The organism is Bradyrhizobium icense, assembly GCF_001693385.1.
GTDB classification, from domain to species: Bacteria; Pseudomonadota; Alphaproteobacteria; order Rhizobiales; family Xanthobacteraceae; genus Bradyrhizobium; species Bradyrhizobium icense.
In genome coordinates, this window is record NZ_CP016428.1 from 8111854 (window position 1) to 8167202 (window position 55349).

Consider the following 55349-nt stretch of genomic DNA (forward strand, 5'->3'; position numbering starts at 1 on the left):
TTGCATCCATTCTCGCGACGACCGCGAGCCAGCCGGTGCTCTATGTCGAGTTCCGCAAGGACGGCACTCCAATCGACTCAGGCCCATGGTGGGCCTCAAGTGAAGGCGAAAAGGTTCGCGGATGATGCGCAAGACTTCTGTAATTCTTCTCAGCGCCGCCACCGGTGCGGCTTTGACGCTCTTCGTCACGCAGCCGCGTTCTGTGCTGATGGGATCGAGTGCGCGTGCGGCGACTTCGGACACCTACCGCCAGCTCAATCTGTTCGGCGACGTGTTCGAACGCGTGCGCAGCGACTATGTCGAGAAGCCCGACGACTCCAAGCTGGTCGAATCGGCGATCTCGGGCATGCTGACCGGACTCGATCCGCATTCCAGCTACATGGACGCCAAGAGCTTCCGCGACATGCAGGTGCAGACTCGCGGTGAGTTCGGCGGACTCGGCATCGAGGTCACGATGGAAGACGGTCTGATCAAGGTCGTCTCGCCGATCGACGATACGCCGGCGTCGAAGGCCGGCATCATGGCCAACGACATCATCACCAATCTCGACGACGAAGCCGTGCAGGGTCTCACCCTCAACCAGGCGGTCGAGAAGATGCGCGGTCCTGTCAACACCAAGATCCGGCTGAAGATCATCCGCAAGGGCCAGGACAACCCGATCGAAGTCACGCTGGTGCGCGACAACATCCGCGTCCGCTCGGTGCGCGCCCGCATCGAACAGGACGACATCGCCTATATCCGCATCACCACCTTCAACGAGCAGACCACCGAAGGCCTGAAGCGCGAGATCGGTAACCTCACCAACCAGATCGGCGACAAGCTGAAGGGCTACATCATCGACCTAAGAAACAATCCCGGCGGCTTGCTCGAGGAAGCGGTCACCGTTTCCGATTCTTTCCTGGAGCGCGGCGAGATCGTTTCCACCCGCGGCCGCAACGCCGAAGAAACCCAACGCCGCGCGGCACATGCGGGCGACCTCACCAAGGGCAGGCCGATCATCGTGCTGGTCAATGGCGGTTCAGCTTCGGCGTCGGAAATCGTCGCCGGCGCGCTGCAGGACCACAAGCGGGCCACGCTGGTCGGCACGCGCTCGTTCGGCAAGGGCTCGGTGCAGACCATCATCCCGCTGGGCAGCGGCAACGGCGCGCTGCGCCTGACGACTGCGCGCTACTACACGCCGTCGGGCAAGTCGATCCAGGCCAAGGGCATCGTGCCCGACATCGAGGTGCTGCAGGACGTGCCGGACGAACTGAAGGCGCGCACCGACACCAAGGGCGAAGCCTCGCTACGCGGCCACCTGAAGACCAACGATGGTGACGAGAAGACCGGCTCGCAATCCTACGTCCCGCCGGACGCCAAGGACGACAAGGCGCTGAAGACGGCCGCCGACCTGCTGCACGGCATCAAGTCGACGGCGAGCGCACCGGCGCCCGGTGACAAGGCGGCCGTCGACAAGCCCGCCAACAAGGCGGCGAACTGATTGTAGCCCCGTAAATTTCCGTGAAAAGGCGGCCTCCGGGCCGCCTTTTTTGTTGCAGTTGCGGCGCGTCCGCTGCCCGGCCAGGCTTGTGCGCGCGACGCAGCGCTCGAATCCGCCTCCCGTGGTATCGTCAGCGACGTTGATTCGGGGAGGTCTATGACGGAAACGGCCGACGAACTGAGCACGCCGCTTGGACAGAAGGCGGAGCGCCGGAAGCGGCGGTTTCGGCTGCCGTTCACCGCGATGCAGGCGCTGGCCGTGCTGCTCGGCCTGTTCCTGACAGCCTTCCTGACCGTCGCTCTCTTTGTCGATAACCCGCTGGGTGGTGAGCCCATCGCCCGCGTCGTATTGCGCAAGCCGGCGGGGGACGACAAGCAGCTCGCAGCTTCCGGCCACACCGAACAGGCCGCAAAAGGTCCATCCCAACAGGCCCCGGCCGGCGATAACAAGACCGTCACCATCATCGACGGTTCCAGCGGCAAGCGCCAGGACGTCGTGATCGGCAGCGATACCGCCGACAAGGCCGGCCCAGACTCCGCGCCGGCAACCCCGATGGCCGGCATCGATCAGCGGCTCCTCGAAAAGTCGCGCTACGGCATGATCCCGGCGGTTGCCGACGGTCTGAAGCCCTTCACGGTCTACGCGGCCGACGCCGACCGCACCAAGGCCGCCAAGATGCCGGTGGTGGCCATCGTCATCGGTGGGCTCGGCGTCGGCGCTGCCAAGACGGCCGATGCCATCATGAAACTGCCGCCGGCCGTGACCCTGGCGTTTACGCCTTATGGGGCGGACCCCGCCAAATTGGCCGAGCGGGCCCGCGCGCAGCGCCACGAGATCCTGCTGCAGGTTCCGATGGAGCCGTTCGATTATCCCGACAACGATCCCGGCCCGCAGACCCTGCTTACGACGCTGACGGCGGAGCAGAACATCGACCGGCTGTATTGGCACCTCAGCCGGTTTCAGGGCTATGCCGGGATCGCCAATTTCATGGGGGCGCGTTTCACGGCGACCGACACGGTGATGCAGCCGATCATCCGCGAGGCAGCCAAGCGCGGCCTCGGCTATCTCGATGACGGCTCCTCACCGCGCAGCGCCGCGCCGTCCCTCACGGCAGCCCAATCGGTGCCCTTCGCCAAGGCCGATTTCACCATCGATGCCGTGCCGACCTCGGCCGAAATCGACCGGACGCTGGTGAAACTGGAGACGCTCGCCAAGGAGCGCGGACTGGCCGTTGGCGTCGCCTCGGCGCTGCCGGTTTCGATCGAGCGGATTGCCGCGTGGATCAAGACGCTCGAGTCCCGCGGCATCATGCTTGTGCCATTGACAACGGCGATGCTGAAATCAAAATCAGGCTAGAGATCAACCTGATGGCAGCAATCCGGACTCCCTCGGACTGCGCCGCCCCGGCCGGTTTGCGGGTGGACTTGCTGCAGGCATAGGAGTCCTGACGGAATGGCGCGCTACGAGGACCTGCCCTACCGGACCTGTGTCGGCATGATGCTGATCAACGCGGCCGGGCTGGTCTTCATTGGCCGGCGCGCCGGCGGCATCGAACATGTCGACGAAACCCACGTCTGGCAGATGCCGCAGGGCGGGGTCGATCCCGGCGAGGATACCTGGGAGGCCGCCAAGCGCGAGCTTTACGAGGAAACCAGTGTTCGCTCGGTGGAGAAGCTCGGCGAGGTCCCGGATTGGCTGATCTACGACATTCCACGCACGGTGGCCGGCCGCGCCTGGAAGGGCCGTTATCGCGGGCAGCGGCAGAAATGGTACGCGGTGCGCTTCACCGGCAAGGACAATGAGATCAACGTCGCCAGCCCCGGCGGCGGCGGGCACAAGGCCGAATTCGTCGGCTGGCGGTGGGAGCCGATGAAGAATCTTCCGAACCTGATCGTTCCGTTCAAGCGGCCCGTCTATGAACGCGTGGTCAAGGAGTTCGCCAGCCTTGCGGGCGCTTAGCACGACACATCTTCCACGCAGCTCTCGGTCATTCCGGGGCATGCGAAGCATGAACCACGATGTGCAAGCGCACATCGGAGAATCTCGAGATTCTCAGGTGCGCAATGCGCACCATAGTTCGCGCTAATGCGCGCCGCAAAATGACGGCCACTGAAGATGTCCGACAAACCCTATCGCCCCAACGTGGGAATCGCGCTGTTCAACACCTCGGGCCAGGTGCTGATCGGCCGCCGCTTTCGTGACGACGGACCGGAAATCATTCTCCCCGGGTTAGAATGGCAGATGCCGCAGGGCGGCATCGACGCCGACGAGAACCCGAGCGATGCCGTCATGCGCGAACTCTGGGAGGAGACTGGGGCCGTCAGCGCCGAATACCTCGGCGAAACCGACTGGATGACTTACGAATTTCCACCCTATGACGGCGCGCCCACGCATCGCCTCGCGAAATTCCGTGGCCAGCGGCAGAAATGGTTCGCGCTGCGCTTCACCGGCCGCGACGACGAGATCGACCCGCTGACGCCGCGCAACGGCCAGCCGGCAGAATTCGATTCCTGGCGCTGGGAACGGCTCGACCGGGTCGCGGACCTCGTCGTGCCGTTCCGGCGCGACGTGTACCGGATGGTGGCGCAGCAGTTCGCGGAATTCGCCCGGTAGCAACCTGCGTACGCCGCCGCGTCCGGCAGCCCTGGATACAACTCCCGCCGCTGAACTACTTCGAGGGGGCGCGAGACTTACCCACTTGACAGCGCTGCCGCTGCAGCCGAGTTGACTTTGGAATAGATAGCAATGCTTGGTGTCTCCTCTCACATGAACGACGTGATCGTGACCAAGCGCCGCCGGAGTTGGGAATGGCGCGTGCAGGACCAAAATGGCAGGGTGATCATGAGCGGACGAGAACGCACCCGTCCGGCCGCCAGGTACCAGGGTTATCGGAACCTGTTCATGCTGTTGTCGGTCGGCCAGAGGCCGGGTGATCCGCAAGCTCTGTGCTCAGGCCGGAACCGCGAACCAGCAATTGCTCGCGTTCGTTCTGATCGGAACGTTCAAGCAGCGCCCTCCGCGCCGACCGGACGGCCATCGGACGGCTTCAACCCCGATTGAGCCTTCGGCAATCCGTCGCAGTCGGCGAAAGATTTTTGGCTACCCTCTTGAAACTTTTCGCCGTTTTTCTAATTCGATTTCTGCCGCGGACAGCGGCGCCGGATGCCAGCCTGGGTCCGGCGAGTTGAGCGGGCGCCGGACGGTGTCCGACGCTCCTTCGTATCCATCTTGCTCTTAGGAGGACTTGGCTATGAGGACCTTTGACTTCTCGCCCCTGTGGCGTTCCACGATCGGTTTCGATCATCTGGCCGATCTGCTCGACAGCAATTTGCGGCAGTCCGTCGACGACAATTATCCACCCTACAATGTCGAACGCTGCGGCGAAGACGCCTACCGGATTTCGCTCGCCGTTGCCGGTTTTGGTATGGACGATATTGCCGTCACCGCAGAACGCGACACGCTGATCATCGAGGGCAAGAAGCCCGACGCCGAGCAACGCGAATACCTGTATCATGGCATCGCGGCCCGGCCGTTCCGGCGGGTATTCAATCTTGCCGACTATGTGCAGGTCAGGCAGGCCTCGTTCAAGGACGGGCTCTTGATCGTCGATCTCGTTCGCGAAGTGCCTGACGCGATGAAGCCGCGGCGCATTCCGATCGGCAACGCCGACACTTCCCGCCAGATCGAGCAGAAGGCGGCTTAAGGCCGCTTCGGCAATACGGGCTCGGCGCGCGGATGAGCGACCGCGCGCGAGCCTGCGCAAGCAACAACAGCAATCTCTGTAAGGAGGATACTATGGCTTTTCGTGATCTGATCCCCTGGTCGAGAAATCAGGAGCTTTCGTCCACGCGCGACAGCTTCGACCCCTTCTTCACCCTGCACCGGGAAATGAACCGGCTGTTCGACGATGTTTTCCGCGGCTTCGCGACGCCTGCCCGTTTCGGCAGTCCGCTGATGGAAGGCCGCTTCGGATGGCCGAGCATCGAACTCAGCGAAACCGACAAGGAGCTGAAAGTTTCGGCTGAACTGCCCGGGCTGACGGAAAAAGACGTCCAGGTCGAGATCGCCAACGGCGTCCTGACGCTGCGCGGCGAGAAGAAATCCGAGCGGACCGACAATGGCGGCAAATACTTCACCGAGCGCCATTACGGCGCGTTCGAGCGGCAAATCCCGCTTGACGGCGTCGTCGAAGACAAGGCCGAAGCCAAATTCCATGATGGCGTCTTGACGATCACGCTGCCGAAATCCGAACAGGCTCGTTCGGCCGTCAAGCGCATCCCGATCGTCAATCAGTGACGGGAATGGCGGCGGCGCAGTGCGCCGCATGAAAGACTGATGCCAAAAAAGCTCAGCGCCCGTCACAGTGTGACGAGCGCTGGCGTCATCGGGGACATTCATTACGCCCCGGAGCTGTGCCCCGGGGCTTAGTGCATAGCGGTAGCGTTGAGCTCGATCTGGATGCTCTTGAAGTGGTCCAGCCGCTCGATGGCGTGATCGAGTTCAGAACCTTCCTTCTCGGCGAGCTTGGCTTCCATCTCAGCGATGGTCTCGGCGAACTGCGCGCGATCGACCTCGGCCATCGAGGTGGCGACGTCGGCCAGCACGGTCAGTCCGCTTTCCGACATTTCGGCAAGGCCGCCGAGCACGATGATCTTCTGATGCGCCCCACCTGCCGTGACCGTCAAGATACCCGGGCGGATCGCCGCCACGACCGGCGCGTGGCCGGCCAGCACGCCGAAATCGCCTTCCACGCCGGGAACGTCAACCTGGTCGACCTCGCCGGAGAAGGCGAGCTTTTCGGGGGAGACGAGATCGAAATGAAAGGTAGCCATGGAGAACCTGCGAATAGCGAATGGCGAATAGCGAATGGTGCAGGAAGTAGCGCTTAACTATTCGCTACTTCCTATTCGTCACTCGCCTCTTAAGCTGCCTCGGCAGCCAGCCTCTTGCCCTTCTCGACGGCTTCCTCAATGGTGCCGACCATGTAGAAGGCCGCTTCCGGCAGATGGTCGTACTTGCCTTCGCAGAGACCGCGGAAGCCCTTGATGGTGTCGGCGAGGTCGACGAACTTGCCGGGCGAGCCGGTGAAGACTTCGGCGACGTGGAACGGCTGCGACAGGAAGCGCTCGATCTTGCGGGCGCGGGCCACCGCGATCTTGTCCTCTTCGGACAGTTCGTCCATGCCGAGAATGGCGATAATGTCCTGCAGCGACTTGTACTTCTGCAGCACCTGCTGAACCATGCGCGCGGTCTGATAGTGCTCCTCGCCGACGACGAGCGGGGAGAGCATGCGCGAGGTGGAGTCGAGCGGGTCCACCGCCGGGTAGATGCCCTTTTCCGAAATCGCGCGGCTCAGCACCGTGGTCGCGTCCAAGTGGGCGAACGAGGTGGCGGGCGCCGGGTCGGTCAAGTCGTCGGCCGGCACGTAAATCGCCTGCACCGAAGTGATCGAGCCCTTGTGCGTGGTGGTGATGCGCTCCTGCAGCGCGCCCATGTCGGTGGCGAGCGTCGGCTGATAGCCCACCGCCGACGGGATGCGGCCGAGCAGCGCCGACACTTCCGAGCCGGCCTGCGTGAAGCGGAAGATGTTGTCGACGAAGAACAGCACGTCCTGACCCTGGTCGCGGAAGTGCTCGGCAACCGTCAGACCCGTGAGGCCGACGCGGGCGCGGGCGCCGGGCGGTTCGTTCATCTGGCCGAACACCAGCGCGCATTTGGACTTCACGCTCGGATCGGGATTGCGCGGATCGGCGTTGACCTTGGACTCGATGAACTCGTGATAGAGGTCGTTGCCTTCGCGGGTACGCTCGCCGACGCCGGCGAACACCGAGTAACCGCCATGCGCCTTGGCGACGTTGTTGATCAATTCCTGAATCAGCACCGTCTTGCCGACGCCGGCGCCGCCGAACAGGCCGATCTTGCCGCCCTTGGCGTAGGGTGCGAGCAGGTCGACGACCTTGATGCCGGTGACGAGAATTTCGGCTTCGGTGGACTGGTCGGTGTAGGTCGGCGCCTCCTGATGGATGGCGCGCTTGCCTTCGGCCTTGATCGGACCGGCTTCGTCGATCGGTTCGCCGATGACGTTCATGATGCGCCCGAGTGTGCCGTCACCGACCGGAATTGCGATGGGCTCGCCGGTATCGGTCACTTCCTGACCGCGCACCAGACCTTCGGTAGCGTCCATCGCAATCGTGCGCACGGTGGACTCACCGAGGTGTTGCGCGACTTCCAGCACCAGGCGGTTGCCCCCGTTCTTGGTCTCCAGCGAATTGAGAATGGCCGGCAGATGACCTTCGAACTGCACGTCGACAACGGCGCCCATGACTTGGGTGACGCGACCGATCTGGTTAGCTGCTGTGGCCATGAATTGCTCTCCTTCGAAATTCTGTACTTGAACGACCGTCGTTTGGTTCGTGCGCTAGACCGCCTCGGCGCCGGAGATGATCTCGATCAGCTCCTTGGTGATCTGGGCTTGACGGGTTCGGTTGTAGACCAGGGTTTGCTTGCGGATCATTTCGCCGGCGTTGCGGGTGGCGTTGTCCATCGCGCTCATCTGCGCGCCGTAGAAAGAGGCGTTGTTTTCCAGGAGCGCGCGGAAGATCTGCACCGCGAGATTGCGCGGCAACAGCCGCGCCAGAATCTCGTCTTCTTCCGGCTCGTATTCGTAAGCGGGCGACGGGCGCGCATTGGCGGCTGGCTCTTCGACCACCAGCGGAATGACCTGCTGGGCGGTCGGGATCTGCGCGATGACCGACTTGAAGCGCGAATAGAACAGCGTGCAGACGTCAAACTCTCCGGCGTCGAACCGTGTCAGGATCTTCTTGGCGATATCCTCGGCGTTGACGAAGCCGAGCTGGCGAACCCCGCGCAGATCGACATGCTCGATGATCTGCTTCTCGAAGGTGCGGCGGAGCTGGTCGTAGCCTTTGCGGCCGACGCAGAAAATCTTGACGTCCTTGCCCTGGTTGATCAGGGAGAGCGCGCGCTCGCGGACCAGACGCACGATCGCCGAATTGAACGCACCACACAGACCGCGTTCGCCCGTGCAGACGAGCAGGAGATGCACCTGATCCCTGCCAGTGCCGGCGAGCAGCGCCGGAGCGCCGGGCGAGGCGGCGGCAGCAGCGGCGATGTTGGAAATCACCGCGTCCATTTTCTCGGCATAGGGCCGGGCCGCTTCGGCGGCGGTCTGCGCGCGGCGCAGCTTCGAGGCCGCAACCATCTGCATCGCCTTGGTGATCTTCTGCGTCGCCTTGGTCGAGGCGATGCGGACCCGCATGTCTTTAAGTGAAGCCATTCTCAGTTCACCCCGGCGATCCGGTGTAAGGCACCCGACCGCAAGCCACTCTTTCGTCGGGCCCGGCTATCAGCCGGGCCGCAACGGCAAATCGTCAAGAAAACGTCTTGGCGTAGCCTTCGACCACGGTCTTCAGCTTGCCAGCGAGATCGTCGGAGAGATCGCGGCTGTCGCGGATGCCGTCGAGGATCTCGACGTTCTTGCCGCGCAGCAGCGACAAGAGGCCGTCCTCGAAGGCACGCACCTTGTTGAGCGGAAGCGGGTCGAGATAGCCGTTGGTGCCGGCCCAGATCACGCAGACCTGCTCTTCCATCTTCAGCGGCGAGAACTGCGGCTGCTTCAGGAGTTCGGTCAGGCGCGAGCCGCGGTTCAGGAGGCGCTGGGTCGAAGCGTCGAGGTCGGAGCCGAACTGCGCGAAGGCCGCCATTTCGCGGTACTGCGCCAGCTCACCCTTGATCTTGCCGGCGACCTTCTTCATCGCCTTGGTCTGCGCCGAAGAGCCCACGCGCGACACCGACAGACCGACGTTCACCGCCGGGCGGATGCCCTGGAAGAACAGATCGGTTTCCAGGAAGATCTGACCGTCGGTAATCGAAATCACGTTGGTCGGGATGTAGGCCGACACGTCGTTGGCCTGGGTTTCGATGACCGGCAGCGCCGTCAGCGAGCCCGAGCCCTGGTCCTTGTTGAGCTTCGCTGCGCGCTCGAGCAGGCGGGAGTGCAGGTAGAACACGTCGCCCGGATAGGCTTCGCGGCCCGGCGGGCGGCGCAGCAAGAGCGACATCTGGCGGTAGGCGACGGCCTGCTTGGACAAGTCGTCATAGATGATGACGGCGTGCATGCCGTTGTCGCGGAAGTACTCGCCCATGGTGCAACCGGTGAACGGCGCGATGTACTGCATCGGCGCCGGGTCGGATGCGGTGGCGGCGACAACGATCGAATATTCCAGCGCGCCCTGCTCTTCCAGCACCTTGACGAACTGGGCAACGGTCGAGCGCTTCTGACCGATCGCGACGTAGACGCAATACAGCTTGATGTTCTCGTCCGGCTGCGCGTTGAGCGGCTTCTGGTTCAGGATGGTGTCGAGCGCGATTGCCGTCTTGCCGGTCTGACGGTCGCCGATGATCAGCTCGCGCTGGCCGCGGCCGACCGGGATCAGCGCGTCGATCGCCTTGAGGCCGGTCGCCATCGGTTCGCTCACCGATTTGCGCGGAATGATGCCGGGCGCCTTGACGTCGACGCGCATGCGCTTGTCGGCCTGGATCGGGCCCTTGCCGTCGATCGGGTTGCCGAGCGCGTCGACGACGCGGCCGAGCAGACCCTTGCCGACCGGCGTGTCGACGATGGCGCGGGTACGCTTGACGGTCTGACCTTCCTTGATCTCGCGGTCGGCGCCGAAGATCACGATACCGACGTTGTCGGTTTCGAGGTTCAGCGCCATGCCACGGGTACCGTTCTCGAACTCGACCATTTCACCGGCCTGGACGTTGTCCAGACCATAGACGCGGGCGATACCGTCACCGACGGACAGCACCTGTCCGACTTCGGTGACCTCAGCCTCCTGGCCGAAATTCTTGATCTGGTCCTTGAGGATCGCGGAAATTTCCGCGGCGCGGATGTCCATCAGCCTGCCTCTTTCATCGCGTGCTTGATCGAATTGAGTTTGGTGCGAAGCGAACTATCCACCATGCGGCTGCCGAGCTTGACCACAAGGCCGCCAATGATGGAGGGATCGACTTTCACGTTGAGCGCGACGTCCTTGCCCGTCACCGATTTCAGTGCGGTCTTCAGCGCGTCGAGATTCTTGTCACTGAGCTGTTCGGCGACGGTGACGTCGGCAGTCGCTTCGCCCTTGAACTTCGCCACCAGCGCGCGGAAGGCGCGGATCACATCGGCCACTGCGAACAGTCGGCGGTTGGCGGTCAACACCTTAAGGAATTTGGCGGAAATGCCGGTAATTCCGGCCTTGTCGAGCAGGGCATTGAGCGCCTTTGCCTGCGCATCTGCCGAGAAGACCGGACTGCGGACGAGGCGCTTGAGATCGGCGCTTTCGTTCAGCATGGCCTCGAATCTATCGAGGTCGGCCCTTACCGCGTCGATGGATTTCTCCTCGCGCGCCAACTCGAACAAGGCCGTAGCATAACGGCCGGACACTCCCGAAACGGACGGATCTTCAGCAGCCACAGAGACGCTCTTTTCAGATGTCAAACTCGCAAGGGAAAAACCGTCGCCACGGGTAGCGGCGCCTAGCGATCCAAGCCCTTGGAATTCAAGCGGGACTTCGATTTTCGACCGGCACGAGAGGTGCCGGGATCGTTAAAATCGCGGCTTTGCTAACATAGCGAGCGCGCAGGTGCAACATGACCGCGCGTTCAGGCGGTGCCTTGTCGCACGTCAATCTTCACACCCGGTCGAAGACGGTTGATGAGGGGTCAGCACGCCGGAATTTTGACCGCGACAGTGCAGGCGATCTGGCGCGCAGTCCTCGGCCGGTCAATTTGTTCCGCCTGTATTTGCATGGCCGCTATGACCGATAGCATTCGGAACGAACCGCCGCGATCCTCTCCATTTGCCTTTTACTTGCCTAAATCTTTCCATGCCTGAGGATGACTGTATTCGCAGAAGATAGACAGTATTGCATTGGTTAAAAGTTCGTTAACGCGCAAGATTACGGAATATCGTTTGATTAGTTGATCTCGGTAACAAGATATGTCAGCCCGAGACATTCCCGATTTACTGCCCAATTCATGCCTCATTGCCTTATCAAACGGCCCTCACGAAACTGGGACGGGGGTTCCATTTGTCACGTATGTGGCAATACTATCTGAGGGACTAGTTTAATGTTGCATACCAATAAAGTGGTGCCGGGAGCTCTAACCCGGTCGCGCACGGCGCTCGCCTTGGTCGCCGCAACTCTCCTGGTCGGCGGCACCGTTTCGGAGGCCTCCGCGAAATCCAGGCATCATCGCCACCATTCCCACCACGCTCACAAGGCCAAGAGCAGCAATTGGCTGGACGCCAATGCCTCGATCGGCCCCCAGAGCACCGGGCGCGGCTTCTCGGGAAAGGCCTCCTTTTACGGCAATGAATCCGGCAGCAAGACCGCCTCCGGACAGCGATTCAATCAGAACGCCATGACCGCCGCCCACCGCTCGCTGCCGTTCGGCACCAAGCTCCGGGTGACCCACCGCGGTCAGAGCGTGATCGTCACGATCAACGACCGTGGCCCCTTCATCAAGGGACGCGTGCTCGACCTCTCCAAGGGCGCTGCCAGGGCCATCGGCCTGACCGGCGCCGGCGTCGGCCACGTCACCGCCGAGGTCATCTAAAGCGCGCGAATCGCGCGCCGTCTTCCGGTCCATCTGATCGCGTAAGCGTTGCGTTGCGTAACCGCCTGCGGAACTTTCCGCGGCAACAAAGGCCTGCCGTCGCAAATGACGGCAGGCTTTTTTTGTTTACCCTCCCCTGGAGGGTGAAAGTACGGCTCACAAAAAGCTCTGCGGATCGACGTCGACCTCGAGCTTGAGGTTGCCCTTGGTCTTCGGACCGGCGGCGAGCCATTCGCGCAGGTACTCCGACAGATCGACATTGCGCAGCGACTTCACCAGGATCCTAAACCGATAGCGGCCCTTGATCACCGCAAGCGGCGCTTCAGCAGGGCCCAGCACCTGGATGCGCTCGTCGATCGGCGCCACGGCGGCAAGGCGCCGCGCAAAGCTTTCCGCGGTCGGCCGGTCGCCGGCGGAAATGATCAGGCTGGCGAGCCGGCCGAACGGCGGATAGCCGGTGCGCTCGCGGGAATCGATTTCGCTGGCATAGAAAGCCTCGCGATCGTTGGCGACCAATGCTTTCATGACGGGATGTTCCGGCTGGTGAGTCTGCAAATAGCCGACGCCGCGGCCCTGATCGCGCCCCGCTCGCCCGATCACCTGGTTGAGCAGTTGGAACGTGCGCTCGGCGGCGCGCGGATCGCCATTACCGAGCCCGAGATCGGCATCGACCACCCCGACCAGATTGAGCCGCGGGAAATTATGTCCCTTCGCCACCAGTTGCGTACCGATGATGATGTCGACGCGGCCTTCCGCGATTTCGTTCAGCTCGCTGCGCAGGGTCTCGATCGAGGTGATCAGATCGCTCGACAGCACCATGGTGCGCGCTTCCGGAAACAGCACAGCCGCCTCCTCCTGCAGGCGCTCGACGCCGGGGCCGACTGCGACGAGGGATTCCTCGGCCTGGCAATGCGGGCAGATATTCGGCCGCGGCATCGAGAAGCCGCAATGGTGGCAGACCAGCCGCTGGCGAAACCGATGATCGACCAGCCAGGCATCGCAGATCGTGCAGGCGAAGCGATGGCCGCAGGCCCGGCACAACGTCAGCGGCGCGTAACCACGGCGGTTGAGGAACAACAGCGCCTGTTCGCGCTTCTCGATCGCAAACCGGATTTGCTGGGCGAGCGGCGGCGAGATGAAGCGGCCGCGTGGCGGCGGAGCGCGGCGTAAATCGATCGCCTCGATATGGGGCATGTGTTGCCCGCCGAAACGCGACGGCAGCGCGACGCGCTGATAGCGTCCCTTGCGCGCATTGACCTCGCTCTCGACCGATGGCGTCGCGGACGCCAGCACGATCGGAATTTTGGCGATATGCGCGCGCACCACCGCCATGTCGCGGGCGTGGTAATGCGCGCCGTCATCCTGCTTGTAGGCCTGGTCGTGCTCTTCATCGACGATGATCAGGCCAAGATCCGCATAGGGCAGAAACAATGCCGAGCGCGCGCCGACCACGACCGGCGCTTCACCGGCCGATATCGCGGCCCAATTGCGCTGCCGCGTGCGCGGCGTCAGTTCGGAGTGCCATTCAAGCGGTCGCACGCCGAAGCGCTGGGCGAAGCGGTCGAGGAATTGTCCGGTCAGCGCGATCTCGGGCATCAGGATCAGCGTCTGCTTGCCGCGCCGGACGGCTTCCGCAATCGCCTCGAAATAGACTTCCGTCTTGCCCGATCCGGTGACACCGTCGAGCAGCGCGACGTGGAATGTGCCGTTGGCGGCAAGCGTACGCATCATGTCCACCGCCGCGCGCTGCTGGTAGGAAAACTCCGGCTGCGCAAAGGACGGATCGGGCGCCGGCGGCGCCAATGGCGGCGGCATTGCCTCGACGGCGAGCGTGCCCTCATCGACCAGGCCATCGATCACGCCTGAACTGACGCCGGCCTCGCGCGCCGCATCCGACTTGCCGTGCAACAGGCCGTCCGACAGCACCTCGATCACCCGACGCCGTGCCGGCGTCAGGCGCTGCGGCGCTGGGCCTATCAGCCGCACGCCGAGGCGCATCCGTTCGGGCCCGAGATTTTCGCCCATCCGCAAGGCCATGCGCAGCACCATGCCGCGCGCGGACAGCGTGTAGTTGGCGACCCAATCGACGAGGCTGCGCAATTCCTCTTTGAGCGGCGGCACGTCAAGCTTTTCGCCGACGTCCTTCAGGCGGTTGTGAAGACGCGGATCGGGATTGGCGTTCTCCGCCCACACCACCGCCACCACCTCGCGCGGCCCGAGCGGCACGCAGACGACGTCGCCCGCCTTCAGCTCCATGCCGCGCGGCACGCGGTAGGAATAATTTTGATTAAGCGCCACCGGCACCAGCACGTCGACGACGCGGGTCGACGAGGTCGAGGAGCTGGTTTGGCGGGTGGTGTGGTCCATCAGGGGGAATCAGGCTCGAGGTATCCGGAGCGAAGCTAGCGCCGCCCCGGCGAGTTAGCGAACGGTAAACGAAAGAGGTGCGATATAATGCATTGAATCACCGTCTCCAAGGCAAGCTCTCGAAGGCAAGGACGATGGCCAGGGAAGTTCCGGCACTGCAAGCGGTCGAGCTCGAATGCGCCGACGAGGGTCTCGCGCGGGAGATGACGCGCTGGCTGACGCATCTGCGCGCCGAACGGCGGCTGTCGCCAAAGACGCTCGAAGCCTACGCCCGAGACCTCCGCCAATGCCTCACCTTCCTGGCCGAGCATTGGGGGGCCCAAGTCACGCTGAAGCGGTTTGCGGCGCTCGAGGCGACCGACGTCAGGGCCTTCATGGCGATGCGTCGCGCCGACGACATCGGCGGACGCTCGCTGATGCGGGCCTTGGCGGGCTTGCGTTCGTTCGGGCGCTTTCTGGAACGGGAAGGCAAAGGCAAGGTCGGAGCCCTCTCCGCCATCCGCGCGCCGAAAATTGCAAAAAGCCTGCCGAAGCCGATCCAGATGGCGGCGGCCAAGCGCTTTGCCGATGCCGATGAGCGCGCCGGCGAAGAACGCGATCCCTGGATACTCGCGCGCGACGCCGCCGTGATGGCGCTGCTCTACGGATCAGGCCTGCGCATCGCGGAGGCGTTGGGACTGAAACGCCGCGACGTGCCCAAGCCCGGCGAAGGCGATGTCATCATCGTCACCGGCAAGGGCAACAAGACCCGCATGGTGCCGGTGCTGCAGAACGTGCTGGCGCTTATCGCCAATTACGTTGCGATGTGCCCGCATTCATTGCCGCCGGCCGGCCCGATCTTCGTCGGCGCGCGCGGCGGGCCGCTTTCCCCGCGAATCATTCAACTCACCATGGAACGATTACGCGGCGCGCTGGGGTTACCCGACAGCGCCACCCCGCACGCGCTGCGGCATTCCTTTGCCACCCATCTGCTCAGCCGCGGCGGCGATCTGCGCGCGATCCAGGAACTGCTCGGCCACGCCTCGCTCTCCACCACGCAGATCTACACCGGGATCGATAGCGAGCGGCTGCTGGAAGTCTATCGCAGCACTCATCCGCGCGGCTGAATCTCAGCGTTCGGCGACATACTCCCGTCACATCGGTGGCTTCCTTAGCTGGCCTCTTGCGCTCGCGATGCGGTTCCGGCAATCGTGCGCGCGCCAACTACAGGAGGGGAATAAATGGGCGCACATGAAAGCATGGAGCATGCGGAGCACGCCGAGCATGCTTCAGGCTCGAACAAGAAGATCGCGTTGCTGATCGCCGTGATCGCATTGTTCCTGGCGTTCTCGGAAACGCTGGGCAAGGGCGCCCAGACCGAGGCGATCAGCAAGAATGTTGAGGCTTCGAACCTCTGGGCATTCTTCCAGGCAAAGAGCATTCGCCGCACCGTGGTGCAGGCCACCGCCGAACACGCCAAGCTCAGCATGGGAACCGTCGGCGACGATGCTGCAAAGGCGGCGCTTCAGAAGCAGATCGACGACTGGAACAAGACCGCACAGCGTTATCGCTCGGAGCCGGAAACCGGCGAAGGTTCGGAGGAGCTGGCAAAACGCGCCAAGCACGCCGAGCACCAGCGCGACGAGGCGACCGCAAAATATCACCACTACGAAATCGCTTCAGCCGCCTTCCAGATCGGCATCGTGCTGGCGTCCGCCACCATCATCACCGGCATGATCGTGCTGGCCTGGGTGTCAGGCATACTGGCGATCGCCGGCATCGGCATCACCGCGCTCGGCCTCTACGCGCCGCATCTGCTGCATCTGCATTGAGCAGCATCTGTCGAATTGCTTCCGCAGTCATGCCCCGCGAAGGCGGGGCATCCAGTACGCCGCGGCTTCTCGGTTCAAGCGCTGACGTCTCTGGGATACTGGATCGCCCGCCTTCGCGGGCAATGACAGTGATGCCCTACCGCGCTTCGTGCACGCTCCTGCGGAAGCGCGCGATCGTGCGCAGCATGCGCGACGACCAGCTATCGCCGTCGCCGCGCAGGATTTCCCGGATGCGCTGCTTGATTGGATAGACCAGGGCGGCCGCCCTGGCGCGCATCGCCATGACGAATTCATAGACCTTCTTGAACCACGCCATCTGCAACAGCTTCGCGCGCGTGACGTCGAAGATGAATGCAGTGACGCCGACGCCGAGCAATTTGCCGAACACGATCACAACCGCCGCGCTGAACCAGTATTGGTGCGCCAACAGCCAGAGCCCGGCCAGCTTGAGCGGAAACAGCGGAATCACCGGCACGGCGAACACGATCAGGGTCATCGCCGGCGACAGCGCATCGACGCGATTGGACAGCCATTGCTTGAAGGCGCGAAGCGGGATCAGCGCAACGACGCGCTCGACGATCGGCTCGAGATGATCCCACAGCCAGGCTTCGACCAGGAAAATGACCGCAAGCAGGACCCAGAACGGTTGAAGTAAGCGGCGCATCATCGATGTGGTCTGTGCCCGCTTCTGCCGGGTTCAATCACATGTGGATTGCCCGCTTGCCGACTGCAAGCGCGGCTTCCTTGATGGCCTCGGAGCGGGTGGGATGCGCATGACAAGTCCGCGCCAGATCCTCGGCAGAACCGCCGAACTCCATGAGAACGGCCGCTTCCTGGATCATTTCGCCGGCTTCGCGGCCGACGATGTGTACACCGAGGACGCGGTCGGTCTTCGCATCTGCGAGAACCTTCACGAAACCGTCAGTGGTCTGGTTGACCTTGGAGCGGCCGTTGGCGGTGAACGGGAATTTGCCTGAGGTGTAGGCAACGCCAGCCTGCTTCAGCTCTTCCTCGGTCTTGCCGACCGACGACACTTCCGGCGTGGTATACACCACGCCCGGGATAACATCGTAGTTCACGTGGCCCGCCTGCCCTGCAATGATCTCGGCGCAGGCGACGCCTTCATCCTCGGCCTTGTGCGCGAGCATCGGACCCGCCACGACGTCGCCGATCGCATAGACGCCCTTCACGCTGGTGGCGAAATGCGCGTCGATCTGCACGCGGCCGCGGTTGTCGAGCGCAATGCCGGCTTCCTTGAGCCCGAGACCTTCGGTGTAGGGCACGCGGCCGATGCAGACCAGCACCACGTCGGTCTCGATCGTCTCTGCCGTGCCGCCAGCCGCCGGCTCCACCGTCGCCTTCAACGTCTTGCCGGAAGCGTCCACGGCCGTCACTTTGGCGCCGAGCTTGAATACAAAGCCCTGCTTTTCGAGGATGCGCTGGAATTGCTTTGCAACTTCCCCATCCATGCCGGGCAGGATGCGGTCGAGAAACTCGACGACCATGACCTCAGCACCAAGCCGTTTCCAGACCGAGCCGAGCTCGAGCCCGATCACGCCGGCGCCGATGATCAGAAGCTTCTCCGGCACCTTGTCGAGCGATAGCGCGCCGGTCGACGACACGATGCGCTTCTCGTCGATCTCGATGCCCTTCAGCCGCGCGATGTCGGAGCCCGTCGCAATGACGATGTTCTTGGTGTCGACCGTCTGCGACTTACCGTTACCGCTGACCTCGACCTTGCCGGCGCCGAGAATCTTGCCGGCGCCGTAGAGGACGTCGATCTTGTTCTTCTTCATCAGGAATTCGACGCCCTTGACGTTGCCGTCGATCCCCTGCTGCTTGAAATTCATCATCGCGGGCAGATCGAGCTTCGGCGCGGAAACGCTGACGCCCATCTTGGCAAAGGAGTGCGCGGCCTCCTCGAACATTTCGGACGCGTGCAGCAGCGCCTTCGACGGCATGCAGCCGACGTTGAGACAGGTGCCGCCCAGCGTCGCGTTCTTCTCGACTACGGCCACCTTCATGCCAAGTTGCGCCGCGCGCACCGCGCAGACATATCCGCCCGGGCCGGTGCCGATGACGACGAGATCGTAGGAAGCCATGGTGAAGTCCTGTAGCTGAGAAAGGTGTCAGTTATTACCGCCCGCCCGACACATCAAGGATGGCACTGGTGACGTAGGACGCCTCGTCCGAGATCAGCCAGACGATGGCGTTGGCGATTTCTTCCGCGGTGCCGACGCGCTTCATCGGTACCATATGCGCGAGCCGGTGCGCGCGATCGGGCTCGCCGCCCGAGGCATGAATCTCGGTATCGATCAGCCCGGGCCGGATCGCGGCGACGCGAATGCCCTCGCCGGCGACCTCGTGGCCGAGGCCGACGGTGAAGGAATCCACCGCGCCCTTGGACGCCGCATAATCGACATAGGTGTTGGGCGAGCCGAGTTTCGCCGCAACCGAGGAAAGATTGACGATGACGCCGCCCTCGCCGCCCTTACGGGTCGACATCCGTTTCACCGCTTCGCGCGCACATAAAATGCTGCCGGTCACATTGACCGCCATCATGCGCTGAATGCGCTCGGCCGACATGTCTTCGACCCGCGCCGAGGGCCCGACAATGCCGGCATTATTGACCAGCGCCCCTAACGTGCCGAATTCGTCGGCAGCGGCGAACAGCGCGAGAATTTCCTTCTCGCTGCCGACATCGCATTTCACGGCAATCGCCTTGCCGTTCTTGCGCTCGATCAGCGAGACGACTTCCTTTGCCGCCGCCTCGTTGCTGGCGTAGCCGACAACGACCCGAAAGCCGCGCGCGGCGGCCGCTAGCGCAGTAGCGCGGCCGATGCCGCGGCTGCCGCCGGTGATTACAACAACCTTGTCCGTCACATCAGGCCTCTACAAATCAATGCGCATGGATCCACGGCGCGCGACGCAGGCTTTGAGCGCCGACGCCGGCAAGCGCGATGTATCAGAGATCCAGCACCAACCGCGCCGGGTCTTCCAGGCTCTCCTTGACGCGCACCAGGAACGTCACGGCTTCCTTGCCGTCGATCACGCGGTGATCGTAGGACAGCGCCAGATACATCATCGGGCGTACCTCGATCTTGCCGCCGACCACCATCGGCCGCTCCTGGATTTTGTGCATACCTAAAATGCCGGACTGCGGCGCGTTGAGGATCGGCGTCGACATCAGTGAACCATAGATGCCGCCATTGGTGATGGTGAAGGTGCCGCCCTGCATCTCGTCGATCTTGAGCTGGCCGTCGCGCGCGCGCCGGCCGAAATCGGCGATCGATTTTTCGATGTCGGAGATCGACTTGTGGTCGCAGTCGCGCACCACGGGCACGACCAGTCCCTTGTCGGTGCCGACGGCGACGCCGATGTGGTAGTAGTTCTTGTAGATCAGGTCCGAGCCATCGATCTCGGCGTTGACGGCCGGGATATCCTTCAGTGCCTGCACCACCGCCTTGGTGAAGAAGCCCATGAAGCCGAGCTTGCTGCCGTGCTTCTTCTCGAACACGTCCTTGTACTGCGCGCGCATCGCCATGATGTGGCTCATGTCGACCTCGTTGAAGGTCGTCAGCATCGCCGCCGTGTTCTGCACGTCCTTGAGCCGCCGCGCGATGGTCTGGCGCAGCCGCGTCATCTTCACGCGCTCTTCGCGCGCGGCGTCATCGGCCGGCGACGGCGCGCGGACCTGCACGGAAGCGGCCGGCTGATTGACCGGGGTCGGCGCCGACGCCGCCTTCTCGATCGCAGCCAGCATGTCGCCCTTGGTGACGCGGCCGTCCTTGCCCGAGCCGGGCACGGTCGCGGCATCGATGCCGCTCTCGGCGGAGAGTTTTCGTACTGACGGCGCCAGCGGGGCGTCTGACGGTGCCGCCTTAGGGGCCGCGGCAGGCGCTGCAGCCGGAGCGGCGGCCTTGGCGGGCGCGGCCGCGGCTGGCTTCGCGCCACCGGTTGCGCCATCATTGATCTGCCCGAGCAGCGCGCCGACGGCGACGGTCTCGCCATCCTTGGCGGCGATCTCGCCGAGCACGCCGGCGGATGGCGCCGGCACTTCGATGGTGACCTTGTCGGTCTCGAGCTCGACCAACGGCTCATCCACCGCCACCGCGTCACCGGCCTTCTTGAACCAGCGGCCGATGGTGGCTTCCGTCACGGACTCGCCGAGCGTCGGAACACGAATTTCAGTCATGGTATGTTTCCTCGGTATCCTTAAGCGTCATCAATTCCAAAGTGTCATCGCCCGCCTTGTGCGCAGTTGCGCACTGGGGCGGGCGATCCAGTACGCCGGGATGGCCGTGATCGAAATCTAACTGCACGGCGTACCGGGTGCCCCGCCTTCGCGGGGCACGACAAGCGGCAAAACGTTAGTTCAGCGCCTCATCCAGCATCGCCTTGAGCTGTGCCAGATGCTTCGACATCAGACCGGTGGCGGTTGCCGCCGACGCCGCGCGGCCTGCATAACGCGGACGCCGGTTCGGCGCGTGGATCTGGTTCAGCACCCATTCCAGATAGGGCTCGATGAAGTGCCATGCCCCCATGTTGCGCGGCTCTTCCTGGCACCAGACCACTTCGGCGTTCTTGAAGCGTGCGAGTTCGTGCACCAGCGCCTTCAGCGGCACCGGGTAGAGCTGCTCGACACGCAGCAGGTAGATGTCGTCGATGTCGCGCTTCTCGCGCTCCTCGTAGAGATCGTAATAGACCTTGCCCGAGCACAGCACGACGCGGCGGATCTTGTCGTCCGGCGCCAGCTTGATCTTCTCGTCCGGCAGCATCTGCGCGTCATCGTACAGAATGCGGTGGAACGTCGTGTCCTTGCCGAGCTCGTCGAGCTGCGAGATCGCGCGCTTGTGCCGCAACAGCGACTTCGGCGTCATCATGATCAAGGGCTTGCGGATTTCGCGATGCAACTGGCGCCGCAGCACGTGGAAGTAATTCGCCGGCGTGGTCGGATACACCACCTGCATGTTGTCTTCGGCGCACATCTGCAGGTAACGCTCGAGACGCGCCGAGGAGTGTTCCGGCCCCTGCCCTTCATAGCCGTGCGGCAGGAGGCAGACGAGGCCGGACATGCGCAGCCATTTGCGTTCGCCCGACGAGATGAATTGGTCGAACACCACCTGGGCGCCGTTGGCGAAGTCGCCGAACTGCGCTTCCCACATCGCCAGCGCGTTGGGCTCGGCCAGCGAATAGCCGTACTCGAAGCCGAGCACCGCCTCTTCCGACAACAGCGAGTTGATCACCTCGTAATGGCCCTGTTCGTGACCGAGGTGGTTGAACGGCGTGTAGCGGCTTTCGTCTTCCTGGTCGATCAGCACGGAATGGCGCTGCGAGAAGGTGCCGCGCTCGGAGTCCTGTCCCGACAGACGGACGTGGTGGCCTTCCTGCAGCAGCGTGCAGATCGCCAGCGCCTCGCCGGTCGCCCAGTCGATGCCGACACCGTTATCGATCGCTTTCGCACGGTTTTCCAGGTAACGCTGGATGGTGCGGTGAACCCGGAAGCCATCCGGCACCTTGGTGATCTTGCGTCCGATATCCTTGAGGATACTGACATCCACGCCGGTGACGCCGCGACGCGCATCCTCTTCCTGGTCGGCGACCTTGAAGCCGGCCCATTTGCCGTCGAGCCAATCCGCCTTGTTGGGCTTGTAGCCAGCACCGGCTTCGAGCTCGGCGTCGAGCCGCGCGCGCCAGTCGGCCTTGGCCTTGTCGACCTCGCCTTCGGTCAGCACGCCGTCGGCGACCAGCCGCTTGGCGTAGAGCGCGAGCGTCGACGGATGCGAGGCGATGCGCTTGTACATCACCGGCTGGGTGAACCCCGGCTCGTCGCCCTCATTATGGCCATGCCGGCGATAGCAGAACATGTCGATCACGACCGGCTTGTGGAATTTCTGCCGGAACTCGATCGCGACCTTGGCGGCGAACACCACCGCTTCCGGATCGTCGCCGTTCACGTGGAAGATCGGCGCGTCGATCATCTTCGCCACATCGGACGGATAGGGCGAGGAACGCGAGTAGCGCGGATAGGTGGTGAAACCGATCTGGTTGTTGACGATGAAGTGCAGCGAGCCGCCGGTGCGGTAGCCCTTCAGGTCCGACAGGCCGAAGCATTCCGCCACGACGCCCTGTCCCGCGAACGCTGCGTCGCCATGCAAGAGGAGCGGCAGCACCGAGATGCGCATATCAGGCGGATCGCCGTGCTGGTCCTGCTTGGCGCGGACCTTGCCGAGCACGACCGGATCGACGATTTCCAGATGCGAGGGGTTCGCGGTCAGCGACAGATGGATCTTGTTGCCGTCGAACTCGCGGTCGGACGAAGCGCCGAGGTGATACTTGACGTCACCGGAGCCTTCGACGTCCTCGGGGTTGGCGGACCCGCCCTTGAATTCATGAAACAGCGCACGGTGCGACTTGCCCATCACCTGGGTCAGCACGTTGAGGCGGCCGCGATGCGGCATGCCGAGCACGATTTCCTTCACGCCGAGATTGCCGCCGCGCTTGATGATCTGCTCCAGCGCCGGGATCAACGATTCGGCGCCGTCGAGACCGAAGCGCTTGGTGCCGGTGAATTTGAGATCGCAGAATTTCTCGAAACCTTCGGCTTCGATCAGCTTGTTCAGGATCGCGCGGCGTCCTTCGCGCGTAAAACTGATTTCCTTGTCCGGCCCTTCGATGCGCTCCTGGATCCAGGCCTTCTGCGCCGCGTTCGAGATGTGCATGAACTCGACGCCAAGCGTCTGGCAATAGGTGCGCTCGCAGATCGCGACGATCTCGCGCAGCGTGCCGTATTCGAGGCCGAGCACGTGGTCGAGGAAGATCTTGCGGTCGAAATCGGCCTCGGTGAAGCCATAGGTCCGCGGATCGAGCTCCTCGCGATCGCGCGGCGCCTCGATGCCGAGCGGATCGAGCTTGGCGTGGAAATGACCGCGCATGCGGTAGGCGCGGATCAGCATCAGGGCGCGAACCGAATCGCGCGTCGCCTGGTTGACGTCGGCGGGGGATAGTTCGGCGCCCTTGGCCTGAGCTTTGGCGGCCAGCTTGGCGCCAACGGCCTTCTCGACAGTGACCCAGTTACCGTCCAGCGCCGAGGTTAATTCGTCCTGCGGCGTGATCGGCCAGTTGTCGCGGCCCCAGGACGGGCCATCGGCGTTTTTCTGGACGTCGGCCGGGGTATCTTTCAGGCTCTTGAAGAACTCCTGCCAGTCGCTGTCGACTGAGCCGGGGTTCTGTTCGTAGCGGGAGTAGAGCTCGTCGATATAGGTGGCGTTGGTGCCCTGCAAAAACGAGGAGAGGGCAAATGCTGCGTTCGCGTCCTGGCGAGACATGATGGCGTCCTGGTGAGTTTTCGCTTTGCGCGTGGAAAACGGCGCTGTAGCCGGTCCGGGAGGCCCGAACCAGCTCGGTAAAGAGCTTTACCCTATTTAGGCGCGATATTCGCGCCTAAAAGAACCAAGGACTGAATTAAGATTTCAATTTTTCGGCAAGGGTATGTCCGAGCCGTGCCGGGGACGGAGACACTGTAATTCCGGCCGCTTCCATGGCCGCCGTCTTGGATCCGGCGTCGCCCTTGCCGCCGGAGATGATGGCGCCGGCATGACCCATGCGTCGGCCGGGAGGGGCGGTGACGCCGGCGATGAAACCGACCATCGGCTTCTTCCGGCCGCGCTTGGCCTCGTCCTTGATGAACTGGGCGGCGTCCTCCTCGGCGGAGCCGCCGATTTCACCGATCATGATGATCGAGGTGGTTTTCTCGTCCTTGAGGAACATCTCCAGCACGTCGATGAATTCGGTGCCCTTGACCGGGTCGCCGCCGATGCCGACCGCGGTGGTCTGGCCGAGGCCCTCCTGGGTGGTCTGGAACACGGCTTCATAAGTCAACGTGCCGGAGCGGGAAACGATCCCGACGCTGCCCGGCTTGAAGATATTGGCCGGCATGATGCCGATCTTGCACTCGCCCGCCGTCATCACGCCCGGGCAGTTCGGTCCGATCAGGCGCGATTTCGATCCCGACAAGGAGCGCTTCACGCGCACCATGTCGAGCACCGGAATGCCCTCGGTGATGCAGACGATCAGCGGAATTTCCGCATCGATCGCTTCACAGATCGCATCCGCCGCGCCCGGCGGCGGAACGTAGATCACGGAAGCATCCGCGCCGGTCTTCTCGCGCGCCTCGCGAACGGTGTCGAAGACGGGCAGGCCGAGGTGCTTCGAGCCGCCCTTGCCCGGCGAGGTGCCGCCGACCATCTTGGTGCCGTAAGCGATCGCGGCTTCCGAATGGAACGTGCCGTTCTTGCCCGTAAAACCCTGGCAGATGACTTTGGTATTCTTGTCGATCAGAACGGACATGACTGCGAACGCTTTCTTCGGTGACCGTGAACGAGAGGGTTAATGAATGCGGCGGTACGTGCCGGTGAGCACGTCGGCCCATCCTTCGGCATCAGGCGAGAACTGGATCTTCATGGTGTAGTTGTCGTTGTCGACGATTTCGTAGACGTGGCGCGCGTTGCCGCGCAGCGAGCCGCGCACGAGAGTCAGCTTGTTGCCGACCCAGGCGCCGGAGGCCGGCGCCGGCGAATAGTAGCCGAGCGAATCGTGCCAGAATAACTTGTAGGTCCGGTCGTCGCGGTCGTAGGTGAACACGCCGTGGGTGGCGAAGGTCTCCTTGCCGTCACGCATCTGACGGGTGTCCTGGATCAGGTAGAAGCCGTTGAGATCGACGCGTGCGACGACGTGCGAGGTCGCCGGACCGCCCGCGGTCCAGCGCGACGGGTAGACCATTTCCTCGCCCGCCCACTCGCCCGCAAATACCGCGAGCCGGCGGTGTTCTTCCAACGGTGTCGGAGCGGCGAGACGGTCAGCCATCGCTAGCCTCCCTTGACGGCTTTCACGATTTTCTGTGCGGCATCGTCGAGATTGTCGGCCGGCACCACGTTGAGGCCGGATTCGCGGATGATCTGCTTGCCGGCGTCGACATTGGTGCCTTCGAGCCGTACCACCAGCGGCACTTTCAGGCCGACTTCCTTCACGGCAGCTACCACGCCTTCGGCGATGATATCGCATTTCATGATGCCGCCGAAGATGTTGACCAGGATGCCCTTCACGTTCGGGTCGGCGGTGATGATCTTGAACGCCGCAGCGACCTTCTCCTTGCTGGCGCCGCCGCCGACGTCGAGGAAGTTGGCGGGTTCCATGCCGTAGAGCTTGATGATGTCCATCGTCGCCATGGCAAGGCCTGCGCCGTTGACCATGCAGCCGATGGTGCCGTCGAGCGTCACATAGTTCAGATCGTATTTCGACGCCTCGATTTCCTTGGCGTCTTCCTCGGTCAAATCGCGCAACGACACCGCCACCTCGGGATGGCGGAACAGCGCGTTGTCGTCGAACGACACCTTGGCATCGAGTACGCGCAGCTCGCCCTGCTTGGTGACGACGAGCGGATTGATTTCCAGCATCGCCATGTCCTTGGCAACGAAGGCCGTGTAGAGCTGCGTCACCAGCTTCTCCGCCTGCTTGGCGAGATCGCTGGTAAGGTTCAGGGCCTTCGCGACCGTGCGGCCGTGATGGGCCATGATACCGGTTGCCGGATCGACCGAGAAGGTCACGATCTTCTCGGGCGTCTTGTGCGCAACGTCCTCGATGTTGACGCCGCCTTCGGTCGAGACCACGAACGCAACTTCAGACGTTTCGCGGTCGACCAGGATCGAAAGATAGAACTCCTTTTCGATGTCGGAGCCTTCCTCGATGTAGAGGCGGTTGACCTGCTTGCCCTGCGGGCCGGTCTGCACCGTGACCAGCGTCGCGCCGAGCATCTGCTTGGCGAATTCGTTGACCTCGGCGACGGATTTGGCGATGCGGACGCCGCCCTTGTCGCCGGCGGAAGCTTCCTTGAACTTGCCCTTGCCGCGGCCGCCGGCATGGATCTGGCTCTTCACCACCCAGATCGGGCCGGGAAGCTGTTTGGCAGCGGCGTCAGAATCCGAGGCTTTCAAGACAGGCACGCCGCGCGAAATCGGCACGCCGAATTCATGCAGCAGAGCCTTGGCCTGGTATTCATGGATATTCATCTGGACGCTCCCCAACCCTTAGCGGCGAGTTCTACAGTTCACCGGCATTGGTAGTTGGCATACCATATACCAATAGAACTGCAACCCTGAAAACGCTTTCGCCCCGGCAAGGAGCGAAAGCCGAGTAAAATCAACAACCCAACAGGTCGGGCGCGATCTTCTTGCAGGCGTCGACCAGGCCCTGAACCGCGCCGACCGACTTGTCGAAGGCTTCGCGATCCTTGCCGGCCAGTTCGATCTCGACGATACGCTCGACGCCCTTCGAGCCGATCACGACGGGGACGCCGACATACATGTCCTTCACGCTGTACTCGCCGTTGAGGTAGGCGGCGCAGGGCAGCACGCGCTTCTTGTCCTTCAGATAGCTCTCCGCCATCGCGATCGCCGAAGCGGCCGGCGCGTAGAAGGCCGAACCGGTCTTCAGCAGGTTGACGATCTCGGCGCCGCCATTGCGGGTGCGGTCGACGATCTCGTCGATGCGGGTCTGCGAGGTCCAGCCCATCTTGACGAGGTCGGGCAGCGGAATGCCGGCGACGGTGGAATAGCGCGTCAGCGGCACCATGGTGTCGCCGTGGCCGCCGAGCACGAAGGCGGTGACGTCTTCGACCGAGACGTTGAATTCGTCGGCCAGGAAGTAGCGAAACCGCGCGGAGTCGAGCACGCCGGCCATGCCGACCACCTTCTTGTGCGGCAGACCGGAAGCCTTCTGAAGCGCCCACACCATGGCGTCCAACGGGTTGGTAATGCAGATGACGAACGCATCGGGGGCATATTTCTTGATGCCGGCGCCGACCTGCTCCATCACCTTGAGATTGATGCTGAGGAGATCGTCGCGGCTCATGCCGGGCTTGCGCGGCACGCCGGCGGTGACGATGCAGACCTTGGCACCATCGAGCGCCTCATAGGAGTTGGCACCAGTGAGATTGGCGTCGAAACCGTCGACCGGGGAAGACTGCGCGATGTCGAGCGCCTTGCCCTGCGGCACGCCCTCGGCGATGTCGAACATCACGACGTCGCCCAGTTCCTTCAGGCCAACGAGGTGAGCCAGCGTTCCGCCGATCTGACCGGAGCCAATCAAAGCAATCTTGTCGCGCGCCATGGGAAATTTGTCCTTCTGAGACGAAGAGGGAGGGTGAATAATCAGTCGGATGGCTGGTTATCCCTTTCGATTGACCGGTTCAAGCCGGGGCATGCCCGATTCTAAGGCCGCGCCTTGAATTCGGTCAGGTATGCCAGGTGCCGCCGTCATTCCGGGCGCGCGACAGCGCGAAGTCAGGTGCGTAGTTGCGCACCGGAGAATCCAGAATTTGTGGCTTGGGATTCCGGGTTCGCGCTTCGCGCGCCCCGGAATGACCGACTACGTCTCGACCAGCCCCGTGCTCGATCCGCTTGCTGCGGAATCCTTCCGGCCGTGCGGGAGCGCCAGATAGGATTCGGAACTCATCTCGATCAGCCGTGACGCGGTCCGCTTGAACTCGTTGGCCTCAACGCCTTCGGTAGCGCCATACAGCGACACCGGATCGGCCTCGGCCGACGCCATCAGCTTCACGGCATTATCGTAGAGCGTGTCGATCAGCGAGATGAAGCGCTTGGCGGCGTTGCGCTCGGCGTAATCCATCACTGGAATGCGGTCGATCAGGATGGTGTGGTAATCATGCGCCAGCCGCAGATAGTCGGATGCGGCCAGCGGCTTTTCGCAGATGTCGGCAAAGGAAAACCGCGCCACGCCGTGCGCCGAACAGGGCACGCGCAGGACGCGGCCCTTGATCGAGATGTCGCGCGGCTTGCAGGGCGCGTTGCCGGTCATCTTGCGCCAGGCCCGATCGAGCGCGGCGCCCGCCTCATCATCCGGCGGCACCAGCCACATCTTCACGCCGGCAAGTTTCTCCAGCCGGAAATCGGTGCGTGCATCGAGCCGCAGCACGTCCATGCGACCTTCGATCTGCGAAATAAACGGCAGGAACAGCGCGCGGTTGAGACCGCCTTTGTAGAGGTCTTCGGGCGCAACGTTCGACGTCGCCACAACCACGGTGCCGAGTTCGAACAGTTTTGAGAACAATCGCCCCAGGATCATGGCATCCGCGATGTCGGTGACGTGGAATTCGTCGAAACACAACAGCCACGCTTCGTCGAAGATCGCGTTCGCCGTCAGCTCGATCACGTCGCTGTCTGCGATTTCACCGCGCGCGATGTTCTGACGATAGGCGTAGATCTTCTCATGCGCCTCGGCCATGAATTCGTGGAAATGGGCGCGGCGCTTGCGCTGGACCGGGCTCTGCTGAAAGAACAGATCCATCAGCATGGTCTTGCCGCGGCCGACCTCGCCATGAACGTAAAGCCCGCGTGGCGGCGGCTCGCTTTTGTCACCGAACAATCGGCCAAGCAGGCTCAACTTGCGCGCCGGCTTGTAGCTAGACAGCCGCTCCTCAAGCGCGGCAAGCGCCTCGGCAGCTTCCGCCTGCGCGGAATCGGCCTCGATCGCGCCGGAGGAAACCAGCGCCTGATACTGCGCGCGGAACGAGGTGGGGTCAGTCGACAGCATGGCCCCTTTCGGCCTCAAACGTGCGGAAATTGCAAGCCGCGAATTGGTGCTGGGGGTATGCACGCGAAGCCATCAGCGGAGAGGCGGCAAGCGCCCCGCCCTCACGCGCTCAGCGCATAGGAATCCTCGACCACGTAGGGCCCGCCGCCGGTGGAGGCGCGCGAGGAAAACAGCACGAAGCGCGAAGCCCAGAACGTGCGGCTCGGGAAATAGCCGCGCACCGAGAGATAATCGGCAACGTCCTGGCTGGAGGCGTCATGCAGCCGCGCCAGCGTCACATGGGGAATGAATTTGCGCCCCTCCGGATCGAGCCCGAGCCGCTGCATCAGCCGTTCGAGCTCGGCCTGCAGCTCGATCAGCGGCCGGCTCGGCTCGACGGACGCGACCACCGCGCGCGGTTTCTTGCCGCCAAAGCTCTGCAAGCCCTGCACCTTGACCTCGAACGGCTTGCGGTTCACCCGAAACAGCATCGAGGCGATTTCATTCGCCGACATGCCGTCGATATCGCCGATGAAGCGTAAGGTGACGTGGTAATTTTCGGGATCGACCCAGCGTGCGCCGGGAAGGCCGCCACGCAAATTGGAAAGGCTCTGGCCAATCTCGGCCGGAATTTCCAGTCCAGCAAACAAACGCGGCATCGCATGACTCCCGATGCTTGGGCATGACCTTGAAAAGGACCATGTCCTGTAACAGCGCCCGGCGACGAATCACCGATAGATATTTTGTATCCGACTTATGTGACTCTGCGAAGCGCGCGGCGCGAGCACTCCGCAATGCTACGGGAAAACCTTGGGGTAACCTCATTCGTTGCTGCTTTTTCAACTCCGCTGACCGGAGATCGTGCCAATAAATGCCTCCACCGTAGGCAGAATGTTCTTCACGATGATATCGACGCCCTCGGCGGTCGGATGAATTCCGTCGGCCTGGTTGAGCTTGGCCTCACTCGCAACCCCCTCCAGGAAAAATGGGTAGAGCGGCACGCCGAACGATTTGGATAGTTCCGGATAGATGGCGTTGAAGCGCGCCGCATATTCGCTGCCGTAATTGGGCGGCGCCAGCATCCCGCACAAGAGAACGGCGATCTTGCGCGCCTTCAGCCGGGTCAGGATGTCGGTCAAGGCGGCCCGAGTAATGGCGGGATCGATCCCGCGCAGCGCGTCGTTGGCGCCGAGTTCGAGGATCACCGCCTCGGTTCCCTCCGGGACCGACCAATCCAGACGGTCGCGACCGCCGGACGTGGTATCGCCGGATACTCCGGCATTGATCATGTCGACCTTTATCCCCTTGTCGCTCAACGCTTTTTGCAGGCGGGCGGGGAACGCGGCCGGCGCAGAAAGGCCAAGGCCAGCGCTCAAGGAATCGCCGAGGACGACCATTTTGACCGGTTTGGCGGATGCAGTGGCCGGGGCTTGAGCCTGTGCCAGGGCCGGCCCGGCCGTCATCAAAGCCACAATCAACACGCGTATGTGCGCAAACATCCGTTTCAAGCCCTCGACCCGAGCGGTGGAAGTGCCATATGACCGAGCCATGGACAGTCTCATCGAACCCTCTTCACTGACCGGCGTCGGGCCGGACACCATTTCCATCTCCAACGTCAACCTCTCGCTCGGCACAGGCGCCGCCCGCGTTCATATCCTGAAAGATATCAGCCTTCGTGTGGCATCCGGTGAGGCGATCGGCCTGATCGGGCCGTCAGGTTCGGGCAAATCGACCTTGCTGATGGTGATGGCGGGGTTGGAACGTCCTGACAGCGGAGAGGTGGTGGTCAACGGCACGCCGTTCAATGCCCTCGACGAGGACGCCCTCGCCCGCTTCCGCGGACGCCAGGTCGGCATCGTGTTCCAGTCGTTTCACCTGATCCCGACCATGACGGCGCTGGAAAACGTCGCCGTGCCGCTGGAGCTTGCCGGCAGTCCCGACGCGGCGGAGCGCGCGGCACAGGAACTGGCGTCGGTCGGCCTCGGCGAGCGGCTGCATCATTACCCGACCCAATTGTCCGGTGGCGAACAGCAGCGCGTGGCGCTGGCTCGCGCCCTGGCACCCGATCCCGCCATTCTGGTCGCGGACGAGCCGACCGGCAATCTCGATGAAACCACTGGCAAGCAGATCGTCGACATGCTCTTCACCAAACATGCCGAGCGCGGCATGACGCTGGTGCTGGTGACGCACGACAGCTCGCTCGCGCAGCGCTGCGACCGCGTGGTGCGGCTGCGCTCCGGCCGGATCGACGGGCACTCATGACCGCGATTTCCGGGCCGGTCTACAAGAGCCGCGCACCCTCACTGGCGCTGCGCTACGCGCTTCGCGAATTGCGTGGCGGCCTGCGTGGCTTTTACGTCTTTATTGCCTGCATCGCGCTCGGCGTCATGGCAATTGCCGGCGTTGGCTCGGTGGCGGCAAGCCTTAGCGAAGGGTTGACGCGCGAGGGACGCACCTTGCTCGGCGGCGATGTCGCGTTCTCGCTGATCCAGCGCGAAGCCAAGCCGGAGGAACTCGCTTTCCTGCGCGCGCGCGGCCAGGTGTCGGTTGCGGCCGCGCTGCGGGTGATGGCCCGCGCCAGCGACGGCAGGCTGGCGCTGGTCGAGCTCAAGGCGGTCGACGGCAACTATCCGATGCTCGGACAGTTGACGCTTGATCCTCAAATGCCGATGTCGGAGCTGCTGGCTGAACGCGACGGCGCGTTCGGCGCAGCGGTCGATTCCACGCTGCTGGCGCGGCTCGATCTCAAGCTCGGCGACCCCATCGGAATCGGCAACGCCACGTTCCAGATCCGCAGCGTGGTCGGCGCCGAGCCAGACAAGCTCGCCGGCAATGTCGGCCTGGGCCCGCGCGTTCTGGTCAGCGAAACCAGCCTGCGCGCCACCGGATTGCTGCAGCCGGGCAGCCTGGTGCGCTGGATCTACCGCGTGAAGTTGCCGGACAATGCATCCGACGAACGCGCCGCGGCCCAGTTGGTCAGCAGCGCCCGGAGCACCTTGCCGGAAGCCGGCTGGTGGATCCGCAGCCGCGACAACGCCTCGCCGCAGCTCGAACGCACCATCAACCGCTTCACCCAGTTCCTGACGCTGGTCGGCCTCGCGGCCCTTCTGGTCGGCGGCGTCGGCGTCGCCAACGCCGTCAAGAGCCATATCGATCGCCGCCGCGACGTCATCGCCTCGTTCAAGGCGCTGGGCGCCACCGGCCGCGACGTCTTCACGATCTATCTGACGCAGGTGATCCTGCTCGCCGGGATCGGGTCGGTGATCGGGCTTGCCGCCGGCGCGGCCTTGCCGTTTGTCATCGTCGGCCTGTTCGGCAAGCTACTGCCGCTGCCGGTGATTCCTGCCCTGCACGCCGACGAACTGGCGCTGTCGTTCCTCTACGGCCTGCTCACCGCGCTCGCCTTCGGGCTGTGGCCGCTAGGCCGGGTGCATGATGTCCCCGTCGCGGCATTGTTTCGCGAGGAGGTCGCCCGCGAATGGCACCGCCCGCGCTGGGGCTATCTCGCGCTGATGGCCGTGGTGATCGTACTCCTTGTCACGGTCGCGATCGGGCTGGCCTACGACAAGCGGGTCGCCGCCGTGTTCGTCGTTTCCTCGGTCGCGGTGTTTGCGCTGCTGCGTGGCGTCGCCGCCGGGCTGATGGCACTCGCCCGCCGGCTGCCCCGAAGCCGAATCACCATGCTGCGGCTGGCGATCGCCAACATCTACCGGCCCGGAGCCCTGACGCCCTCGGTCGTGATGTCGCTCGGCCTTGGGCTCGCGGTCCTGGTCACGATCACCCAGATTGACGGCAATCTGCGTCGGCAGTTCCTGGCCGCATTGCCGGAGCGTGCGCCCTCGTTCTACTTCATCGACATTCCGACCGCCGATGCCGACCGCTTCGGCGACTTCCTCAAGAAAGTGGCGCCGCAATCGACGGTGGACGATGTGCCGATGCTGCGTGGACGCATCGTCGCGGCCCGCGGCGTCAGGGCCGACGAGCTCAAGCCGTCGCAGGATACCGAATGGGTGCTGCAGAGCGACCGCGGCCTGACCTATACCAACGAAGTTCCCAAAGGCTCCAAGGTCGTCGAGGGCGAATGGTGGAACGCGGACTATAAGGGGCCGCCGCTGGTCTCGATGGAAAAGCGGATCGCGGACGGCCTCAAGCTCAAGATCGGCGACGAGATCGTGGTCAACGTGCTCGGCCGCGACATTCCGGCCCGGATCAGCAATCTCCGCAACGTCGACTGGCAGGGGCTCGGCATCAATTTCGTGCTGGTGTTCTCACCCAACGCCTTCAAGGGCGCGCCGCACAGCCATGTCGCGACCCTGTCCGAGGTCCACCCGGAGCCGGCCGGCGACGCCCGAATCATCAAGCAGGTGGCTGACGCTTTCCCGATGGTCACCAGCGTTCGGGTCCGCGAAGCTCTGGAGACCGTCGGCACCGTCGTCACCAACCTCGTGCTCGCCATCCGCGGCGCCAGCGCGGTGACGCTGATCTCGGCGATCCTGGTGCTCGGCGGCGCGCTCGCCGCCGGCCACCGCCACCGGGTCTACGACGCGGTGATCCTGAAAACGCTGGGCGCCACGCGGGTGCGGCTGCTCGGGGCCTATGCGCTGGAATACCTGATGATCGGCCTCGCCACCGCCGTGTTCGGCGTCATCGCGGGCTCGATCGCGGCCTGGCTGATCGTGACCCGGCTGATGACGCTCAGCTTCATCTGGCAGGCCGGCAGTGCGGCCGGCGTGGTGGCCGCCGCCCTGATCGTCACGGTCGGGCTGGGGCTCGCCGGAACGTTGTTGGCCCTGAACCAGAAGCCGGCCAGCGTGTTACGGAATTTGTGACAATTTGTAGCGGCGAAAGGCGGGGTTAACGCTGCATTTACGCGCAGATGGCCGGTAGAAGCGACATTCAGCCGCGCATGGAAGCTTGCGTCGAATGTGTTAGTTTCCCACATACCAGCCAGGATCAGTGGCCGGGTTCATGACGTAAGTTTAACGTCGGCAGATCGGGACATCTGAACTAAGAAATCTAACCGGCGCCGCAAACCCCTTGCGCTCCGCCGGGCAACCAACGGGAATTCGACCATGTCGGACCTAGACCGTAACTACGTATCTCCTTTCGGCCGGGCTGCCGGACGCGTTGACGCTGCGGCCGTCGATGCCGGTCTGCGCGCCTACATGCTGCGCATCTACAATTACATGAGCATCGGCCTTGCGATCACCGGCCTTGCGGCGCTCGGCGTCTACATGGCCGCGGTGACGACCGACCAGGCCGGGGCCGCCGCCAGGTTCGGCAACGCCTTCCTTACGCCGTTCGGCTACGCGATGTTTGTCAGCCCGCTGAAGTGGCTGTTCATCCTCGCGCCGCTGGCGATGGTGTTCGCGATCTCGTTCGGTATCAACCGGCTGCGGCCCGCGACAGCACAATTGCTGTTCTGGGCCTTCTCGGCGCTGATGGGCATTTCGCTGTCGTCGATCTTCCTGGTGTACACGCACACCTCGATCGTGCGGGTGTTCTTCATCACCGCGGCGACCTTCGGCGCACTGAGCCTCTACGGTTACACCACCAAGCGTGACATGAGCGGCATGGGGTCGTTCCTGTTCATGGGCCTGATCGGTGTCATCATCGCGAGCCTGGTCAACCTGTTCCTGGCAAGCTCGATGCTGCAGTTCATCGTCTCGGTGGTTGGCGTGCTGGTGTTCGCGGGCCTCACCGCCTGGGATACCCAGCGGCTGAAGAACGACTACATCTACGGCTACGCCTCTCAGGGCGGCGAGATTGCCGAGAAAGCGGCGATTACCGGTGCGCTGTCCCTCTACCTGAACTTCATCAACCTGTTCACGCTGCTGTTGCAGCTACTCGGCCAGCGCGAATAGGCGCCTACCGACCAGGTATGAGTTGAAGCCCCGGCCTCGCGGCCGGGGCTTTTCTTTTGCGCGCAGCAAAAATATCCTGCCGGCATGTCCACGCCTGAAATCCGGCCCGCCACCGAGGCCGACCTCCCTGCCATCACCGAGATCTACGAGCACGCGGTGCGCTACGGCACCGCCACGTTCGAGCTTGTCCCGCCCGACCTCGCCGAGATGACCCGGCGGTTCAAAGTCCTGTCGGATGGCGGCTTTCCCTATTTCGTCGCCGCCGAAGGCCAAGTGATCGGATACGCCTATGCCGGCCCCTACCGGCCACGGCCGGCCTACCGCTTCACGGTGGAGAATTCGGTCTATTTGAAACCGGCCACGCACCGGCGCGGCATCGGCCTGCAACTGATGCAGCGGCTGATCGCCGAATGCGAGGCGCGCGGGTACCGGCAGATGATCGCCGTCATCGGCGACTCCGCCAATGCTGGCTCGATCGGTGTTCACGCCAAATGCGGTTTCCAGATGATCGGGACGCATCCCTGTGTCGGCTTCAAGTTCGGCCGCTGGCTCGACACGGTGATGATGCAGCGCGCGCTGGGTGAAGGCGCAACGACGATCCCCACTTCGTAGTCTGGATAAAGCGTAGCGCCTCTTTGACGGTACACCCACGGGATCAGACTCAAAATCGCGAAAACAACCCCATGCAAAGTAGAATGGGCCCCGGCTCGCAGTAGCCCGGCCGATTAAACCACCGCCAGCTTGCGGTCGATTACCAGCAGCACGCGGTCCAGTTCGTGGCCGCGGCGCAGGATCAGTCCGGTCGCCGAGATCACGCTGTACATGCCCTGCTTGCGCGCGAGCCGCGGATCTTTCTCGATGCGATAGATCGGAACTTCGGAAGCGCGGCGAAAGACCGAAAACACCGCGCGGTCCTTCAGAAAGTCGATGGCATAGTCGCGCCACTCGCCATCGGCGACCATGCGCCCGTACAAATTCAGGATACGGTTGAGTTCGAGACGATTGAATGTGACGCTGCTCGGCGGCGGGACTGCAGTGGCGGCGCGCGCCACTGCGCGGCTCGCGCTCGGATCGGTGTCCTCCGATATCGGGTTCATGGAGCGCCTCCTGTCATCCAACTTACATGATTGCGCCAACCGCTGGACGCCGCAAGGGGGTTGTAAATACGAAAGAAACCGCGGCGGATCGCCGATATCCCGGAAACCAGCGATTCACGGGATCGTTAGCGGAATCTTATTGCTGCCCCACTTCCGCCCACCGCCCGCCCCGCTGAATTGCGAAAAGATAATCCTGCGTTGGCCCGGTCCTTTCGGTTCCGGATTCCTCAGCCCCCAGCCCCCCGGGGCCGTCGGGATCGGGCCTGTTCGCAGAGGGAGTTAATCCCGATACTGGGCCAACGAGAGTTGGTCCTTTTTCGTTTTGGTGACTGCTCTTGCAAATGTCACACGCGGCTCTGACTTCGCCGACCTTGCGACGCTGAAGGTGGCCTCGTAGCCCGGATGGAGCGTGGAGCTAACTAACTAGCGCAGCGCCGTCATGGCGGCGCCGAGCATCGCGCCCGGCTTGTCGCGACTGCCGTCCTGGACGTAGACAACCGCGGCATCCACGCCGTCGCGGGAAATATTTTCCAGCGGAACGGTCCAGTTTCCCGAACCGCCGCTCCAGTCGCCGACCTTCACGAGATTACGCACCACGTTGTAGTAGGTGACTTGTTGGCCGCGATTCTCGCCGCGCCCAATCGAGATCGGCACCGCCTTTGAGATCGAGCAGATCCAGACTTCGCCGCGGCCCGCCGTCGGCACCTTGCTCGCCTCTATCGAGACGTTGAGCAGTTTGCCCGACAACGTCATCTTCACCGGCACCGACATCACGCCTTCAGTCTTGCTGGTATTCTTGATGGCGCTGTCGATGGCCGCGCGATCGCTGCCGATCACCTGCACCGAGCCGTTGACGATCATCTGCGGCGTGTAGAGGTTACGATCGCCGCGCACATGCGAATAGGCTTTCTGACGCGCGCTGAAACGCGAATCCGCCAGCGTGTCCTTCCAGCCAAGATAGTCCCAATAGTCGATCGGCATGCTCAGCGCGATCACGGACGGATCCTTGGCGAGTTCGCCGACGATCTGGTCGGCCGGCGGGCACGACGAACAGCCCTGCGAGGTGAACAATTCGACCACGGCACGCGGATCGGCATGAGCCGGGCGGATGACGGCGATGATCGCGCAAACGCCGAGCGCACCGGTCCATCGCGATATGCAGTTGTAGGCCATCATCGCAGACATGCTGTGAACCGGTGGTAGCGTTTTCCGTCCGTATTTATACGGGGCATGATGTGAGCTCCTGAAAGCGTGCCCCAGACGCGCGAAAGCGGCCTTTTCATAGGCCGCCTTCTTCTTGGTCGCTACTCACTTCGAAGTGAGGCACTGATCACAAATCCGCGTTACAGCGTTTTCAAGCGAAGTGGGATTCCGGCTCGCGTAAAGAAAACGCGTCAAAACAAAAACCTGGAGCCCGGTTCTGATTCAATCAGAACCGGAAAGGCTCTAGGCCGCAAGTTTGCGCAGCACATAATGCAGAATGCCGCCATTTCGGTAGTACTCGAGCTCATCGAGGGTATCGATGCGGCAAAGCAGCGGCACGCGCTGCAGCGAACCATCGCCGGACACGATCTCGGCCGTCAGGGTCTGGCGCGGCTTCAAATCGCCCTGGAGCCCGCGAATCGTCACCGTCTCGTCGCCCTTGAGGCCCAGCGATGTCCACGACGTGCCGTCTTCGAAGGTGAGCGGCAACACGCCCATGCCGACCAGGTTGGAGCGATGGATACGCTCAAAGCTCTGGCAGATCACGGCGCGGACGCCGAGCAGACGGGTGCCCTTCGCAGCCCAGTCGCGCGAGGAGCCGTTGCCGTATTCGGCGCCGGCGAACACCACCAGCGGCACGCTCTCCTGCTGATACTTCATTGCCGCGTCGTAGATCGACATCTGCTCGCCGTCCGGCCAGTGCTTGGTAAGTCCGCCCTCCGGAATATTGCCGTCGGCGCCCTTCAGCATGAAGTTCTTGATGCGGATGTTGGCGAACGTGCCGCGCATCATGATCTCGTGATTGCCGCGCCGCGTGCCGTACTGGTTGAAGTCGGCCGGACGCACCTGATGCTCGCTCAGGAATTTACCTGCGGGAGAGGTCAGCTTGATCGAACCGGCCGGCGAGATGTGGTCGGTGGTGATCTTGTCGCCGAACAGCGCCAGGATCCGCGCATCGACGACGTCGGCGATCGGATCCGGCTGCTTCTTCATGCCCTCGAAATAGGGCGGATTCTGCACATAGGTCGAGCTCATATTCCAGCGATAGGTCTCGCTCCCGACCGTCTTGATCTTGCGCCAGTTGGTATCGCCCTTGAACACGTCGGCGTAGCGCTTCTTGAAGATCGTCGCCGTCACGAACTTCTTCATGAAGGCGTTGATCTCCTTCGCGGTCGGCCAGATATCCTTCAGGTAGACCGGCTTGCCGTCCTTGCCGGTGCCGATCGGTTCGACCGCGAGGTCCTTGGTCACCGTGCCCGCCAGCGCGTAGGCCACCACCAGCGGCGGCGACGCCAGGTAGTTCGCCTGCACGTCCGGCGAGACGCGGCCCTCAAAATTGCGGTTGCCCGAGAGCACGGCCGCGGCAACGATGCCGTTGTCGTTGATCGACTTAGAAATGTCCTCCGGCAGCGGGCCGGAATTGCCGATGCAGGTGGTGCAGCCGAAGCCGACCAGGTTGAAGCCGACCTTGTCGAGATCCTTCTGCAGGCCGGAATTGGCCAGATATTCCGCAACCACCTGGCTGCCCGGAGCGAGCGAGGTCTTCACCCACGGCTTGGCCGTCAGCCCCTTGGCGGCGGCGTTGCGCGCGAGCAGGCCCGCGCCGATCAACACGCTCGGGTTGGAGGTATTGGTGCAGGAGGTGATCGCGGCGATCACGACATCGCCATGGCCGAGATCGAAGTCGCGGCCCTCGACCGCATAGCGGTTCGACCCGCCTTCAGGCTTCTTGTATTCGCCGGCGAGCGCGGTCGCGAAGCCGGTGGAGACCGCCGGCAACGCGACGCGGCCTTCGGGGCGCTTCGGGCCAGCCATCGACGGGACGACATCCTTGAGATCGAGCGTCAGCGTTTCCGTGAATACCGGGTCGGTCGATTTCGCCGTGCGGAACAAGCCCTGCGCCTTGGCATAGGCGGCAACGAGCGTGACACGGTCGGTCTTGCGACCGGAGGTCTTGAGGTAATCGATGGTCGCGGCATCGACCGGGAAGAAGCCGCAGGTCGCGCCGTATTCCGGCGCCATGTTGCCGATGGTCGCCTTGTCCGCGACCGAGAGATAGTCGAGGCCGGGGCCGAAGAACTCGACGAACTTGCCGACCACGCCCTGCTTGCGCAGCATCTGGGTCACCGTCAGCACGAGGTCGGTCGCGGTGACGCCTTCCTTGAGCTGGCCCTTCAGCTTGAAGCCGACGACTTCTGGCAGCAGCATCGACAGCGGCTGGCCGAGCATGCAGGCTTCCGCCTCGATGCCGCCGACGCCCCAGCCGAGCACGGCGAGGCCGTTGACCATGGTGGTGTGCGAGTCGGTACCGACCAGCGAATCCGGATAGGCGACTTCGAAGGTGCCGGTCTTCTTGCCGACCGTCATCTTCTCTTTCTTGGTCCACACCGTCTGTGCGAGATATTCGAGATTGACCTGGTGGCAGATGCCGGTGCCAGGCGGCACCACGGAGAAATTCGAGAACGCCTTCTGGCCCCACTTCAGGAACTCGTAGCGTTCCTGGTTCTGCTTGTATTCCTCGACGACGTTCTTGCCGAACGCCTTGTTGTCGCCGAAGAAATTGACGATGACCGAGTGGTCGATCACGAGGTCGACCGGCACCAGCGGGTTGATCTTTTCGGCGTCGCCGCCGAGCGCCTGCATCGCGTTGCGCATCGCGGCAAGATCGACCACCGCCGGCACGCCGGTGAAATCCTGCATCAAGACGCGCGCCGGACGGAACGCCACTTCATGCTCGAGCTTGCGCTTCCTGAGCCACTTCGAAACCGCGACGATGTCTTCTTTCTTGACCGTGCGGCCGTCCTCGTTGCGCAGCAGGTTTTCCAAGAGCACCTTCATCGAATAGGGCAGCTTGGCAATTCCCTTCAGACCGTTCTTCTCGGCGGTGGGCAGGCTGTAATACACGTAGGTCTTGCTGCCGACCTTGAGGGTCTTGCGGCATTTGAAGCTGTCGAGCGAGGTCATGTCAGGGAATCCCAAATTCTAGTTATACCCGGCAAGGGTATTTAAACACCTTCAGCGTGAGGCTTGGCCTGATGGCTTGCAGCCGCCGATCGTGTGCTGCATCAAGTTCCGGGCTTATAGAATCTTTCTAGAAGCGCCGCCACACCGACAAACGTGCTGCAGCAATGCGGTACCCACAAATTCCGACGCGGTACCCATCAATTTCAGAGGGCTGTGACGAAGCAAAATGCGGCTCTCGGGGCGCCAAATCGACTGTATCAGGGGTGGCCGCGGCGTGTTCTCAGGCCTCGATTTCGAAGCCGCTTCTGGCGAGGTGCTGGCCGTGGTTGGCCCGAACGGCTCCGGCAAAACCTCGCTGCTGCGTCTGATCGCGGGTCTCCTGGTGCCGGCGGGCGGGTCAGTCGAGCTGGAGGGCGGTGATGCCGAGCTGACCCTGCCGGAACAATCCCACTATCTCGGCCATCGCGATGCGCTGAAACCTGCACTGAGCGTGCTCGAAAACCTGTCGTTCTGGCGGGATTTTCTGGGCGGCGAGACCGGCGACGTCAACCCATGCCTCGCCGCCGTGGGACTCGGCCACGCCACCTATCTGCCGGCGGCTTATCTCTCGGCCGGCCAGCGGCGGCGGCTTTCGATCGCGCGCCTGCTGGCGGTGCGCCGGCCGGTCTGGCTATTGGACGAGCCGACCTCGGCGCTCGACACTGCCGGACAGGAAATATTCGTGGGCGTCATGCGGGAGCATTTGGCCAGCGGCGGGATCATTGTTGCGGCGACGCATGCCCCGCTCGGGATCGAAGCGAGGGAACTGCGGATGGGGGGTGGGAAGTGACGGTGCCCGCTATGGTCCCGCTTGTTCGCTTGACGCGCGCCTCCCCATGACCGCCTTGGCCGCGCTGATTCGCCGGGACATCAAGATCGCGCTCCGTGTCGGCGGCGGGGCGCTGATCGGGGTGCTGTTTTTCCTCACCGTTACCGTGCTGATGCCGTTTGCGATCGGGCCCGATCTGCCGCTATTGACCCGGCTCGGCCCCGCAATCCTCTGGCTTGGCGCGCTCTTAGCCAGCCTGCTCACGCTCGACCGGCTCTTCACAGCCGACCATGAGGACGGCTCGCTCGACCTGGTTGTAATGGGCCGGACACCGCTGGAACTCGCCTGTGCGGCGAAAGCGCTGGCGCATTGGCTCGCTGCCGGTGTACCGCTGATCGTGGCGACGCCCGTGCTCGGGCTGTTGCTCAACCTCGACGCCGCGGCGACGTCGGCGGTGGCGCTGACCCTGCTGGTGGGAACGCCGGCGCTGACGTTTACCGGCATGATCGGCGCGGCGCTCGCCGTGACATTACACCGCGGCGGCCTCTTGCTCGCGGTGCTGGTGCTTCCGCTATCTATCCCGGTGCTGATCTTCGGCGTTGCAGCCTCGCAGGCGGCCATTACCGGCCCGCTGTCGTTTGGAACTCCGTTTTCGATCCTTTGCGCGCTCTCGCTGGTCAGTTTCGTGGTCGGACCGTTTGCCGCTGCGGCCAGCCTGCGGCACGGTCTGGACTGAATTTGTTGACGCCGATCAACTCTGGCGGAGGCGATGTGAAACAAACCATGCCGCATTGCCTGCCCCGCCGCTGACGACTATCAGGATGCCATGACGCTGATCGACCTCGCCAATCCCTCGAAATTTCTCGCGCTGACGGCGCGCGTGTTGCCGTGGCTGGCAGGCGCGACCGCGATCCTTTTGCTGGTCGGTTTCTATCAGTCGGCGACGGCTCCCGACGATTACCAGCAGGGCGCTACCGTCAAGATCATGTTCATCCACGTGCCGAATGCGTGGCTTTCGATGTTTGTGTGGGGCGTCATGAGCATAGCCGCGCTGGGCACGCTGGTATGGCGCCATCCGCTGGCCGACGTTGCGGCCAAGGCCGCCGCGCCGATCGGCGCGGCATTCACGTTTCTCGCGCTGGTCACCGGCTCGCTGTGGGGACGGCCGATGTGGGGCACCTATTGGGAATGGGATGCGCGGCTGACGTCGGTGTTGATCCTGTTCCTGATGTATCTCGGGCTGATGGCGCTGTGGCGCGCGGTGGACGATCCCTCACGGGCGGCGCGGGCCGCAGCCGTCCTGACGCTGGTCGGCGCAATCAATCTCCCGATCATCAAGTTCTCGGTCGATTGGTGGAACACGCTGCATCAGCCAGCGTCCGTGATGCGGATGGGCGGCCCCTCCCTCGACAACGCATTCCTGATTCCCCTGCTCGTGATGGCAGTCGGATTCTCGTTTTTGTTCGTCACGCTGCACCTGGCGGCCATGCGCAACGAGATCCTGCGCCGCCGCGTGCGCAGCTTGCAGATGATGCAAGCCAGCCAACAGGCGGCATGACGCGATGTCGCTCGGCCCCTACACATCCTTTATCGTGACCTCCTACACGCTGGTGGCGGCGGTCGTGCTGCTTCTGATCTTCTGGATCGCGCTCGACTATCGTCATCAAAAGGAACGCCTGCGCGAACTCGAGGCCTCTGGCGTAACCAGACGCTCCGGCCGCCAGACGGCGGACATTTGATGAGTGCGCCCGCAACATCGGATCAACCGCGCAGCCGCCGCTGGGTCGTCGCGCTGCCGCTGATCGGCTTTCTCGCGGTCGCTGGACTGTTCCTGCTGCGGCTCTACGGCGGCGACCCGTCAAAGATCCCTTCCGCGCTGATCGGCCAGCCGGCGCCGCAAACAATGTTGCCGGCGCTGGAGGGCCTCGTCCATAACGGCGTCCCCGTCCCTGGGCTCGACCCGGCCGTGTTCAAGGGCAAGGTCTCCGTCGTCAATGTCTGGGCGTCCTGGTGCGTGCCATGCCACGACGAGGCGCCGTTGTTGACCGCGCTGGCAAAGGACACACGGCTGCAGATCGTCGGCATCAACTACAAGGACTCTCCTGATAACGCCCGCCGCTTCCTCGGCCGCTACGGCAATCCGTTTGTCGCCGTCGGCGCCGACAGCAACGGCCGCGGCTCGATCGAATGGGGCGTCTATGGCGTGCCCGAAACCTTCGTGGTCGGCCGCGACGGCACCATCCGCTACAAGCTGGTCGGGCCGGTGACGCCGGCCAATCTCGACAGCGTGCTGAAGGTCGAAATCGAGAAGGCGTTGAAGTGATGACGTAGTCGTCATTCCGGGATGGTCCGAAGGACCAGACCTCAGATGCGCAATTGCGCATCGGGGAATCTCGAGATTCTCAGGGGCGCAAGGGGCACCCCATAGTTCGCGCTTCGCGCGCCCCGGAATGACAAAACAAATAATTTTCGCTTTTATCTATCGTTCATTTCGCGGCCATGGCGCCGCCACGAATTCGCAGCTAGCTTTGGTGCGTTACTTGAACCGTCCTGGGAGGGACACCCATATGCGTCATTTCACGCTCGCTTCTCTTCTCGCCACCGCGCTGACCTTGGGCATGCTGACGGCCAACCCGTCGATGGCCCAGACCGCGCAGCCCGCGCCTAAATCCGACAGCAAGATGGCTCCCGCGCCGAAGGCCTCGGAGTCGAAGATGGCGCCGGCGCCGAAGGCCGAGCTGCTGGACATCAATTCGGCGACCGCCGAGCAGCTCGATGCGCTGCCAGGCGTCGGCAAGGCCTATTCGGAGAAGATCATCAAGGGCCGCCCGTACAAGGGCAAGGACGAGCTGGTGCACAAGAGCATCGTCCCGCAGGCGACCTACGACAAGATCAAGGACAAGATCATCGCCAAGCAGAAGAGCTGAAACTCTTTCTTTCACCTCTCCCCGCGCTTTGCGGCCGCAAGAGCGGGGCGAGGGAGAAGGAAGCTTCGCTGCTCGCGATCACCCCTTGCTCACGTCGCCTGCTTCCGCTTCGCTCGCTTCCAGCGAAGCCGGCTCCAGATGGTAGCGCTTGATCAGCGGCATTTGCGTCACGGCAAACAGCATCGTCAGCGGCACCATGCCGAAGACCTTGAAGGCGACCCAGAAGTCGGTGCTTTGCGTGCGCCAGATGATCTCGTTCAGCACCGCCATCGCGAAGAACCACCACGCCCAGCGCGCGGTCAGGATGCGCCAGCCGTGCGGGGTGAGATTGAACATCTGGTCGAACATGATGGCGATGAAGGAGCGGCCGAACAGCAGGCCGCCGCCGAGAATGGCGGCGAACAGCGTGTAGACGATGGTCGGCTTCATCTTGATGAAAGTCTCGTCATGCAGGATCAGCGTCAGCGCGCCGAACACGACGACGACGACCGCAGTGACGATCGCCATCATCGGCACATGCCGCGTCACCATGTAAGACGCGATCATCGCAGCCACCACCGCCACCATGAATACGCCGGTGGCGACGAAAAGGTTGGACTTGGCATTGGCGACGAAGAAGATGAGCAAGGGGCCAAGCTCGGTCGCAAGCTTGAACAGCGGATGCGGTACTTTCTTGTCCATTACTCGATTCCTGCGATCGCGTTTGCAAAGTCCCGCGCGGTGAACGGCGCGAGATCGTCGACGCCTTCGCCGACACCGATGAAGTGCACCGGCAGTTTGAACTTCTCCGCCAGAGCCACCAGAATCCCGCCGCGCGCCGTACCGTCGAGTTTCGTCATGACGAGCCCGGTGACACCAGCGGTACGATGAAACGCCTCGACCTGCGACAGCGCATTTTGTCCCACCGTAGCGTCGAGCACGAGCAGCACCGCATGCGGGGCTGACGCATCGACCTTCTTGATGACTCGAACCACCTTTTCGAGCTCGTTCATCAGTTCGGCCTTGTTCTGCAGGCGGCCAGCCGTATCGACCAGCAGCACGTCGAGCTTCTGTTCTTTCGCCGCGCTCAGCGCATTGAAGGCAAGGCTTGCCGAATCCGAGCCTTGCGCGCCCGCAATGACCGGCGATTTGGTGCGCTCGCCCCAGACCTTGAGCTGTTCGATTGCGGCGGCACGGAACGTATCGCCGGCCGCCAGCATCACCTTGCGGCCCTCGGTGCTCAGTTTCGCTGCCAGCTTGCCGATGGTGGTGGTCTTGCCAGAACCGTTGACGCCGACCACGAGGATGACGAACGGCTTTTGCGCCGCGTCGATCTCCAGCGGCTTTGCCACCGGCGTCAGCACCTTCTCGACCTCGGTCGCGACGACCGTCTTGACCTCGTCAGCGGAAATCGCCTTGTCATAGCGGCCGGCGCCGACGGCGTCCGCGATCCGCACCGCGACAGCGGTGCCGAGATCGGCGCGCAGCAGCACATCCTCGATATCGTCGAGCATGGCGCGGTCGAGCTTGCGCTTGGTGACGAGGTCGGCGACGGCGGACCCGAGCGAACTCGACGTCCGTTTCAGGCCGCTAGACAGCCGCCGCCACCAGCTCAGTTTGGGAGTTCCGGGAGTGGTATCGCTCATGTCGGGGACGTGTTAGCGGTTTCGCGCCATGAGCGGAAGTCACAACAAATCCTTTGCTGTTCCCAGGACATCCTTTGATGTTCCCCGGACATCGCTTGATGTCCGTGGCCTAACGGCAGACGAAATCCTGGCCCGCGTGCTCCATCGCGACGGGCTGATGCTGGTGATCGACAAACCGGCCGGCCTGCCGGTACATCGCGGCCCCAAGGGCGGCGCCAATCTGGAAGCCTCCTTCGATGCCTTGAGATTTGGCCTGCCGCGGCCGCCGGTGCTGGCCCACCGGCTCGACAAGGACACGTCAGGCTGTCTCGTGCTGGGACGCCATCGCAAGGCCACCGCCTCGCTCGGCCTGTTGTTCAAGCACGGCAAAGTCGGAAAGGCTTATTGGGCCGTGGTCGAGGGCGGACCTGCCGAGAATGAAGGCACCATCGATATGCCATTGGGTCGCCTGAACGCCGAGCGCGGCTGGTGGCAGAAGCCGGACCCGGAGGGTCAGAAGGCCATTACCACCTGGAAAGTGCTCGGCCGCGGCGACGGCCTTGCCTGGCTGGCGCTGGAACCGGTCACCGGCCGCACCCACCAATTGCGCGTACACACGTCGGCGATGGGATGGCCGATCGTCGGCGACAATATCTACGGTAACGGCCCGAGGTTCGGCGAGCCGATCCTGCATCTGCATTCCCGCGAGATCGTGGTTCCGATTTCGAAGAACAAGGAGCCGATACGCGTAGTGGCGCCGGCGCCGGAGCATATGCGCGAGCGGCTCAGGAAGTGCGGGTGGAACGGGGAGTGACCTCTTCCCTTCTCCCCTTGTGGGAGAAGGTGGATCGCTGACGCGCAGCGGCAGCGAGACGGATGAGGGGTCTGTCTCCGCGGAGAGAACCCCTCATCCGGCGCTGCGCGCGCTGCGCATGCAGCGCCAGGGCATCAGCCGTTGGCATCCGGACCCAGCGGGCGAGTGCGACCGCGTCGAGGCCATCGGAGGCGGCTAGGTAGGAGATTTTAGAACTAAGGTCCGGGATGTTGAACTTCCCGAAAGGAACGTAAGCTATCCTCCGCCCTCGCTGGCCTCTCGCCAGCTTGCCCGTCCTATGCGAATGTCCACAAATGCCTGATGTGAATCCGGATATTTTGGTTTGGGCGCGTGAGACCGCAGGTCTTACGTCGGAGGAGGCTGTAAAAAGGCTAGGCCTGAATTCAAATAAGAACATGAGCGCCGCCGAAAAGCTGGCCGCCTACGAGAAAGGTGTGCTGAGCCCGTCACGGCCTTTGCTGCTCAAGATGTCGCAGCAGTATCGCCGTCCTCTTGTAGCATTTTATATGAAGGACAGACCGGCGCAGGGGACGCGCCCGGAGGATTTTCGAAACATCCCTGATCGAGACCCGTCCTCCGACATTCTGATTTCCGTCCTCGTTCGGAATGTGAGAGCGAGACAATCAGCAGTCAGGGAAATCCTTGTAGATGAGGAATCGGCTCCGCTGGAGTTCGTTGCGTCCAAATCAATCAAGGATGGTCCCGACGCAGTAATTAAGAACATCATCGAGGTCACAGGAATTAAGCGAGAGGAGTTTCGGGCGAAAGCAACTCCGGAGCTGGCCTTCGCTTACCTCAGAGCAAAGATCGAAGCCGTTGGTGTCTTTGTTCTGTTGATCGGCAACTTGGGCAGTCATCACACGGCTATCGATGCAGAGTCATTCAGAGGATTCGCTCTCGCCGACAAAATCGCGCCGTTTGTTGTTGTGAATGACCAAGACGCTAGGACTGCATGGTCATTTACACTGTTGCACGAGTTGGCGCACATCTGGCTAGGTGCAAGCGGCATCAGTGGTAAGGTTTCTGACGTCGAGACCGAGAAGTTTTGCAACACTGTTGCCAACCTCTTCTTTCTTTCGGATGGCGAACTAGACGAACTGAAAATTACAAAGAATACGTCGCTTCAAGAAGCGATCTCAGCCATCGCAGAGTTCGCTAGGAAGCGACATGTAAGCGGGTCAATGGTCGCTTATGGTCTCCTGCGAAAGGGGCGCATTACTGTTGAAACTTGGCGCGCCATCACACATTTTTTCGCTGCGCAATGGCGGAAAAGCCGAGATGACCAAAAGCAGCGAGACCAAGATTCGACAGGACCCAGCTACTACGTTGTGCGGCGTCACCGTCTGGGCCGCGCCCTCATGCATACTGTCTCCAGAGCGCTCGGCGAGGGTACTCTGAGCCACACTCGGGCAAGTCAAATCCTAGGTGTGAAGCCGCGAAGCGTTTCTCCGCTCCTCAACGATGAGCCCATGAATGGCAGAGCGGCTTGAGCATGTTGTATTTGCTCGATGCAAACGTGCTCATTACCGCTCACACCCTTTATTATCCCGTCGATAGCGTGCCTGAATTTTGGAGCTGGCTGGCCCATCAAGGAGCTGCTGGCAAACTGAAAATCCCTATCGAGAATTTCGAAGAGGTGAAAGACGGAGGCACCGACGACGAGAAGGACCTGCTCTTCGCTTGGATTTCGGACAAGGACGTTCGGGACGCAATCGTATTCGACGCGCAAAGTGACCCGGCAACAGTGGCGGATGTGATTAGTCGCGGTTACGCCCCTGATCTTACAGAAGACGAACTCCTTACGCTCGGGCGAGACCCATTTCTCATTTCGTATGCTCTAGCTTCTCCGAAGGATCGATGCGTCGTTACTACGGAGGTTTCTAAACCGAAGCGGGTTCGACAGAACCGGCATATTCCAGATGTTTGCAACACTCTCGGCGTTTTATGGTGCGACACCTTCAAGATGACAAAGGCGCTTGGTTTCAAAACGGGATGGAAGCCATAGGCTTCAAGTCTTCGCGATCCTAGGTCATTTTGTACGGTAAGCGTCCAACAGTTCTTCGAAGGTCATGTCATTAGGTTCGAGAGACCGCCCGATCAGTGCCTTCGTTAATGCACGGCACATCGGGTAGCTGTTTGACCCTAGCGCCCTGAATTCCTCGACTTTAGCGAACTCGCGAAGCACAGCAGCTAGATCGAAGCCTTGCATCGCCAGATCAATAGCCGTTTCAAGCATCAGGCGGACGCGTTGGCTGTCATTCATTTCCTCCCATTGCAGGTAGGATGCGCCAATAGGGTCGCCCCACATGCCACCTTTGGTGTCCGGCCGGTATTCCCCTTGAGCAGCCACACGAACTTCGCGAGTAGAGTCGTTAGTCCAAACGACCGCATTCTTGGCACTTATCATTCAATGGGTCCTTCCGTTTGCGAATCGCCTCTCCACGGTGGCACAATTCAGAGTAGCAGCACGAGGGTCGGGAGCCTTGTCCCGGTTATTCACAGGGAAGGACCAACAATATCGCTGGCGAAGGCTGAGATGGACAAGTTGGATAGTTCCGAGTGAGCGCAGTGATGGAAGACGAGGAAGAAGACGACGAGGACGGCGTCGATTTGTTCGAGGCATATTTCGACGTGAGGGATCGTGCGGTCGCGGTCCACGAGGCCGGTCACGCCGTCGTCGCGCGCGCGCTTGGTGCCGAGGTCTTGTTCGTGGAGATCGATTTGACAACCGGCGACGGCAGGTCGCATTCTCAAAACTTCGTCGAGCGCGTCAATAACCTTGCGGTCTGCGTTGCAGGCTGCAGAGCCGAGCACGCTTTCGACGCGCGGTCATCGCGAAGAACCAAGATCAGCGACTTCAGGAAGATGCGGAAAATGCTGTCGGAGTTGCCTGAAGCCGATAGGCGTGCCGCGCGTGCGGAAGGCTACCGGCTTGCCGAGGCGATGCTGAGAGAGCACGCGGCCAAGGTGCAACGACTCGCAGACTTACTAATGGCGCGGCGATGGAAAGACGGAACCGATACGGTTCGCATTGAACGTGACGAACTGAATACGGTGTTCGGAGCTGCTCGCGATGAACCAAACTCCAGATGATCCGCCCGAGGGCGGCGAGGTCTTTGGCGACGTTAACCGCCTCCAGAGTTTTCTGACGCATCTGGACGAGCGTGGCCTCATTCTTTCTCTAGCCTCCTTCGCAGAAGATGCCTTGGGAGACCTGATTAGGGCATTCTTACTTCCCGGCGCGTCCGCAACGCAATTGCTCGATGGTTTCAATGCCCCGATTGGAACATTTTCAACGCGCATCAAAATGGCCTATTCGCTAGGCCTAGTTACAAAGCGTCAATACGAAGACCTTGATCGGCTACGACGAATCCGGAACGAGTTCGCACACAATTGGGAGCCCATCTCGTTCGCAGATCAGAAGATCGCCGCCCACATCTCAGCGCTGCACTTTAGTACTTTGGACGACGACTTTCCGTCGTCTCCGCAAGAGAAGGTACGCAAGTCGTTTGGAGCGCTATTGGTGGAGCTGCGATCTACAACTCATCAAATCAACAAGCACGGTCGTCGCGCCAAGCTCATTGGGACGCATTTGATCGGTGGAGTCACGGGTGAGCTGGATGACCAAATCGCCGCATGTCGAACGCGACTGACAGAACTCGCGGAAGAGCTGAAGTCAGCTTCTGGCGACCATCGGCGTTTTCTTCTCACTGTGCGCCGAAACTGGGCGAGCAAACTTGAGATAGTTCGGCTAAATGCCCCGAGAGAGCGGCAGGCCGAAATCAGGCGCGTGCAGGATGAATTGCAGGCAGGGTGTCTTTAGGCGCGACACCATGCTCTCGCGCCGAAACGACGCATCTCGTAAGCGGAATTTCGATTTTTTACACTGGCCGTACACTCGGATGTGGACCGACTGATATTGTTCGGTTATTTCCGCTGTTGACTTTCCCACAAGGGGAGAAGGAAGAATCACACCGTCAGCCGCACGCCATCATGGCCGCTGATCGCAAGCGTCATCACCTTGCCCGGTGCTTCGCCCGATATCGCAACCGGCAGAAAATGCTCGGTGCGTCCCTGCGTCGCGCCTTCGATCAGCACCTGACGCGTCGCGCCGATTTCCGACGCCAGCCGCCGCTGCAACGCCGCCTCGCCTACGGCGCGCAATCGCTTCGCCCGCACCTTGATCACCTCACCCGCGACCTGCGGCATCCGCGCGGCCGGCGTGCCAGGACGCCTGGAGTAGGGGAACACGTGCAGGAAGGTGAGATCGCATTCCTCGACGAGATCCTGCGACCGCACGAACATCTCCTCAGTCTCGGTCGGAAAACCCGCAATGATATCGGCACCGAACGTGATGTCCGGGCGCAATCGCCGCACCTGCCTGCAGAATTCGATTGCGTCTTTGCGCGAATGCCGCCGCTTCATCCGCTTCAAGATGAGATCGTCGCCGGACTGCAGCGACAGGTGTAGATGCGGCATCAACCGCTCATCCTCAGCAATGACGTCGAGCAGATAACGGTCGGCCTCGATGGAATCGATCGACGAAATCCGCAGGCGCTTCAGTTCCGGCACATGCCGCAGGATTTGCCGAGTCAATTGCCCGAGCTTCGGCGTACCCGGCAGGTCGGCGCCGTAGCTCGTCAAGTCCACGCCCGTGAGCACAATCTCGGTATGGCCGCGTTCGGTGAGCGCACGCACCTGATCCACTACCGCCCCCATCGGCACCGAACGCGAATTGCCGCGGCCGTAGGGGATGATGCAGAAGGTGCAGCGATGGTCGCAGCCGTTCTGCACCTGCACGAAGACGCGCGGCAGACCGGCCTTGAACCCGTCAAGCAGATGCGGCGCCATCTCCTTGACCGCCATGATATCGGCGACCGCGATCTTTTCGCTGGTCCCGACGCCAAAGCCCAAGTCGAAGGCCGCGCGCGCATCGCGCCAGGCTTCGCCCCGCATCTTGTCGTCATTGCCGACGACGCGATCGACCTCGGCCATTTCGGCAAACATTTCTGCCTGCGTCTGCGCCGCACAGCCGGTGACGACGATGCGCACATCCGGCCGCTCGCGCTTCAGCCGTCGGATCGACTGCCGCGCCTGCGCCACCGCCTCGTTGGTCACCGCGCAGCTATTGATGACGACGGTATCGGAAAGTCCGGCGCGCTCCGCCTCGCTGGCGATCACCTCGGATTCGAAGGCGTTGAGGCGGCAGCCAAACGTGAGGACGTCGACGCTCATTGTTCTCAGGCGACGCTGGCGAACAGCGCCGGATCGAAGCGGCCTTCATACTCGAAATCGGCGGTGCCGGTCATCAGCACGTGGTCGTCGCGCTCGCGCCATTCGATTGCGAGCTTGCCGCCGGGCAGCGTGATCTCGACCGAGCGATTGGCGCGCTTTAGCCGGGCGGCGGCGACCGCGGTGGCGCAAGCGGCCGAGCCGCAGGCCCTGGTCAAGCCGACGCCGCGCTCCCAGGTGCGGATCGTGATGCGGTCGCGATCGACGATATGGGCGAGCGTGATGTTGGCGCGCTCGGGGAAGATCGGATGGTTTTCCAGAAGCGGCCCGAAGCGCTCGAGGTCATGGGCGTTGATGTCGTCGACCCAGAAGATCGCATGCGGATTGCCCATCGAGACTACCGACGGCGAATGCAGCACCGGCGCATCGATCGGCCCAACCTGCAATTCGATATAGCGGGTGTCACGAAATTCCTCGGCCAGCGGAATATCCTGCCAGCCGAACTTCGGCGCCCCCATGTCGACGGTGTAGAGGTCGGGCGCCGGGCCCTGCCAGCAATTCAACAGCCCGGCACGGGTCTCAAACGTCACCGAGGTCTGGCCGGTCTTCTCGAACAGGCGGCGCACCACGCAACGCATGCCGTTGCCGCAGGCGCCGGCCTCCGAGCCGTCATTGTTGTAGATGCGGATAAAGGCCTCGGTGCCCGCGAGCCGCGGCGGCTGCAATACCATCAACTGGTCATAGGGCACGCCCGCCGGCGAAGCCACGGCGCGGGCGTCTTCCGGCGTCACGGCGGCGGCCTTCGAGCCAGCCTTGGAATCGCGCAGGTCGACCACGACGATTTCGTTGCCGATGCCGTTCATTTTGGCAAATGCGTGGTTGGCCAGCGCGCTCATGGAATTTCCCAATTTATGCCTGCCTTATATGGCGAATGATGGCGCGTTGACCAGTGCAAGGGCCTATGACGCATCTGTCATGGGACGAAAACCGACCTTGCGTGTTAGGAATAGCGCCCATCCTGGCGGGCGCGGACCGGGACATGCCGCCGCCAGGTGGGGTGGATGGAGAATACCTGAAATGAACCGTATCAGCACTTTCCGTGCGGCCGTGGCCGTGCTCGCCATGGTTGCGCTTGGCGGGGTCGCACTGGCGCAATCGCCGGCGCCCGCAGCCCCTCCGGCCGCAAACCCGGCGACGCCCAGCCCCGCACCATCGGCGGTGCCGGTCCCGCCGCCGGCCGAAACCAAGTCCCCGGCGGATGTCCCGACCGCAGAGAAACCCCCGACGCCCGTACCCCCGCCGCCAGCCGCCAACGTCCAGAACGCCGACCCATTCGGCGAAGAGTTCACGCTGGAGCCCAGGAAGGTGGTGGTGATGAAGGGCACCGCCAACTGGGATGCGGCGTTCGACACCCTGATCGATTCGTTCAAGGCGCTGACCGCCCTGCTCGACAAGCAGGGCATCAAGGCATCTGGCAATTCGATGATCGTCTACACCTCGACCGACGATACCGGTTTTACGTATCTGGCGCAGATTCCGGTCGACCAGGACGTCAAGAACCTGACCAAGGACATCAGCATGGGCAAGTCGCCCGAGGGCAAGGCGCTGAAGTTCGTCCATCGCGGATCCTACGACAACATGGACAACACCTATGAGGCGATCACCAACCACCTCGACGACAAGAAACTGGAGGCCAAAGACACCTTCATCGAGGAATACATCACCGATCCGCTGAAGACGGCGGAGGACAAGCTGGTCATCAACGTCTATGTGCCGCTGAGGTAACCGGCATGAAACATCCGCTTGCCCTTGCCGTCGTTGCCGCTACGTGGCTCGCCGCGCCCGCGCTGGCGCAGATGGCGCCGCCGCCTGCGATCTCCGTGACCGGCGAGGCGAACGTATCGGTAGCTCCCGACCAGGCCCAGATCGACGGCGGCGTAACGTCGGACGCCAAGACCGCGCGCGAGGCGTCGGAGGCCAACAATGCGGCGATGGGCAAGGTGCTGCTGGCGCTGAAGGGCGCCGGCATCGAAGAGAAGGATTACCAGACGTCGCGGCTGTCGCTACAGCCGCAATTTGCGCCAAATCGCGCCGGCCCCTCGCCCATCGTCGGCTATCGCGCCAGCAACCGCGTTACGGTCAAGATCCGCGACGTGACCAAAGTGGCGAACGTGATCGACGTGCTGGTCGGTGCCGGCGCCAATGACATCGGCGGCATCCACTTCAGCGTGACGCAGGCATCCAAATATCTCGACGAGGCCCGCGAGAAGGCGGTCGCGGATGCCCGCCGCAAGGCGGAGATTTACGCCAAGGCTGCCAGCGTAACGCTTGGCGACGCCATCAGCATTACCGAGGAAGGCGCCCCCGTGCCGCTACATCGCGGCAAGATGGCAGCCCCGATGGCCGCCGGCGCACCGGTGGCACAAGGCGAAGAGACGCTGTCGGTGACGGTCAGCGTCTCCTGGGCGATCAAGGCAAAAGAACAGTAATTTCCGTCGTCCCTGCGTTCGCAGGGCCGACGAGAGGTTAGACCTCATAAACCTGCCCCGGCTTCAGCGCGCAGAACCGCTCCGGCGGAATCTTCGCTTCCTTGAGCGCGTCGGCCAATGCATTGACCGGCGCGTCGATCGCCTCATCGGTCAGTTGGAACGTGCCGTGATGATGCGCGAGCGCTTGTTCGGCGCCACAATCGGCGAACGCCTTCACCGCGTCCGCCGGATTCATGTGCTGATCCTTCATGAACCAGCGCGGCTCATAGGCGCCGATCGGTAATATCGCCAGCCGCAGCGGGCCGTGCTGCTCGGCCACGCGGCGAAAATGCGTGCCCTCGCCATACCCGGAGTCGCAGACGATGTAGAGTTTGCCGGCCGGCGTCTCCAGGACAAAACTCGCCCACAGCGCCTTGTTGCGGTCGAACAGGCCGCGCGCCGACCAGTGCCGCGTCGGCACCAGCGTCACCGCGATGCCGTTGCCGAGGTCGACGCGATCCTCCCAGTCGAACGCCTCCGCTTTGATGGCCGCATCCGCATCGCGCATCGTGATGTCGTTGCCGAGCGGCGTGATCACGCGCGGCGAAAACTTTTCCGAAAGTTTTGATAGCGTGGCGATGTCGAGATGGTCGTAATGGCCGTGCGAGACCAGCACCACGTCGATCTTCGGCAGCGCGTCGAAGGCGACGCCGGGATCGTTGTGCCGGTGCGGCCCGGCCCATGAAACCGGCGAGGCCCGCGTCGACCATACGGGATCGACGAGAATGTTGAGATCCCGCGTCTGGATCAGCCAGGAGACGTGGCCGACGAAGGACAGCCGCACCTTGTCGCCGGAAACACGCGGCGGCGGCGTATCGCTGTGCGCATTCGGCACCCAATCCGGCCAGCTCGCGCGCTTGCGGTCCGTGCCGAACTGCCAACGCAGCACCTCCGCCAATGATTTTGGCGGCACGCCGTCGGGATCGAAGAAGCGCATGCCATCGAAATGATCGGAGACGGGACCCTCATAGGTTTTCATATTGCTGATCCAGACAGACGGCACGCCGACGGCCGTGGCGGCGCCGGCAAAGAATCCCAGAAGGCGGCGGCGGGTGATTGGCACGGGGCGGGTCAGGAAACGCGGGCGACGATAGACATGGGGCGTTATATGGAGGGTGCAGGCTCAACTTGAAACTGCGGCAAAAAGGGAGCTGACGCATCGGTCGGCCTCACGTCTAAAAAAGGAAGCTGCATCAAAGTCTTATGCTACATCCCGTGGGCGTTTTGGTCTAGTTTCTCCTTGACTTTCGCCCCTTCCGGGCGTTTAACCCGCCCACTTTCTCGGAAAGACGTTCTTTTCGACCCGCCGCCCGGCCCATGAGACCGGAGGCCAACGCCCGACAGCGCGATGCGCCCTCGGGCGCGAAAGTGTTTGGAATATCGTTTTGGCGTTTGGCGCCGGGACATATCTAGGT

General features: G+C 62.8%; 56 protein-coding genes (1 of these 56 running past the window's edge). 28 read left to right on the forward strand and 28 right to left on the reverse strand.

The annotated features are described in order from the left end of the window. The 8 genes from LMTR13_RS37550 to LMTR13_RS37580 all read left to right on the forward strand — a co-directional run. Window positions 1-125, forward strand: partial view of a murein hydrolase activator EnvC family protein gene (locus tag LMTR13_RS37550; RefSeq protein WP_156795935.1) — the 3' end only. It extends 1240 nt beyond the left edge of the window; 125 of the gene's 1365 nt are visible here — the last part of the coding sequence; its start codon lies beyond the left edge, outside the window; its stop codon occupies window positions 123-125. Further along, window positions 122-1480, forward strand: coding sequence for a S41 family peptidase (locus LMTR13_RS37555; RefSeq protein ID WP_065732125.1), 1359 nt, complete (start codon window positions 122-124; stop codon window positions 1478-1480). Before LMTR13_RS37550 ends, LMTR13_RS37555 begins: the two co-directional genes overlap by 4 nt. 156 nt (window positions 1481-1636) lie before the next feature. Beyond that, window positions 1637-2836 carry a divergent polysaccharide deacetylase family protein gene (locus tag LMTR13_RS37560; protein WP_065732126.1) on the forward strand — a complete coding sequence of 400 codons (1200 nt, stop codon included), beginning with the start codon at window positions 1637-1639 and terminating at the stop codon, window positions 2834-2836. A 96-nt stretch (window positions 2837-2932) separates the two neighbouring features. Then, a complete protein-coding gene (locus LMTR13_RS37565; RefSeq protein ID WP_065732127.1) occupies window positions 2933-3439 on the forward strand; it encodes an RNA pyrophosphohydrolase in 507 nt (168 codons plus the stop codon). A gap of 156 nt (window positions 3440-3595) precedes the next feature. After that, window positions 3596-4093, forward strand: a complete 498-nt coding sequence (locus tag LMTR13_RS37570) for an RNA pyrophosphohydrolase (RefSeq protein ID WP_065732128.1) — start codon at window positions 3596-3598, stop codon at window positions 4091-4093. A 153-nt stretch (window positions 4094-4246) separates the two neighbouring features. Then, window positions 4247-4540, forward strand: a complete 294-nt coding sequence (locus tag LMTR13_RS40130; RefSeq protein ID WP_083219388.1) for a hypothetical protein — start codon at window positions 4247-4249, stop codon at window positions 4538-4540. 190 nt (window positions 4541-4730) lie between these two features. Then, window positions 4731-5183 (forward strand): Hsp20 family protein, encoded by a 453-nt coding sequence (locus LMTR13_RS37575; protein WP_065732129.1) that lies wholly within the window; start codon window positions 4731-4733, stop codon window positions 5181-5183. A 92-nt stretch (window positions 5184-5275) separates the two neighbouring features. Further along, window positions 5276-5776, forward strand: a complete 501-nt coding sequence (locus tag LMTR13_RS37580) for an Hsp20/alpha crystallin family protein (RefSeq protein ID WP_065732130.1) — start codon at window positions 5276-5278, stop codon at window positions 5774-5776. Window positions 5777-5904: 128 nt separating this feature from the next. Here the strand turns inward: LMTR13_RS37580 and LMTR13_RS37585 are convergent, their stop codons facing one another. From LMTR13_RS37585 to LMTR13_RS37605, 5 genes are all read right to left on the reverse strand, one after another. After that, window positions 5905-6312, reverse strand: a complete 408-nt coding sequence (locus LMTR13_RS37585; protein WP_065732131.1) for a F0F1 ATP synthase subunit epsilon — start codon at window positions 6310-6312, stop codon at window positions 5905-5907. An 89-nt stretch (window positions 6313-6401) separates the two neighbouring features. Beyond that, window positions 6402-7844, reverse strand: coding sequence for a F0F1 ATP synthase subunit beta (gene atpD / locus LMTR13_RS37590; protein WP_065732132.1), 1443 nt, complete (start codon window positions 7842-7844; stop codon window positions 6402-6404). A 54-nt stretch (window positions 7845-7898) separates the two neighbouring features. Further along, window positions 7899-8777: a F0F1 ATP synthase subunit gamma gene (locus LMTR13_RS37595; protein ID WP_065732133.1), complete on the reverse strand. Its 879-nt coding sequence runs from the start codon at window positions 8775-8777 to the stop codon at window positions 7899-7901. A gap of 94 nt (window positions 8778-8871) precedes the next feature. Then, window positions 8872-10401, reverse strand: a complete 1530-nt coding sequence (gene atpA, locus LMTR13_RS37600; RefSeq protein ID WP_065732134.1) for a F0F1 ATP synthase subunit alpha — start codon at window positions 10399-10401, stop codon at window positions 8872-8874. Beyond that, window positions 10401-10961, reverse strand: coding sequence for a F0F1 ATP synthase subunit delta (locus LMTR13_RS37605; RefSeq protein ID WP_065732135.1), 561 nt, complete (start codon window positions 10959-10961; stop codon window positions 10401-10403). Before LMTR13_RS37605 ends, atpA begins: the two co-directional genes overlap by 1 nt. Before the next feature lie 656 nt (window positions 10962-11617). On the opposite strand from LMTR13_RS37605, the gene LMTR13_RS37610 reads away from it, so the two are divergent. Beyond that, window positions 11618-12106, forward strand: a complete 489-nt coding sequence (locus LMTR13_RS37610; protein WP_065732136.1) for a septal ring lytic transglycosylase RlpA family protein — start codon at window positions 11618-11620, stop codon at window positions 12104-12106. A gap of 156 nt (window positions 12107-12262) precedes the next feature. On the opposite strand, the gene LMTR13_RS37615 is transcribed toward LMTR13_RS37610, so the two are convergent. After that, on the reverse strand, window positions 12263-14473 hold the full coding sequence (locus tag LMTR13_RS37615; RefSeq protein WP_065732137.1) for a primosomal protein N': 2211 nt from the start codon (window positions 14471-14473) through the stop codon (window positions 12263-12265). A gap of 134 nt (window positions 14474-14607) precedes the next feature. Between LMTR13_RS37615 and LMTR13_RS37620 the strand changes: the two genes are divergently transcribed. Next, window positions 14608-15579, forward strand: coding sequence for a tyrosine recombinase XerC (locus LMTR13_RS37620; RefSeq protein ID WP_065732138.1), 972 nt, complete (start codon window positions 14608-14610; stop codon window positions 15577-15579). 114 nt (window positions 15580-15693) lie between these two features. Beyond that, window positions 15694-16284 (forward strand): DUF4337 domain-containing protein, encoded by a 591-nt coding sequence (locus LMTR13_RS37625; protein WP_065732139.1) that lies wholly within the window; start codon window positions 15694-15696, stop codon window positions 16282-16284. A gap of 136 nt (window positions 16285-16420) precedes the next feature. On the opposite strand, the gene LMTR13_RS37630 is transcribed toward LMTR13_RS37625, so the two are convergent. The 12 genes from LMTR13_RS37630 to LMTR13_RS37685 form a co-directional block, all read right to left on the reverse strand. After that, the gene (locus LMTR13_RS37630) at window positions 16421-16951 is read right to left on the reverse strand and encodes a hypothetical protein (protein ID WP_065732140.1); all 531 of its coding nucleotides are present in this window, start codon (window positions 16949-16951) and stop codon (window positions 16421-16423) included. Between the two features lie 34 nt (window positions 16952-16985). Then, window positions 16986-18386 carry a dihydrolipoyl dehydrogenase gene (lpdA, locus tag LMTR13_RS37635; protein WP_065732141.1) on the reverse strand — a complete coding sequence of 467 codons (1401 nt, stop codon included), beginning with the start codon at window positions 18384-18386 and terminating at the stop codon, window positions 16986-16988. A 34-nt stretch (window positions 18387-18420) separates the two neighbouring features. Then, window positions 18421-19167, reverse strand: a complete 747-nt coding sequence (locus LMTR13_RS37640) for an SDR family oxidoreductase (RefSeq protein WP_065732142.1) — start codon at window positions 19165-19167, stop codon at window positions 18421-18423. An 82-nt stretch (window positions 19168-19249) separates the two neighbouring features. Then, window positions 19250-20479: a 2-oxoglutarate dehydrogenase complex dihydrolipoyllysine-residue succinyltransferase gene (odhB, locus tag LMTR13_RS37645; RefSeq protein ID WP_065732143.1), complete on the reverse strand. Its 1230-nt coding sequence runs from the start codon at window positions 20477-20479 to the stop codon at window positions 19250-19252. 175 nt (window positions 20480-20654) lie between these two features. Then, window positions 20655-23612, reverse strand: coding sequence for a 2-oxoglutarate dehydrogenase E1 component (locus LMTR13_RS37650; protein WP_065732144.1), 2958 nt, complete (start codon window positions 23610-23612; stop codon window positions 20655-20657). A 136-nt stretch (window positions 23613-23748) separates the two neighbouring features. Then, window positions 23749-24633: a succinate--CoA ligase subunit alpha gene (gene sucD, locus LMTR13_RS37655; protein ID WP_065732145.1), complete on the reverse strand. Its 885-nt coding sequence runs from the start codon at window positions 24631-24633 to the stop codon at window positions 23749-23751. Between the two features lie 39 nt (window positions 24634-24672). After that, window positions 24673-25149: a DUF1579 family protein gene (locus tag LMTR13_RS37660; protein ID WP_065732146.1), complete on the reverse strand. Its 477-nt coding sequence runs from the start codon at window positions 25147-25149 to the stop codon at window positions 24673-24675. A gap of 2 nt (window positions 25150-25151) precedes the next feature. Next, a complete protein-coding gene (gene sucC / locus LMTR13_RS37665) occupies window positions 25152-26351 on the reverse strand; it encodes an ADP-forming succinate--CoA ligase subunit beta (RefSeq protein WP_065732147.1) in 1200 nt (399 codons plus the stop codon). A 130-nt stretch (window positions 26352-26481) separates the two neighbouring features. Beyond that, window positions 26482-27450, reverse strand: coding sequence for a malate dehydrogenase (gene mdh, locus LMTR13_RS37670; protein ID WP_065732148.1), 969 nt, complete (start codon window positions 27448-27450; stop codon window positions 26482-26484). 258 nt (window positions 27451-27708) lie between these two features. Then, the gene (zapE, locus tag LMTR13_RS37675) at window positions 27709-28893 is read right to left on the reverse strand and encodes a cell division protein ZapE (protein ID WP_065732149.1); all 1185 of its coding nucleotides are present in this window, start codon (window positions 28891-28893) and stop codon (window positions 27709-27711) included. Window positions 28894-28994: 101 nt separating this feature from the next. Next, complete coding sequence (gene thpR / locus LMTR13_RS37680) at window positions 28995-29531, reverse strand: RNA 2',3'-cyclic phosphodiesterase (protein WP_065732150.1); 537 nt, start codon at window positions 29529-29531, stop codon at window positions 28995-28997. 180 nt (window positions 29532-29711) lie between these two features. Next, window positions 29712-30422 carry an arylesterase gene (locus LMTR13_RS37685; protein ID WP_197521194.1) on the reverse strand — a complete coding sequence of 237 codons (711 nt, stop codon included), beginning with the start codon at window positions 30420-30422 and terminating at the stop codon, window positions 29712-29714. On the opposite strand from LMTR13_RS37685, the gene LMTR13_RS37690 reads away from it, so the two are divergent. The 4 genes from LMTR13_RS37690 (at window position 30421) to LMTR13_RS37705 (ending at window position 35348) form a co-directional block, all read left to right on the forward strand. After that, on the forward strand, window positions 30421-31134 hold the full coding sequence (locus tag LMTR13_RS37690; protein WP_065732152.1) for an ABC transporter ATP-binding protein: 714 nt from the start codon (window positions 30421-30423) through the stop codon (window positions 31132-31134). The two genes, LMTR13_RS37685 and LMTR13_RS37690, sit on opposite strands and share 2 nt — an antisense overlap. Beyond that, window positions 31131-33701 (forward strand): ABC transporter permease, encoded by a 2571-nt coding sequence (locus LMTR13_RS37695; RefSeq protein WP_065732153.1) that lies wholly within the window; start codon window positions 31131-31133, stop codon window positions 33699-33701. The genes LMTR13_RS37690 and LMTR13_RS37695 overlap by 4 nt, the downstream gene beginning before the upstream one ends. Window positions 33702-33944: 243 nt before the next feature. Further along, a complete protein-coding gene (locus LMTR13_RS37700) occupies window positions 33945-34736 on the forward strand; it encodes a Bax inhibitor-1/YccA family protein (RefSeq protein WP_065732154.1) in 792 nt (263 codons plus the stop codon). Between the two features lie 84 nt (window positions 34737-34820). Then, window positions 34821-35348 carry a GNAT family N-acetyltransferase gene (locus tag LMTR13_RS37705; protein ID WP_065732155.1) on the forward strand — a complete coding sequence of 176 codons (528 nt, stop codon included), beginning with the start codon at window positions 34821-34823 and terminating at the stop codon, window positions 35346-35348. Between the two features lie 113 nt (window positions 35349-35461). Here LMTR13_RS37705 and LMTR13_RS37710 read toward each other — a convergent pair whose 3' ends face one another. The 3 genes from LMTR13_RS37710 to acnA all read right to left on the reverse strand — a co-directional run bounded on the left by LMTR13_RS37710 (window position 35462) and on the right by acnA (window position 40000). Beyond that, complete coding sequence (locus tag LMTR13_RS37710; protein ID WP_065732156.1) at window positions 35462-35833, reverse strand: DUF2794 domain-containing protein; 372 nt, start codon at window positions 35831-35833, stop codon at window positions 35462-35464. A 423-nt stretch (window positions 35834-36256) separates the two neighbouring features. After that, window positions 36257-37018: a DUF1223 domain-containing protein gene (locus LMTR13_RS37715; protein ID WP_065732157.1), complete on the reverse strand. Its 762-nt coding sequence runs from the start codon at window positions 37016-37018 to the stop codon at window positions 36257-36259. A 261-nt stretch (window positions 37019-37279) separates the two neighbouring features. After that, complete coding sequence (gene acnA, locus LMTR13_RS37720) at window positions 37280-40000, reverse strand: aconitate hydratase AcnA (protein ID WP_065732158.1); 2721 nt, start codon at window positions 39998-40000, stop codon at window positions 37280-37282. Between the two features lie 226 nt (window positions 40001-40226). On the opposite strand from acnA, the gene ccmA reads away from it, so the two are divergent. The 6 genes from ccmA to LMTR13_RS37750 all read left to right on the forward strand — a co-directional run bounded on the left by ccmA (window position 40227) and on the right by LMTR13_RS37750 (window position 43735). Then, on the forward strand, window positions 40227-40829 hold the full coding sequence (gene ccmA, locus LMTR13_RS37725) for a heme ABC exporter ATP-binding protein CcmA (RefSeq protein ID WP_065732159.1): 603 nt from the start codon (window positions 40227-40229) through the stop codon (window positions 40827-40829). A 46-nt stretch (window positions 40830-40875) separates the two neighbouring features. After that, the gene (gene ccmB / locus LMTR13_RS37730) at window positions 40876-41544 is read left to right on the forward strand and encodes a heme exporter protein CcmB (RefSeq protein ID WP_065732160.1); all 669 of its coding nucleotides are present in this window, start codon (window positions 40876-40878) and stop codon (window positions 41542-41544) included. A gap of 90 nt (window positions 41545-41634) precedes the next feature. After that, entirely contained in the window at window positions 41635-42366 is a 732-nt protein-coding gene (locus LMTR13_RS37735; RefSeq protein WP_065732161.1) for a heme ABC transporter permease, read from the forward strand. Window positions 42367-42370: 4 nt separating this feature from the next. Further along, on the forward strand, window positions 42371-42547 hold the full coding sequence (gene ccmD, locus LMTR13_RS37740; RefSeq protein ID WP_065732162.1) for a heme exporter protein CcmD: 177 nt from the start codon (window positions 42371-42373) through the stop codon (window positions 42545-42547). Next, window positions 42547-43131: a DsbE family thiol:disulfide interchange protein gene (locus LMTR13_RS37745; protein WP_065732163.1), complete on the forward strand. Its 585-nt coding sequence runs from the start codon at window positions 42547-42549 to the stop codon at window positions 43129-43131. Before ccmD ends, LMTR13_RS37745 begins: the two co-directional genes overlap by 1 nt. A 244-nt stretch (window positions 43132-43375) precedes the next feature. Then, complete coding sequence (locus tag LMTR13_RS37750; RefSeq protein WP_065732164.1) at window positions 43376-43735, forward strand: ComEA family DNA-binding protein; 360 nt, start codon at window positions 43376-43378, stop codon at window positions 43733-43735. Window positions 43736-43813: 78 nt separating this feature from the next. Here LMTR13_RS37750 and LMTR13_RS37755 read toward each other — a convergent pair whose 3' ends face one another. After that, window positions 43814-44416, reverse strand: coding sequence for a septation protein A (locus LMTR13_RS37755; RefSeq protein ID WP_065732165.1), 603 nt, complete (start codon window positions 44414-44416; stop codon window positions 43814-43816). After that, the gene (ftsY, locus tag LMTR13_RS37760) at window positions 44416-45360 is read right to left on the reverse strand and encodes a signal recognition particle-docking protein FtsY (RefSeq protein ID WP_065732166.1); all 945 of its coding nucleotides are present in this window, start codon (window positions 45358-45360) and stop codon (window positions 44416-44418) included. Before ftsY ends, LMTR13_RS37755 begins: the two co-directional genes overlap by 1 nt. A 157-nt stretch (window positions 45361-45517) precedes the next feature. Here ftsY and LMTR13_RS37765 point away from each other — a divergent pair, with 157 nt between their 5' ends. From LMTR13_RS37765 to LMTR13_RS37780, 3 genes are all read left to right on the forward strand, one after another. Further along, complete coding sequence (locus tag LMTR13_RS37765; protein WP_236843526.1) at window positions 45518-46153, forward strand: RluA family pseudouridine synthase; 636 nt, start codon at window positions 45518-45520, stop codon at window positions 46151-46153. 314 nt (window positions 46154-46467) lie between these two features. Next, window positions 46468-47664 (forward strand): ImmA/IrrE family metallo-endopeptidase, encoded by a 1197-nt coding sequence (locus LMTR13_RS37775; protein WP_065732168.1) that lies wholly within the window; start codon window positions 46468-46470, stop codon window positions 47662-47664. Window positions 47665-47666: 2 nt separating this feature from the next. After that, entirely contained in the window at window positions 47667-48179 is a 513-nt protein-coding gene (locus LMTR13_RS37780; RefSeq protein WP_065732169.1) for a DUF4411 family protein, read from the forward strand. A gap of 24 nt (window positions 48180-48203) precedes the next feature. On the opposite strand, the gene LMTR13_RS37785 is transcribed toward LMTR13_RS37780, so the two are convergent. Both LMTR13_RS37785 and LMTR13_RS42080 read right to left on the reverse strand, forming a co-directional pair. After that, window positions 48204-48581, reverse strand: coding sequence for a hypothetical protein (locus LMTR13_RS37785; RefSeq protein WP_065732170.1), 378 nt, complete (start codon window positions 48579-48581; stop codon window positions 48204-48206). An 89-nt stretch (window positions 48582-48670) separates the two neighbouring features. Beyond that, window positions 48671-48922, reverse strand: coding sequence for a hypothetical protein (locus LMTR13_RS42080; protein WP_210184848.1), 252 nt, complete (start codon window positions 48920-48922; stop codon window positions 48671-48673). On the opposite strand from LMTR13_RS42080, the gene LMTR13_RS37790 reads away from it, so the two are divergent. Then, window positions 48896-49267 carry a hypothetical protein gene (locus LMTR13_RS37790; RefSeq protein WP_210184849.1) on the forward strand — a complete coding sequence of 124 codons (372 nt, stop codon included), beginning with the start codon at window positions 48896-48898 and terminating at the stop codon, window positions 49265-49267. The genes LMTR13_RS42080 and LMTR13_RS37790 overlap by 27 nt on opposite strands. Beyond that, a complete protein-coding gene (locus LMTR13_RS37795) occupies window positions 49248-49997 on the forward strand; it encodes an MltR family transcriptional regulator (protein ID WP_065732172.1) in 750 nt (249 codons plus the stop codon). The genes LMTR13_RS37790 and LMTR13_RS37795 overlap by 20 nt, the downstream gene beginning before the upstream one ends. Before the next feature lie 146 nt (window positions 49998-50143). Here LMTR13_RS37795 and mtaB read toward each other — a convergent pair whose 3' ends face one another. Together mtaB and dapF are read right to left on the reverse strand one after the other, a co-directional pair. Beyond that, the gene (mtaB, locus tag LMTR13_RS37800; RefSeq protein ID WP_065732173.1) at window positions 50144-51409 is read right to left on the reverse strand and encodes a tRNA (N(6)-L-threonylcarbamoyladenosine(37)-C(2))-methylthiotransferase MtaB; all 1266 of its coding nucleotides are present in this window, start codon (window positions 51407-51409) and stop codon (window positions 50144-50146) included. 5 nt (window positions 51410-51414) lie between these two features. Then, entirely contained in the window at window positions 51415-52302 is an 888-nt protein-coding gene (gene dapF, locus LMTR13_RS37805; RefSeq protein ID WP_065732174.1) for a diaminopimelate epimerase, read from the reverse strand. 181 nt (window positions 52303-52483) lie between these two features. Between dapF and LMTR13_RS37810 the strand changes: the two genes are divergently transcribed. Beyond that, window positions 52484-53191, forward strand: coding sequence for a GyrI-like domain-containing protein (locus LMTR13_RS37810; RefSeq protein ID WP_065732175.1), 708 nt, complete (start codon window positions 52484-52486; stop codon window positions 53189-53191). Between the two features lie 5 nt (window positions 53192-53196). Continuing rightward, on the forward strand, window positions 53197-53895 hold the full coding sequence (locus tag LMTR13_RS37815) for an SIMPL domain-containing protein (protein ID WP_065732176.1): 699 nt from the start codon (window positions 53197-53199) through the stop codon (window positions 53893-53895). 37 nt (window positions 53896-53932) lie between these two features. Here the strand turns inward: LMTR13_RS37815 and LMTR13_RS37820 are convergent, their stop codons facing one another. Continuing rightward, the gene (locus LMTR13_RS37820) at window positions 53933-54997 is read right to left on the reverse strand and encodes an MBL fold metallo-hydrolase (protein WP_065732177.1); all 1065 of its coding nucleotides are present in this window, start codon (window positions 54995-54997) and stop codon (window positions 53933-53935) included. Between the last annotated feature and the right edge of the window lie 352 nt (window positions 54998-55349).

What these genes read in the sequence shown, in the direction of transcription:
- LMTR13_RS37660 (WP_065732146.1), bottom strand. Translation starts at nt 25,149, where the DNA reads ATGGCTGACCGTCTCGCCGCTCCGACACCGTTGGAAGAACACCGCCGG.
- zapE (WP_065732149.1), bottom strand. Translation starts at nt 28,893, where the DNA reads ATGCTGTCGACTGACCCCACCTCGTTCCGCGCGCAGTATCAGGCGCTG.
- atpA (WP_065732134.1), bottom strand. Translation starts at nt 10,401, where the DNA reads ATGGACATCCGCGCCGCGGAAATTTCCGCGATCCTCAAGGACCAGATC.
- LMTR13_RS37580 (WP_065732130.1), top strand. Translation starts at nt 5,276, where the DNA reads ATGGCTTTTCGTGATCTGATCCCCTGGTCGAGAAATCAGGAGCTTTCG.
- LMTR13_RS37755 (WP_065732165.1), bottom strand. Translation starts at nt 44,416, where the DNA reads ATGGACAAGAAAGTACCGCATCCGCTGTTCAAGCTTGCGACCGAGCTT.
- LMTR13_RS37595 (WP_065732133.1), bottom strand. Translation starts at nt 8,777, where the DNA reads ATGGCTTCACTTAAAGACATGCGGGTCCGCATCGCCTCGACCAAGGCG.
- LMTR13_RS37585 (WP_065732131.1), bottom strand. Translation starts at nt 6,312, where the DNA reads ATGGCTACCTTTCATTTCGATCTCGTCTCCCCCGAAAAGCTCGCCTTC.
- LMTR13_RS37555 (WP_065732125.1), top strand. Translation starts at nt 122, where the DNA reads ATGATGCGCAAGACTTCTGTAATTCTTCTCAGCGCCGCCACCGGTGCG.
- LMTR13_RS37560 (WP_065732126.1), top strand. Translation starts at nt 1,637, where the DNA reads ATGACGGAAACGGCCGACGAACTGAGCACGCCGCTTGGACAGAAGGCG.
- ftsY (WP_065732166.1), bottom strand. Translation starts at nt 45,360, where the DNA reads ATGAGCGATACCACTCCCGGAACTCCCAAACTGAGCTGGTGGCGGCGG.
- LMTR13_RS37785 (WP_065732170.1), bottom strand. Translation starts at nt 48,581, where the DNA reads ATGATAAGTGCCAAGAATGCGGTCGTTTGGACTAACGACTCTACTCGC.
- sucC (WP_065732147.1), bottom strand. Translation starts at nt 26,351, where the DNA reads ATGAATATCCATGAATACCAGGCCAAGGCTCTGCTGCATGAATTCGGC.
- LMTR13_RS37695 (WP_065732153.1), top strand. Translation starts at nt 31,131, where the DNA reads ATGACCGCGATTTCCGGGCCGGTCTACAAGAGCCGCGCACCCTCACTG.
- LMTR13_RS37780 (WP_065732169.1), top strand. Translation starts at nt 47,667, where the DNA reads ATGTTGTATTTGCTCGATGCAAACGTGCTCATTACCGCTCACACCCTT.
- LMTR13_RS37795 (WP_065732172.1), top strand. Translation starts at nt 49,248, where the DNA reads ATGAACCAAACTCCAGATGATCCGCCCGAGGGCGGCGAGGTCTTTGGC.
- LMTR13_RS37715 (WP_065732157.1), bottom strand. Translation starts at nt 37,018, where the DNA reads ATGTCTGCGATGATGGCCTACAACTGCATATCGCGATGGACCGGTGCG.
- dapF (WP_065732174.1), bottom strand. Translation starts at nt 52,302, where the DNA reads ATGAGCGCGCTGGCCAACCACGCATTTGCCAAAATGAACGGCATCGGC.
- LMTR13_RS42080 (WP_210184848.1), bottom strand. Translation starts at nt 48,922, where the DNA reads ATGCGACCTGCCGTCGCCGGTTGTCAAATCGATCTCCACGAACAAGAC.
- LMTR13_RS37630 (WP_065732140.1), bottom strand. Translation starts at nt 16,951, where the DNA reads ATGATGCGCCGCTTACTTCAACCGTTCTGGGTCCTGCTTGCGGTCATT.
- acnA (WP_065732158.1), bottom strand. Translation starts at nt 40,000, where the DNA reads ATGACCTCGCTCGACAGCTTCAAATGCCGCAAGACCCTCAAGGTCGGC.
- LMTR13_RS37750 (WP_065732164.1), top strand. Translation starts at nt 43,376, where the DNA reads ATGCGTCATTTCACGCTCGCTTCTCTTCTCGCCACCGCGCTGACCTTG.
- LMTR13_RS37570 (WP_065732128.1), top strand. Translation starts at nt 3,596, where the DNA reads ATGTCCGACAAACCCTATCGCCCCAACGTGGGAATCGCGCTGTTCAAC.
- LMTR13_RS37710 (WP_065732156.1), bottom strand. Translation starts at nt 35,833, where the DNA reads ATGAACCCGATATCGGAGGACACCGATCCGAGCGCGAGCCGCGCAGTG.
- odhB (WP_065732143.1), bottom strand. Translation starts at nt 20,479, where the DNA reads ATGACTGAAATTCGTGTTCCGACGCTCGGCGAGTCCGTGACGGAAGCC.
- ccmA (WP_065732159.1), top strand. Translation starts at nt 40,227, where the DNA reads ATGCGGCTCTCGGGGCGCCAAATCGACTGTATCAGGGGTGGCCGCGGC.
- LMTR13_RS37565 (WP_065732127.1), top strand. Translation starts at nt 2,933, where the DNA reads ATGGCGCGCTACGAGGACCTGCCCTACCGGACCTGTGTCGGCATGATG.
- LMTR13_RS37685 (WP_197521194.1), bottom strand. Translation starts at nt 30,422, where the DNA reads ATGGCTCGGTCATATGGCACTTCCACCGCTCGGGTCGAGGGCTTGAAA.
- LMTR13_RS37620 (WP_065732138.1), top strand. Translation starts at nt 14,608, where the DNA reads ATGGCCAGGGAAGTTCCGGCACTGCAAGCGGTCGAGCTCGAATGCGCC.
- LMTR13_RS37575 (WP_065732129.1), top strand. Translation starts at nt 4,731, where the DNA reads ATGAGGACCTTTGACTTCTCGCCCCTGTGGCGTTCCACGATCGGTTTC.
- LMTR13_RS37690 (WP_065732152.1), top strand. Translation starts at nt 30,421, where the DNA reads ATGGACAGTCTCATCGAACCCTCTTCACTGACCGGCGTCGGGCCGGAC.
- mdh (WP_065732148.1), bottom strand. Translation starts at nt 27,450, where the DNA reads ATGGCGCGCGACAAGATTGCTTTGATTGGCTCCGGTCAGATCGGCGGA.
- LMTR13_RS37700 (WP_065732154.1), top strand. Translation starts at nt 33,945, where the DNA reads ATGTCGGACCTAGACCGTAACTACGTATCTCCTTTCGGCCGGGCTGCC.
- LMTR13_RS37810 (WP_065732175.1), top strand. Translation starts at nt 52,484, where the DNA reads ATGAACCGTATCAGCACTTTCCGTGCGGCCGTGGCCGTGCTCGCCATG.
- LMTR13_RS37815 (WP_065732176.1), top strand. Translation starts at nt 53,197, where the DNA reads ATGAAACATCCGCTTGCCCTTGCCGTCGTTGCCGCTACGTGGCTCGCC.
- LMTR13_RS40130 (WP_083219388.1), top strand. Translation starts at nt 4,247, where the DNA reads ATGAACGACGTGATCGTGACCAAGCGCCGCCGGAGTTGGGAATGGCGC.
- LMTR13_RS37735 (WP_065732161.1), top strand. Translation starts at nt 41,635, where the DNA reads ATGACGCTGATCGACCTCGCCAATCCCTCGAAATTTCTCGCGCTGACG.
- LMTR13_RS37745 (WP_065732163.1), top strand. Translation starts at nt 42,547, where the DNA reads ATGAGTGCGCCCGCAACATCGGATCAACCGCGCAGCCGCCGCTGGGTC.
- ccmD (WP_065732162.1), top strand. Translation starts at nt 42,371, where the DNA reads ATGTCGCTCGGCCCCTACACATCCTTTATCGTGACCTCCTACACGCTG.
- thpR (WP_065732150.1), bottom strand. Translation starts at nt 29,531, where the DNA reads ATGCCGCGTTTGTTTGCTGGACTGGAAATTCCGGCCGAGATTGGCCAG.
- LMTR13_RS37775 (WP_065732168.1), top strand. Translation starts at nt 46,468, where the DNA reads ATGCCTGATGTGAATCCGGATATTTTGGTTTGGGCGCGTGAGACCGCA.
- LMTR13_RS37625 (WP_065732139.1), top strand. Translation starts at nt 15,694, where the DNA reads ATGGGCGCACATGAAAGCATGGAGCATGCGGAGCACGCCGAGCATGCT.
- LMTR13_RS37615 (WP_065732137.1), bottom strand. Translation starts at nt 14,473, where the DNA reads ATGGACCACACCACCCGCCAAACCAGCTCCTCGACCTCGTCGACCCGC.
- LMTR13_RS37765 (WP_236843526.1), top strand. Translation starts at nt 45,518, where the DNA reads ATGCTGGTGATCGACAAACCGGCCGGCCTGCCGGTACATCGCGGCCCC.
- ccmB (WP_065732160.1), top strand. Translation starts at nt 40,876, where the DNA reads ATGACCGCCTTGGCCGCGCTGATTCGCCGGGACATCAAGATCGCGCTC.
- sucD (WP_065732145.1), bottom strand. Translation starts at nt 24,633, where the DNA reads ATGTCCGTTCTGATCGACAAGAATACCAAAGTCATCTGCCAGGGTTTT.
- atpD (WP_065732132.1), bottom strand. Translation starts at nt 7,844, where the DNA reads ATGGCCACAGCAGCTAACCAGATCGGTCGCGTCACCCAAGTCATGGGC.
- LMTR13_RS37705 (WP_065732155.1), top strand. Translation starts at nt 34,821, where the DNA reads ATGTCCACGCCTGAAATCCGGCCCGCCACCGAGGCCGACCTCCCTGCC.
- LMTR13_RS37610 (WP_065732136.1), top strand. Translation starts at nt 11,618, where the DNA reads ATGTTGCATACCAATAAAGTGGTGCCGGGAGCTCTAACCCGGTCGCGC.
- lpdA (WP_065732141.1), bottom strand. Translation starts at nt 18,386, where the DNA reads ATGGCTTCCTACGATCTCGTCGTCATCGGCACCGGCCCGGGCGGATAT.
- LMTR13_RS37650 (WP_065732144.1), bottom strand. Translation starts at nt 23,612, where the DNA reads ATGTCTCGCCAGGACGCGAACGCAGCATTTGCCCTCTCCTCGTTTTTG.
- mtaB (WP_065732173.1), bottom strand. Translation starts at nt 51,409, where the DNA reads ATGAGCGTCGACGTCCTCACGTTTGGCTGCCGCCTCAACGCCTTCGAA.